At 54.0% G+C, this 41,223-nt stretch carries 40 protein-coding genes and 1 riboswitch; of the genes, 31 read left to right on the forward strand and 9 right to left on the reverse strand.

Translation table 11 applies throughout. The features are described from left to right. The 3 genes from JQC72_RS15985 to JQC72_RS15995 all read left to right on the forward strand — a co-directional run. Positions 1-251, forward strand: a 251-nt coding sequence (locus JQC72_RS15985; RefSeq protein WP_205497426.1) for a hypothetical protein, incomplete at its 5' end; no start/stop codon positions are given. 19 nt (positions 252-270) lie between these two features. Then, on the forward strand, positions 271-462 hold the full coding sequence (locus tag JQC72_RS15990; protein WP_205497428.1) for a hypothetical protein: 192 nt from the start codon (positions 271-273) through the stop codon (positions 460-462). A gap of 145 nt (positions 463-607) precedes the next feature. Next, positions 608-1,108: a hypothetical protein gene (locus JQC72_RS15995; RefSeq protein ID WP_302104964.1), complete on the forward strand. Its 501-nt coding sequence runs from the start codon at positions 608-610 to the stop codon at positions 1,106-1,108. A 186-nt stretch (positions 1,109-1,294) separates the two neighbouring features. On the opposite strand, the gene JQC72_RS16000 is transcribed toward JQC72_RS15995, so the two are convergent. Together JQC72_RS16000 and JQC72_RS16005 are read right to left on the reverse strand one after the other, a co-directional pair. Further along, the gene (locus tag JQC72_RS16000; RefSeq protein WP_205497432.1) at positions 1,295-1,459 is read right to left on the reverse strand and encodes a hypothetical protein; all 165 of its coding nucleotides are present in this window, start codon (positions 1,457-1,459) and stop codon (positions 1,295-1,297) included. A 137-nt stretch (positions 1,460-1,596) separates the two neighbouring features. Beyond that, positions 1,597-1,749 (reverse strand): hypothetical protein, encoded by a 153-nt coding sequence (locus JQC72_RS16005; protein WP_205497434.1) that lies wholly within the window; start codon positions 1,747-1,749, stop codon positions 1,597-1,599. Positions 1,750-1,908: 159 nt separating this feature from the next. Between JQC72_RS16005 and JQC72_RS16010 the strand changes: the two genes are divergently transcribed. Beyond that, on the forward strand, positions 1,909-2,172 hold the full coding sequence (locus JQC72_RS16010) for a hypothetical protein (RefSeq protein WP_205497436.1): 264 nt from the start codon (positions 1,909-1,911) through the stop codon (positions 2,170-2,172). A 66-nt stretch (positions 2,173-2,238) separates the two neighbouring features. Here JQC72_RS16010 and JQC72_RS16015 read toward each other — a convergent pair whose 3' ends face one another. Next, positions 2,239-2,391, reverse strand: coding sequence for a DUF6364 family protein (locus JQC72_RS16015; RefSeq protein WP_205497438.1), 153 nt, complete (start codon positions 2,389-2,391; stop codon positions 2,239-2,241). Positions 2,392-2,457: 66 nt separating this feature from the next. Here JQC72_RS16015 and tnpB point away from each other — a divergent pair, with 66 nt between their 5' ends. From tnpB to JQC72_RS16040, 5 genes are all read left to right on the forward strand, one after another. Next, positions 2,458-3,588, forward strand: coding sequence for an IS200/IS605 family element RNA-guided endonuclease TnpB (gene tnpB / locus JQC72_RS16020; RefSeq protein WP_205497440.1), 1,131 nt, complete (start codon positions 2,458-2,460; stop codon positions 3,586-3,588). A 74-nt stretch (positions 3,589-3,662) separates the two neighbouring features. Next, entirely contained in the window at positions 3,663-3,875 is a 213-nt protein-coding gene (locus tag JQC72_RS16025) for a hypothetical protein (protein WP_205497442.1), read from the forward strand. A gap of 74 nt (positions 3,876-3,949) precedes the next feature. Then, the gene (locus JQC72_RS16030) at positions 3,950-4,873 is read left to right on the forward strand and encodes an RluA family pseudouridine synthase (RefSeq protein ID WP_205497444.1); all 924 of its coding nucleotides are present in this window, start codon (positions 3,950-3,952) and stop codon (positions 4,871-4,873) included. Between the two features lie 72 nt (positions 4,874-4,945). Next, a complete protein-coding gene (locus tag JQC72_RS16035) occupies positions 4,946-6,601 on the forward strand; it encodes an esterase/lipase family protein (RefSeq protein ID WP_205497446.1) in 1,656 nt (551 codons plus the stop codon). Positions 6,602-6,902: 301 nt separating this feature from the next. Then, complete coding sequence (locus JQC72_RS16040; protein ID WP_205497448.1) at positions 6,903-7,676, forward strand: SDR family oxidoreductase; 774 nt, start codon at positions 6,903-6,905, stop codon at positions 7,674-7,676. Between the two features lie 95 nt (positions 7,677-7,771). On the opposite strand, the gene JQC72_RS16045 is transcribed toward JQC72_RS16040, so the two are convergent. Beyond that, positions 7,772-7,933: a hypothetical protein gene (locus JQC72_RS16045; protein ID WP_205497450.1), complete on the reverse strand. Its 162-nt coding sequence runs from the start codon at positions 7,931-7,933 to the stop codon at positions 7,772-7,774. A 281-nt stretch (positions 7,934-8,214) separates the two neighbouring features. On the opposite strand from JQC72_RS16045, the gene JQC72_RS16050 reads away from it, so the two are divergent. The 4 genes from JQC72_RS16050 (at position 8,215) to JQC72_RS16065 (ending at position 13,083) form a co-directional block, all read left to right on the forward strand. Further along, positions 8,215-10,917: a transglycosylase domain-containing protein gene (locus tag JQC72_RS16050; RefSeq protein WP_205497451.1), complete on the forward strand. Its 2,703-nt coding sequence runs from the start codon at positions 8,215-8,217 to the stop codon at positions 10,915-10,917. Positions 10,918-11,258: 341 nt separating this feature from the next. Beyond that, on the forward strand, positions 11,259-12,296 hold the full coding sequence (locus JQC72_RS16055) for a YkvI family membrane protein (protein ID WP_205497453.1): 1,038 nt from the start codon (positions 11,259-11,261) through the stop codon (positions 12,294-12,296). Between the two features lie 12 nt (positions 12,297-12,308). Then, positions 12,309-12,872, forward strand: coding sequence for a glycerol-3-phosphate acyltransferase (locus JQC72_RS16060; protein WP_205497455.1), 564 nt, complete (start codon positions 12,309-12,311; stop codon positions 12,870-12,872). A gap of 31 nt (positions 12,873-12,903) precedes the next feature. Then, positions 12,904-13,083 carry a hypothetical protein gene (locus JQC72_RS16065; protein ID WP_205497457.1) on the forward strand — a complete coding sequence of 60 codons (180 nt, stop codon included), beginning with the start codon at positions 12,904-12,906 and terminating at the stop codon, positions 13,081-13,083. Between the two features lie 478 nt (positions 13,084-13,561). Here the strand turns inward: JQC72_RS16065 and JQC72_RS16070 are convergent, their stop codons facing one another. Continuing rightward, complete coding sequence (locus JQC72_RS16070) at positions 13,562-14,359, reverse strand: DUF2797 domain-containing protein (RefSeq protein WP_205497459.1); 798 nt, start codon at positions 14,357-14,359, stop codon at positions 13,562-13,564. 328 nt (positions 14,360-14,687) lie between these two features. Further along, positions 14,688-15,038 carry a recombinase zinc ribbon domain-containing protein gene (locus tag JQC72_RS16075; RefSeq protein WP_205497461.1) on the reverse strand — a complete coding sequence of 117 codons (351 nt, stop codon included), beginning with the start codon at positions 15,036-15,038 and terminating at the stop codon, positions 14,688-14,690. Positions 15,039-16,043: 1,005 nt separating this feature from the next. Between JQC72_RS16075 and JQC72_RS16080 the strand changes: the two genes are divergently transcribed. Next, entirely contained in the window at positions 16,044-16,589 is a 546-nt protein-coding gene (locus JQC72_RS16080; RefSeq protein WP_205497463.1) for an SUKH-4 family immunity protein, read from the forward strand. A 986-nt stretch (positions 16,590-17,575) separates the two neighbouring features. On the opposite strand, the gene JQC72_RS16085 is transcribed toward JQC72_RS16080, so the two are convergent. After that, positions 17,576-18,415 (reverse strand): alpha/beta hydrolase family protein, encoded by an 840-nt coding sequence (locus tag JQC72_RS16085; protein WP_205497465.1) that lies wholly within the window; start codon positions 18,413-18,415, stop codon positions 17,576-17,578. Positions 18,416-18,844: 429 nt separating this feature from the next. Next, positions 18,845-19,041, forward strand: a riboswitch (cobalamin riboswitch). Positions 19,042-19,177: 136 nt separating this feature from the next. Here JQC72_RS16085 and JQC72_RS16090 point away from each other — a divergent pair. From JQC72_RS16090 to JQC72_RS16110, 5 genes are all read left to right on the forward strand, one after another. Continuing rightward, entirely contained in the window at positions 19,178-20,122 is a 945-nt protein-coding gene (locus JQC72_RS16090; protein WP_205497467.1) for an ABC transporter substrate-binding protein, read from the forward strand. A gap of 25 nt (positions 20,123-20,147) precedes the next feature. Beyond that, positions 20,148-21,176 (forward strand): FecCD family ABC transporter permease, encoded by a 1,029-nt coding sequence (locus JQC72_RS16095; protein ID WP_302104965.1) that lies wholly within the window; start codon positions 20,148-20,150, stop codon positions 21,174-21,176. A 3-nt stretch (positions 21,177-21,179) separates the two neighbouring features. After that, the gene (locus tag JQC72_RS16100; RefSeq protein ID WP_205497471.1) at positions 21,180-22,007 is read left to right on the forward strand and encodes a heme ABC transporter ATP-binding protein; all 828 of its coding nucleotides are present in this window, start codon (positions 21,180-21,182) and stop codon (positions 22,005-22,007) included. 200 nt (positions 22,008-22,207) lie between these two features. Beyond that, complete coding sequence (locus JQC72_RS16105; protein WP_205497473.1) at positions 22,208-22,765, forward strand: cob(I)yrinic acid a,c-diamide adenosyltransferase; 558 nt, start codon at positions 22,208-22,210, stop codon at positions 22,763-22,765. A 381-nt stretch (positions 22,766-23,146) separates the two neighbouring features. Next, positions 23,147-23,509: an arsenate reductase family protein gene (locus JQC72_RS16110; RefSeq protein ID WP_302104967.1), complete on the forward strand. Its 363-nt coding sequence runs from the start codon at positions 23,147-23,149 to the stop codon at positions 23,507-23,509. A 41-nt stretch (positions 23,510-23,550) separates the two neighbouring features. Here the strand turns inward: JQC72_RS16110 and JQC72_RS16115 are convergent, their stop codons facing one another. Both JQC72_RS16115 and JQC72_RS16120 read right to left on the reverse strand, forming a co-directional pair. Continuing rightward, positions 23,551-23,997: an SAM-dependent methyltransferase gene (locus JQC72_RS16115; protein WP_205497475.1), complete on the reverse strand. Its 447-nt coding sequence runs from the start codon at positions 23,995-23,997 to the stop codon at positions 23,551-23,553. Positions 23,998-24,087: 90 nt separating this feature from the next. Further along, positions 24,088-25,155, reverse strand: a complete 1,068-nt coding sequence (locus tag JQC72_RS16120) for a methyltransferase domain-containing protein (RefSeq protein WP_302104970.1) — start codon at positions 25,153-25,155, stop codon at positions 24,088-24,090. A 125-nt stretch (positions 25,156-25,280) separates the two neighbouring features. Between JQC72_RS16120 and JQC72_RS16125 the strand changes: the two genes are divergently transcribed. From JQC72_RS16125 to JQC72_RS16180, 12 genes are all read left to right on the forward strand, one after another. Continuing rightward, complete coding sequence (locus JQC72_RS16125) at positions 25,281-26,885, forward strand: thiamine pyrophosphate-binding protein (protein ID WP_205497479.1); 1,605 nt, start codon at positions 25,281-25,283, stop codon at positions 26,883-26,885. A 15-nt stretch (positions 26,886-26,900) separates the two neighbouring features. Continuing rightward, the gene (locus JQC72_RS16130; protein ID WP_205497481.1) at positions 26,901-27,581 is read left to right on the forward strand and encodes an SOS response-associated peptidase; all 681 of its coding nucleotides are present in this window, start codon (positions 26,901-26,903) and stop codon (positions 27,579-27,581) included. Positions 27,582-27,825: 244 nt separating this feature from the next. Further along, entirely contained in the window at positions 27,826-29,475 is a 1,650-nt protein-coding gene (locus JQC72_RS16135) for an ABC transporter substrate-binding protein (RefSeq protein ID WP_205497483.1), read from the forward strand. A gap of 111 nt (positions 29,476-29,586) precedes the next feature. After that, entirely contained in the window at positions 29,587-30,537 is a 951-nt protein-coding gene (locus tag JQC72_RS16140; protein ID WP_205497485.1) for an iron-hydroxamate ABC transporter substrate-binding protein, read from the forward strand. A gap of 24 nt (positions 30,538-30,561) precedes the next feature. Next, positions 30,562-31,569, forward strand: coding sequence for a FecCD family ABC transporter permease (locus JQC72_RS16145; RefSeq protein ID WP_205497487.1), 1,008 nt, complete (start codon positions 30,562-30,564; stop codon positions 31,567-31,569). Beyond that, positions 31,562-32,584: a FecCD family ABC transporter permease gene (locus tag JQC72_RS16150; RefSeq protein ID WP_205497490.1), complete on the forward strand. Its 1,023-nt coding sequence runs from the start codon at positions 31,562-31,564 to the stop codon at positions 32,582-32,584. The genes JQC72_RS16145 and JQC72_RS16150 overlap by 8 nt, the downstream gene beginning before the upstream one ends. Positions 32,585-32,897: 313 nt before the next feature. After that, on the forward strand, positions 32,898-33,722 hold the full coding sequence (locus JQC72_RS16155) for an alpha/beta hydrolase (RefSeq protein WP_205497502.1): 825 nt from the start codon (positions 32,898-32,900) through the stop codon (positions 33,720-33,722). A 24-nt stretch (positions 33,723-33,746) separates the two neighbouring features. Then, complete coding sequence (locus JQC72_RS16160; protein WP_205497491.1) at positions 33,747-34,532, forward strand: 2,3-dihydro-2,3-dihydroxybenzoate dehydrogenase; 786 nt, start codon at positions 33,747-33,749, stop codon at positions 34,530-34,532. Between the two features lie 25 nt (positions 34,533-34,557). Beyond that, on the forward strand, positions 34,558-35,802 hold the full coding sequence (dhbC, locus tag JQC72_RS16165) for an isochorismate synthase DhbC (protein WP_205497493.1): 1,245 nt from the start codon (positions 34,558-34,560) through the stop codon (positions 35,800-35,802). 3 nt (positions 35,803-35,805) lie between these two features. Continuing rightward, the gene (locus JQC72_RS16170) at positions 35,806-37,437 is read left to right on the forward strand and encodes a (2,3-dihydroxybenzoyl)adenylate synthase (protein ID WP_205497495.1); all 1,632 of its coding nucleotides are present in this window, start codon (positions 35,806-35,808) and stop codon (positions 37,435-37,437) included. A gap of 258 nt (positions 37,438-37,695) precedes the next feature. Continuing rightward, a complete protein-coding gene (locus tag JQC72_RS16175; RefSeq protein WP_205497496.1) occupies positions 37,696-38,643 on the forward strand; it encodes an isochorismatase family protein in 948 nt (315 codons plus the stop codon). Between the two features lie 15 nt (positions 38,644-38,658). Then, positions 38,659-41,223 (forward strand): amino acid adenylation domain-containing protein (locus JQC72_RS16180; RefSeq protein ID WP_205497498.1); only part of this gene is annotated, 2,565 nt, incomplete at its 3' end.

Genomic DNA, 41,223 nt, shown 5'->3' on the forward strand with positions numbered 1-41,223 from the left:
TTCACCAGACACGCCCTAGTACGGTTGTGGTTGCCCCATCTTCTGTTCGTTCAGGGTGTGCCGTGTTCTTTTTTGTTTATTTGGAGCTGATGATCTCTGTGGTTTGGCGGTGGGGGATTATCAATCCGAGTGCCATCGGTTCATTGATTATGTGGGGCGGACTGCTGATTGCGTATCTCATTGGTATATCCGGTGGTACGTCCGACGTGTGTGACATGCCATGTATCCGAATGATCGGCGAAAACAGGTGAGAGCGGCCTGGATAGGTGGTTGGGCGTTCTTTTTTCCGGCGTTGGTTTGTCTTACGGCTTGGATTTGGGGAAATGTGCACGACCGTGGGAACATGTGCAATGGGTACGTGGTGTTCGCCGCTATTGGCGCTGTGGCATTTTTCTTGCCGCCGTCTTTTACGGCATGTGGGTGCGGGTGGAGATGGGGATTGATAAAACAAAGATTGGATAGATAGGTTCTATCTGTTTATCAAGCATAGGTTTCTGTTGCCAGCTCATATATGGGGGCTTCATGCTGTTTTCAGGTGGAGCCTTTTTTCTTTCAACTGAAAACCAGAAAATAGACTATGAATGAATTGGCAGAAAGGAGACCGATGATGGTAGACAAAGATGAACTTGTTGAACTTCTGAGACAATGGGGAGTATCGCATGCCGAGGAGTGGGCGGAACAAGAGTTGCGTGATGAACATTTTGCGGTTCTCGCGATGTTTCGATTTCTGCGACCGCTCCAACATATGCTGGATGGTTATCTTTACGGTAGTGAATACTGGGTGCAACAAACCATCGAACGGAAAGACCCTACAGCTGAAGTGTTGAAGGAAATGATCGATGCCGGAATCGCACCTGAGAAAATTGGATGGTTTGCTTATTGGATTGCCAGAGAAGCTATCAATGCAGTCCTCTATCGCTTGGACGATCCTGCTGGTGGTGATTATGATTTGCCGAATGAGGGAGAAGGATTACCCAGTTGGAGTTTGCAAGAACGTATCGAGCATAGAGAGGGGACAAAATGGACCGCCGAATTGACAGGCAGAGTGATCGGAGGCATGCATACTCTTTTCCCTTTTCATAACCCGGAAGACAAGAAGATGGAATGATTGATGAGAAACAGCACCAAAGGTCGAGAATGCTGCGATTCCGGGTGCGCCGTTTTGCCTATCGCTCCTGTTTCGCTGGGAGCGGGTCCGAATCCCGTCGAGTGTGGGGTGCTTAAGACGGGAAATCCGAACCCACGGACTTTGTCAACAACCTGAAGGTCCAACCTCGGGGCGACTGAAACGACGTCATTCTCCATCCGGATAATGTTTGGCCAAATATTCGTGAATTGCCCGGTCTGCTTGTTCCAATGTGTCAAATGTGGCAAGTTCACCGGAGAATTCCACCTGAATGCGTCCGTCGGGCAACAGGCGGCGGTCTACGGATACAGGGTCTTGGCGGAACGGTTCCATAGGGCGTTTGCTCCTTTTTGTGTCTTACATGTTTGGGAGGCGATTTTTCACTTTCCGCTTCCACCGGGACAGAATCATGGTCGCGGTCAGGTTGATCCTCGCCTCCCACTGGTTTCACCAGTCCAGCTCCATGTGCGTCATTCGGTCTGCTCTTCGACTTCTTTGTTCATCGCAGTGACGTCGGCTGCTTCGTTGTTTTGTTCATAAGCCAGTTGAATGAATTGCGCGGCATCCGTTTCCTGCTCGTCTTCCATCTCTGTGTAGCGGGGATCATTCTTTTTGATGTTCATCTTCGTGGCCTCCTTAATGGGTGATACCCATATTATGGGGAATTGGCCGAAGGATTATGAGCGATGAAGCGACAAGTGAAAAAAGGATCAATGATCGATGATCACTTTGAGCATTTGAATCTTCGCAATGGGAATCATTGACTGATGGGGGAGTCATTTTTGGAAACAGGAAATCGCGGCATCCGTATTTTATCTACATTTTTGATGATATTTGGTTTCATGGTAGCCATCCTCCGCGCCGTGCAGATCGGACTTTCCATTGGTATGCACAAGGTCTTGTGTATGCCCGTGCAAGGGTGCACGGATACGGAGATCGGTTTTTTTTACGCATTGCTCAGCGTCATGTTGCCCGGCTTGCTGTTTGCCGGCGGGTTGGGACTTCGACAAGGAAAGCTGGGGTTGGTGGTCGCTGGCCATTTATAAAATACGAGCGGGAAATTCCAGCCCTTCAGGGTTGGGATGAAAGCGAGCGTCTGAGGGAGGGGTTTTTTACCCCTCTCGCAAGTCCGACATTTTTTGTAAATACTCTTTGACTAACTTCTCAATAATCTTGCTAGCATCTGTATTTTCTTTAGCAGCTTGTAATTTTAGTTGCTTAATCACTTCTTCATCTAACGAAGTTGTGAATTTTTTGCGTGGCATTAATTTTCCCTCCTTGTCCTATTACGTATTTACGTATATAATATAGGAAAAGGAGGTGAAAAGCAAATGCACAAAGCGTTTAAATTTCGGATCTATCCAACGAGAGAACAAGTTACACTCATTAATAAATCCATTGGTTGTAGTCGTTTTGTATTCAATCACTTTCTAGCCAAATGGAATGAAACATACGAGCAAACAGGAAAAGGACTAACCTATAGTGCTTGTTCCAAACAATTAACCCAATTAAAGAAGGAACTGGAGTGGTTGAAAGAAGTAGATTCTACTGCACTACAAAACGCATTGAAACATCTGGATGACGCATTCAAACGCTTTTTCAAAAGGCAGAATGAACGTCCACGCTTCAAAAGCAGGAAAAATCCTGTTCAATCATACACCAGTCAATGCAATCATCCTAAGAAAGGGAAACCCACAATTGAAGTAGTTGGAAACAAAACCAAGCTACCAAAACTAGGATGGGTTAAGTTTGCAAAATCCAGAGAAGTAGAAGGAAAAATCCTTTCCGCTACGATTCGTCGCAGTCCATCAGGAAAATATTTTGTTTCTATCCTATGTGAAATGAACTACTGCCCATATGTTCCAGTAGATCAAGAAAAAGCAGTTGGTGTGGATCTTGGCTTGAAAGATTTCGCAATCCTTTCAAACGGTCAAAAAATCAATGCTCCCAAGTACTTCAGAAAGTACGAAAAACAATTGGTCAGATGGCAACGAACCATGTCACGTAGGCAATATGGCGGTAGCAATTGGAACAAAGCACGTTTAAAGGTTGCTAAGATCCATGAAAAGATCGTAAATGCAAGGCATGACTTTCTTCATAAAATGTCAACCAAACTGATTCACGAAAACCAAGTGATCTGTTTGGAAGACTTGCAAGTGAAAAACATGGTGAAAAATCATAAGCTGGCAAAATCAATTACGGATGTGTCATGGTCTGAGTTTGTCGCGATGCTGAAATATAAGGCTGAGTGGTACGGTAGAACCATAGTTAAAGTCGGTAAGTCCTTTCCATCCAGCCAGCTATGTTCCAACTGTGGGCGTCGCCATAAAGAGGTAAAGAACCTCAATCTAAGAGAATGGACATGCCCAGAGTGCCAAACTCACCATGACCGAGACATCAACGCATCCATCAATATCCTGCAAGAAGGTATAAGACTTTTCACCGCAGGGCTTGCGGGTTGAGCTTGGTCAATATCCTGTCAGTAGATGGGAGTTCCCAAGAATCCCACGGATTCAGCCGTGTGGAGTGTCAACACGTGTTCGACCCCATTGTAGCATTTGTCACCAGAGGTGCTTCAGTTAATATCTTGTTGCTCATTTACGCTTTTCTCTGCCTGCTTCTGCTCATTTATCTCTATCGGGAAAAAGTATTGGCATACGCCTCCATTCAGGGAAATAAGAGAAGAAATTTGTTGATCCTGTTTTGGACCTCGGTTATCATCTTGATGTTATTTGAATTAAGCGTATGAATGAAAGCCAAAATCCAATGGGAAACATGATCCAACTGCTGTGGAGCGGGCAGAGGAGGAAGTGAGGTGAAAACATGGAATCACACACCGTGATGACACATCGTGTCGATGAGTCGGAGGACGGCAAGATGGTCCGCCAGGTCCTGCGCAACCGGTTCCGGTTTTCCCGCCGCCAGTTTCGCCGATTGAAGGTGACCGATGGTGTTCGGGTCAACGGTTCATTCGCCTATTTGACCTCCCGCGTGAAGACGGGGGATGTCATCACTGTCACCCTGACGGACGAAGAACCGGTGCACATTCCTCCTCAACCCGTCCCCTTACACATCATGTATGAAGATGAAGATCTGCTGGTGTTGGACAAACAACCGGGTGTCGTTGTGCATCCGACCAAAGATTACCGGGATTGGACATTGGCCAACGGTTTGGTGCATCATTGGCGGGAAAGGGGAGAGACTCATCAGGTACGGCCGGTTACAAGGCTGGATAAAGAGACGTCGGGCTTGATCGTGTTTGCCAAGCATGCACACGCCCATGCTTTTTTATCCGGGCAGATGGCGAACAAGCGGTATAAACGCGAATATTTGGCCATCGTGCACGGCCGTGTGTTGCGGACATCCGGTACGATCGATGCCCCGATCGGTCGGGACCCCGCCCACACCAGCCGCCGCATCGTAACCCCGGACGGAGCGGAGGCGGTCACCCACTACCGGGTGGAGGCGGCTTTTTCCAAGGCATCGTTGGTACGTCTCTCACTGGAAACGGGGCGAACCCATCAAATTCGCGTCCATTTGGCGCATCTCGGTCATCCGATCATCGGCGACACCTTATATGGAAATGAGGAAGATGCGGCCATGTGGGGAATGGAGCGGCAAGCCCTGCATGCCGCGCGATTGACGCTCATCCATCCGCGCGACAAATCCTCGCGCACCTGGGAATCCCCCATTCCTGCGGATATGAAACGGCTGTTGGACCGGGTGAAACAGGCGGAAAACAAGTGAAAAACAGGCAGCAGGAATTTGGCTCCTTTCGAGAGAATGGCACACTCATTCCACGGAAAGGAGCGATACCCAGTGAGACACAGAAAATGGTTCCTCTTTGCCGCCTTGTTGATGTGCATCCTCTTGGTTCCCGGCACACCGGCAGTCGGAAAGGCGAGCGTTCCGCCTCCCGTCAAGATGGGACAGGTGAACGGGGGCGATGTATCCACCGCCACTGATCCGCCGGGAACATGGTATTTGGGAGCGACACCGCCCAATGCCGATTCCGGCAAGCCACCAATCGTATTTGTTCAGGGGTTGAACGGCACGGCCGAAAGTTGGTGGGAAGACACGGTATACCATGGCCGCAACGATATGTATGAAGACGCTTACCATGCAGGATACCGAACAGCGTTCCTGCAGTTGTGGGACGCTTCGGGTAACGGCGGTGCGAGCATGTGGGACAACGGTCAGTTGCTGGCCGAGCTGTTGCGCCAGATTTCACAATACTTCGGGCAACCGGTCAATGTGGTGGCGCACAGCAAAGGCGGGATCGATGCACAGACTGCGTTGGTGTATTACGGTGCCTCTCCCTATGTGGGCAAGGTTATCACGTTGGGGTCCCCGCATCACGGCTCGCATCTGGCCGACCTGGCTTACAGCTGGTACGCGGGGTGGCTGGCTGACTTGTTGGGGATCAAAAGTGACGGGGTATACGTTCTGCAGACGGGCTACATGGACCAATTCCGCTCTGATACGGACGGACGTCCCGAGGTGAGCCGCAATCCGTTCTACACCGCTGCGGGTACCAACTGGGGACCGTTTCCCTCCGCATTGTGGACGGGCGGAGCGTATCTGTCGGTGCATGGCAGCAATGACGGGCTGGTCAATGTATGGAGTACCCAATTGCCCTACGCGTCCCATATTTTTACGGAAAATTTCGATCACGATTTGATCCGCACCGGCTCTGCTTCATTCAACCGGATTGAACCGTTGTTGCGAACGGGTAAAACGGCGATGACGGCAGAACCGTCGGCGCATGCGTCCGCAACCAGGGATGCCGTGCAAACGGCCGCCGCCCAACAAGTGGTGCGCGGACAGTCCCTCCCGGCAGGGCAAACCGTGACGGAGACGGTACCGGTCGAATCCGGCAATGGAGAAGTGGTGTTTCACGTGATGACCGGACATGCAGGAGCACAGGTGACGCTGGAGTCCCCGACAGGTCAGATTTACAACAGTCAAAGCCCGCAATATTTCACCGGTGTCGATCAGGGTATTTTCCGCAACGCGAATGTAAGCGCTTTCCGAATCGCGCAACCCGCCGTCGGCAACTGGAAAGTAAGCATTCAAAACAGCGTGGACGACGCGTATCTGATGGCGGTCACCTATACTTCCGCATCCGGTTTGCAATATCAGATCGACCCGGTCAAGGGCAAGAACGGGGTCTTTGCGGTCAAAGTGACGCCCGCCGCGGCTTCGGCCCGCTGGGACCGTTGGAACGTCCGCGTCCGTGTCGTGCCGCCTTCGGCTCAAACGGCAGCGGCCATGAATCAGCAAAGGATGGAGATGCGCCTGGTTCCTTCACGACAGGCCGGTGGATTTGTCGGCACTTTGCCTGCCTTCACCCAAACAGGCGTGTATAATGTCACCGTCGATGTAAGCGGTTGGACCCCGGACGGCCACCCGTTCGCCCGGACCTGGATTGAATCGGTGTACGTTCCGGGAAAAACGTCCTCGATGAAACGGTGAGTTGGGTCCAGGTTGACGGGGTATGGGTGAGGTTTAGCGATTTCCGATTTCCCGTCTTCCGTAGCGACAGACAGAGTCGCTCGACGTTGTTCCAAGAGGGTGGCCGTATTTCCACGAGCGATCTTGGAGCTTGCCGAGAGGGAAAACGGCTCACCCGTAACAGGAAAGTGGTTCCACCACTTTGTCAGCAACTCTCCCCTTCCCACGAAGGGGTTTTTTTGTACCCGGAATTCCATGTGCATCGTTTATGAAAAAAGGGGAGATTTTCGGTAGAATGGAGGAGAATGAAGGAGGGAAACCGATGAGCCAACGAGTGGCTTGGGTAACGGGCGGCGCCACCGGTCTCGGGGTGATGATCGCCAAGGGACTGGCCGAAGACGGCTATCATATCGCGGTCAACTACCGAAAGAGCCGGGAAGCTGCTGAACGTTTGGTATCCGAGATTGAATCAATAGGACGGGAAGCGATGGCCATGCAGGGTGATGTGAGCCAAGTGGAGGATGTGCGGCGCATGTCGCGGTCGATTCTGGAGCGATGGGGGCGGATTGACGTGCTTGTCTGCACGGCGGGACCGTTTTTGTTCCGTCACATTCGCCTGACGGATCTCACGGATGACGAATGGCGGGAGATGGTGGACGGCAATTTGTCCGGCGTTTTCTACTGCGCCCGCGAAGTCATCCCCCACATGCGCAAGCAGCGATTCGGCCGCATTATCACGTTTGGCTTTCCCGACGTGCAAAACGCCCCGTCGTGGCCGGGGGTGTCCGCCTATGCGGCGGCCAAAGCGGGTGTCGTTTCCCTGACGCGGTCGATGGCCGAAGAGGAAGCGCCCTATGGGATTACAGTCAATATGGTTTGTCCCGGTGATATCCGTCATCCCTACAAGGAAGCACCCATCGCCGCCGCGCGGGGAAAAAAGGAACCCCGCAACCCGGTGGGGCGTCCGGGCACGGGAGAAGACGTGGCGCGGGTGGTCCGGTTTTTGGCACACCCGGATTCGGATTTTATCACCGGAGGGGTGATTCCGGTCACGGGTGGCTTTGATAACCGGGATTTTCGTTTCAGTCCGACATGACGGGTTTTTGCCGGTTGGCGTCGGACTTTGTTCATCGAACTGACAACGAAGACGTAGAAAATTACGTTATAATAGAATGGTGAATCCAAATGGGATTATCGGCGATCAAACAGCCGACCCAGTCCGAACCACAGCAACGAACCTGCCAATCCGATCACGCAACCGATCCAGCCGTACAGTTGCCACAGAAAGAGCGTCGCCGCCAACCCGACCCATCCCGTCATTCGACAGGCGAACACGGCCGCTTTTCTGTTCATATCCCTCACCTCACGTATTGATGGTACATTGTCGGGTTGAGGGAAAACAAGGAGAAGTTTCCGTGAAAAATTGTCAATTTCGCAAATGGGTTGGACTGATTCTCCCGTTCTAGTAATATAAATCATTGGTATGATAAGAATTTTTCCCAGGTTGTTCGGTGACGACAGAGAGAAAGTCACAGCCCGGCAATCCTGCACCGCAGCGCGTTCGGTGCGCGAGAGTGGAGGATTTGTCGTTATTCCCTTTTGGGTGAAAAGCCAGGTGACAGGGGGTTGGAAGGATGGACGAATTGCGACGGAGCAGCCGCAACCGGCCGCTGCGTTCCCGATCATCGCGGTCCGAAACGCCGCCGGCGCGCGCGCGTGCGGCCTCCCGGGCGAGCCGCGGGGGTCAGGGCGGCGGTGGAAAGTCGGGGATTTGGCGTTTCTTTAACTGGAAATGGCTTGTATTGGTGTTGATGACGAGTGGATTGCTGATCATCGGTGGATGTTCCGCGTTGAAGGCGTATGCCAGCACTGTTAATTGGGATGATATGAAGAACCAGGATACGGCGTCCACCCTGTATGACCAAAAGGGTCAAGAAGTGATGAAACTGGGAGAGGCGGACAAGGAATATGTCACATATGAACAAATGACCAAGGTGAATCCGGATCTCCCCAAAGCGTTCGTCAAGGTGGAAGACGTCCGTTTCTACAAACACCATGGGGTGGACTGGTTCGGTCTGGGCCGGGCCGTCGTCAAAAACATCATCACACTCCGAAAAGGGGAAGGCGGCGGGACCATCACCATGCAGGTGGCCCGGAATATCATCCTGAAAAACCGGGAAAAGACCTATTCCCGGAAGTTGAAAGAGATGGCCACGGCGATGGCCATTGAAGACCAGTTCAATAAAAACAGGATTTTGGAAGCGTATCTGAACAACATCTACTTCGGCAACGGGATCAAAGGCGTGGCGATGGCCGCCAAGGTGTATTTCGGCAAAGACATCACCAAAGTGAAATTGGAACCGGAAGAAATCGCCTTGTTGGCCGGATTGCCGAAAGCGCCGGAGGGGTACAACCCGATCTATCATGCGGACAAGGCATTGAAACGGCGGAATATCGTCTTGATGAAGATGGCGGAAGATGAAAACCTGCCGCCGATCATCCAGCCGTCCGAGGTGGACAAATACAAACAAAAGCCGTTGGGTGTCAATACCGCGAAATTCAAGGAATACAAGAAGAAAACCAAGCAGTACGATGCGTACAAGGAATATGTGATTCGCGAACTGAAGGAACGGTATGACATCAGCGAAACCGAATTGGCGACCGAGAATTATAAAATCTACACCGGTTTGAATCCGAAAGCGCAGGAGGCCGTAGAGAAAGCAGTCAAGGACGATCGGCTTTATCAAGGGCATAAGGAATTAGATGCCGGTGCGACGATGGTCAACCCGAAAAACGGGCTGATCGAAGCGATCGCCGGTGGGCGGTTCTACAAGCCGACGTTTAGAATTCGTTCAATCGATCCGCACCAACCGGGATCGTCGATCAAACCGATCACTGTGTATGCACCGGCGATCGACTTGAATGACGATATCAACGAGTACGCGATGATTCCGGATGAGCCGGTTTCCTACGGCGGATGGACACCGGAAAACTATGAGAAGAAATATTACGGTCTCGTCCCGATGCGGGATGTTGTGGCCGAATCGATGAACGCGGCGACGGTATGGATTTTGGACAAAAAAGTCGGGTTGGAAAAGGCGCTGAAATACGGTCGGAAAGCCGGCCTGTCCCTGAAGGAACGGGATAAGGGATGGTCGCCGCTTGCATTGGGCGGATTGACTGATGGCGTGACGACAGTGGAAATGGCACAAGCCTACTCCGCATTGAACAACAACGGCGTGATGAATGAGGCCCATGCCGTGGAGAAAGTGTTGAGTGCGGACGGAGAAGTCGTAGAACCCGAAAAAGAAGTGAAAAAGAACGTCCGTGTATATTCGAAAAAAGCGGCATGGTACACCACCCGGATGTTGTTGTCCGTTGTCTCCGGTGAGGGTGTGACTCACGGCAACACCGGGAAATTCGCCAAACTGGACAACGGTCAACCGGTGGCGGGGAAAACGGGAACGACACAAAACGGCAAAGACGCGTGGTTTGTCGGCTACACGCCGAAGCACGTGTTGGCGGTCACCATTTTCAACCCGCCGAAAGGCGAACAAGTGGAGTTGACCGGCGGGAAATATCCGGCGAAAATGTTCAAGGCGATTATGGAAGATACGATGGAATCCAACAACGAGCGGATTACGGCGTTTGAGCCGCCGCCGGGTGTGCCGGAACCGACACCGCCGTTCCAGTTGATGGCCGTCAGCGTGAGTGCGCAGTATGACCAGGCGTCGCACGCCGTCCATCTGAGCTGGAACGCGCAAAATGATCCGCGTGCCAAATACCGTGTGGAACGCTCCGAGGATCAGGTCAACTGGCAGCCGTTGGGTGAGGTGCAAGGCGGTTCGTTTACGGATACCAGCATCCAAGTGCCGCAAGCCGGCGGAGACGGCGGCCTGATCGGTGGACCCACGACGACACCGCAACCGAAAACCTATTTCTACAGAGTCGTCGCCATCGACACGAAAACCAACCAAGAGCTGCCGTCCAACGTGGCTACGGTACAGGTGACGCCGGATCAGCCGCAAACGCCGCCGCCTGACCAAGGGAACCCGCAAGGCAACCCGCAGGGCAATGATCAGGGCAATCAGCAGGGGAACCCGCAAGGCAATGACCAAGGTCAGGGTCCCGGCGGATTCCTGGGTGGCCCGGACGGTCAAGACGGTACGAACGCGGGCGGTCCTGGCGGTACGGATCAAGGTACCACCGGTGGAACGGATCAAGGTGGAGCCGACCAAGGGAACGACACCGGAACCGATCAGGGCGGTCAAGGCGGTAATGGTGGCAACGGTGGCAACGATGGCCGCAATGGCGGAGACGGTGGTTTCATCGGCTGACGCTAACCGTTTGAAAGGACCGGCGAGAAAGCCGGTCCTTTCTTGTTGACACAATTCGTCTCTCCGATCTCCCGTCTCCTTTCACAGCGATGGCTGAAGTCGCTCGACGGGAAATTGGGATCCGCTATTGACAAGAGGGTGGCCATTTTCCCATAAGCGACCTTTAGCTAGCGAAACAGGAGTGAGAGGGCAACTGTCACACCGAAATCGTGTGGCTCAACTACACTTTCAGCAATCTCAAGGACCGGTACAAAAGCCGGTCCTTTTTTCATTTGTTCTAACCCCGTTTTCCTGCCCATAGACTAGTCCTGAAAGGGACGAGTCGCGGGGAGTGAGCGGGATTGGGAAATCGTGTGATGGCAGCGTGCCGGATCGGGTTTACCTATATCGGTACGGTGGTGGGCGCCGGGTTTGCCTCTGGACAGGAAATCATGCAATTTTTTACGCGTTTCGGCTCACAAGGCATATGGGGCATCGTGGCGGTCACCCTGATGTTTTCATGGCTGGGCACCCGAATGATGGTGATGGGGGCGCGGTTGAAGGCTTCCTCATATGAAGAGCTGAACCGGTTTCTGTTCGGCCCCCGGTGGGGGAGATGGATGAACGGATTCGTGGGGCTGGTATTGTTCGGCGTTACGACGGCGATGATGTCGGGGACGGGCGCCCTGTTCAGGGAACAATTGGGGTGGTCGTTTCACGTGGGTGTCATTCTGACGGCTGTGGTGGCCTTCGCTGTGATTCTTCGTGGATTGGATGGGATTCTTTCCGTCAATTCGCTGATCGTGCCGATGATGTTCCTTTTTACCGTACTCGTGGCGATCAACGGTTTGGGGCGGCCGGAGGCGGTCGGGTGGCTGACGGCATCGCATCACGGCGGCGGGCAGTGGTGGTTGTCCGCGTTGACATATGTGGCGTTCAATCTGGCCATGTCTCAAGCGGTGTTGGTACCGATGGGCAAAGAAGTGGCCGATGAGCGGCTTCTCGCGGCGGGAGGATGGATCGGCGGAGTGGGATTGGGTGTGATGCTGTTGGCCAGTCATTTTGCCATGACGTTGGAGATACCGGAAATTCTTCAAAGGGAAATCCCGATCGCGATGGTGATTGCTGCGTTGGGCACCGTGATGAAGGCCTTTTTTCTGTTGGTGATGTGGGGGGAGATTTTTACCACCCTGATCGGCAATGTGTACGGTTTGGCCGCCCATCTGCACGAATATCTGCCTTTTCGCATGAATACGATTATGGCCGGCATTTTCATCGCTGGTTATGTTTGTTCGCTGATCGGGTTTCCCGCTCTGGTTGGATATGTCTATCCGTTGTTTGGCTACTGCGGACTGGCGGCGATCGGGCTGTTGGCATTGAGACCGTATCCCCGCTGGTGAGGAGGCATTGTCATGGGAACGCTCATCATTGCACTTGTCGCTTATGGGATCGGCATGTTCCCCGTTTACGGATGGTGGATGGGAAAACGAATCCATGGGGAAGCGATCATGCATACCGGTCCGTTGCAGGATATGGTACTGTGGGCGGGATTGGAAATGACCAAAGGTGCGTTGGCCGTGCTGATCGGATGGGCGACGGGCGGATGGTTTGCTGCCAGCGTGGCGGCATTGATGGTGGTGGTGGGCAGCTTGTATCCGGTTGTCCCCGCTTTTCGCGGCGGCGGGGGAATGGCGGTGGCGGCCGGAGCGCTGTTCGTGTTGAGTCCGATGCTGGTCGTGGCGGGCATCTTGATTTATTTTGTCAGTTTGTTGTTGACGCGGTATCTGGAGATTTCCACGTCGCTGGCCACTGTGGCCGTGATGATTCTGTCGGGTGTGATTTCTGCGCATATGTACGTCATCATCGTCGCCGTTTGTGTGGGGGCCCTGATTCTGTATCATCAGCCGAAGCATCGTTTTGGCAGGCACCGTGCGCGTTTTCGCGGGTGGAAGAACCTCTTTCGCTTCCGTCGGTGATACCATGAGGAAGAAAAGAGGGGGAACCGCCGTGGAGTGGACAGGCTATTTGCGCCCCTTGCAACATGAAGTGGCCGAGCCGATCACGTGTTTTGCCCGGTGGGGGAAACGAACGCCCCGGCTCAACGATGGGACGGGGCGAACAACCTGCATCACGTTTCTCCGGGAAAAGCTTGCCGCCATTGTAACAACGGTGATTGTGATCCATTGACTTTTTAAAGAAAAAGTCGCCTGAAAGCACACGGTGCCCATAGGAAGTACCCTTGTATTTCAATCGTGGGATGAAAGGCGGCGTTGCCCGGCATCCCCTTTTGGGGATGGTAAGGGCAACCAATTTGCTGTATAATCGAACGTACGAGCGGTGCTCATCCCACTGGTAGTGGGTTTGTTCCTGTGTACGTCATGGTATGAGGTTCCAGTGGCGAACCAATCACTTCCACTGGGTAAAACCATGAGAGTGAGTGAAAAGGAACTGGCGTACTGGTAATACCACGGGCACTTCCGTTGGTCGCAGGTACGCCGCCCAAGCGGGTACCTGCAGCGTTGTTGTAGAACTGCTTGGGACGGGGTGATGACACACCCCTTAGCTTGAGGGTTGCCTGAAACAGAAATGGACTGAGGGCGTTAACCACTCAAGAATCCCACGGCGACCATAGGGAGTGCCTGTGGTACTTTAGCCGTGTGGAGTGTCAAAGGTGCAGCTCCACCCTGACTTTGTAGCCGCTGTATTTCCGCATGTTGATGACTCCGTTTTCCAAGATCATATACTGAGCTTTGACACCGATCAGCTTCCCCTTAATATGTTCCTGCTTGTCCAAGGATAAAGATGTAATTTTGTCGGGAATCTGCAAATGTGGATACTCAAAAGTCCAAACATCATGTGACTCAACGAAGTATCCCAGATACTGGGCAGGGATTTTGTTTTTCATGTCGGAACGAACAGCCGATAAATCCTTGTCTGCGATTTGGTTTTTCAGCATCCTGCGCCAATTTGTTTTGTCATTGATGAATTGGGACAGGTGATATTCTATTTCCCCGGCGGTTTTTCGGTCAGGCACCTCCGCTATGGGAACGGCAGCCACTGCCCCTTGATCGATCCAGCGTTTGATCATGTTCGGTTTTCTGGTAATCCCCACTTTGATATCATCGCTTAGGGCAAGATAAACGATATGGGGTTGCATGCAGTGAGATCGACCGAAATCTTCATCACGGCACGTTCCCTTATGAAAATGGCAAAGATGAGGTTTCACGATGCAAATATCATTTTCGGCCCGATCCCGAAAGCACGGAAAGCACGATCCGCTGTTAAACGATTTTTTGATTTTTCGCCCGCAATAAATACAGGATATTTCTCCGAGGTAGTTGATTTCAATGGTTTTCCCCAAGTAATCATTGAGCGGGATTTCCTCATGATCCAGTCTCAGAAGGTATGATATCGGCGTATTGTATTGGTGGCCAAGTGGCCGAATATGTCCGGTAAGTATCATAATCAAACCCCTTTAACTATTCTTCGGTAACCGTGGATGAACATCAAGGTTGAAATCTATTTCTTTTTGCTGTCTTTTCTCTTAGTATACACTACCTTTTTCAGAGCGTTTTTAGGTAAAGCGTTTTTTGTTTGGGATCGTCTGTTTTGTGGTATCCGTCTCAAACATGACTTTCGGGATCACTTTGTGACGCGCTTTGGCTCGTGCACACGCTTGTTTGATTTCTTTCTCAGCTTTTTCTATTGACGGACATTTTGCGGATCGTCCATAAATGTCTGTACGTCAAATACGTATAAAGGCGTTCCTTTTGTTGCTCCAACCGTGATCGTCAATCATCTTCCTGCAAATGTTGTTCCGCGCTTTTATCATCGTGTTCCACTTGTATTCGTTCCGGCATTTCCCAAGAAGATTCAATCGTTTTTCTTCTGCTACTCAATTCGGGTGGACTTGTTGCAAGCAGCATGAATACACCGCAAATGTCACTTTTGTTCCGGTTGTCTTGCCTGACCATAGCCCGTCCACATTTACCACATTTCATCATACCAGCAGGAGGTTTTTTGATGCCACAGATGCTTTTATTCAATTCCAATTGACACTCCACACGTTTGAAGACGCGGGATTCTGGCGTCCGCAGTCCATCCACAATGGCTTCGTCCAAGCCTGGTAATTTTCGTTTCACGAGTTTTTGGTCGCATCGTCGTTTTCAGTGTTTTCTAACTTCCCGACTCGATTGCACCAAAATTCTGTTTTTACTTGCGAGAGAAACAAAGCCTTCCCAATCTGACGTTGCTTTCATCCCAACACTGAAGGAGTGGGTTTTCCCGCTTGTTCTTTATAAACGCCACGCGCTCCGTGCAAGTATGAAATCCTGCGTCAACCATGATATCGATATCGACCTTGGAAAACATGATCACAAAAAAAGATGACGAAAACTAAATAAGGTACTCCAGCCTCCTGTATCTGGTGACCACGATGAGCGGTCTTTTTTATTCATCATGATGATGAAATATTGGTTCGTGTATCACCACATTGCTGATTTACTTGCCCTTCCGGGATAAAGAGGGCCACCTCATTCGGATCTTGACGTTGTTTAAAGACTCTTTTTTTCCGTTGACATTTCTCCGATCGTGATGCGACGTACAGACCGTTTGGCAACCTTCTGGCAAGAATGAACCGTTTTTTGGTGATAAGATGATATCAGGGATGGTTGAAGATGCTTCATTCATCGCAATATGTGGGTGTTTGGCGCAGGGACAAAATGAGATGATCAACGGAGGTGATTTTCCCGGTCACTGACGCTCATTGCTATCCCCCGCTCCGTTCCCGAGGTTCGGAGTTAGTCCGAACAATCCCGGCTGAGAGGGTAGTGCAAACAACCCTCTACCAGGGCACCAGTCCAAAATACGAAGCCAACTTCTCTTGATAGTGACCTGGCGGCCGTTTCCTTATCTTGGATGGCGGTTGAGGATGTACGCAAAACCACAAATGGCGAGCCATGATTCGCGGACCCATTCCCACAAGCAAAGGTACTTACAGATTGGCATTCGGTGCTATGAGAGATTCAAGAAGAAATAGTTAGTGAGCTTAAAAGGCTGTAAGCAAATTGAAGAAAGAGTAAAATGATCAATGGGTTCCCAACATGTTGAGGGAAAAAGTATAGATCCGTTCAAAAGGAATAGATCGTATGAATGACTTACATAAGGAAATATCAGGATATTGGGATAAAGATGATCTGGTTACAATCAGCCGTGAACTACTTGACCCATTCGATTTGGCATATGATACCAAAATAGTGCTTTCATCCATTGGATTGCCAATGAATGTAGAAGAAGTGAAGGAACATCCATTTTATATCAATTTTTATCACGAGCCAGAGATGGGGTTATATTGTGGAGATGACTATATCATTATAGGCGACAACGAAAGCAGCAAAATCGGTATTCATAAAAAAACCGGGAATATCCATTTGATTGAGGAAACCCCAGCCGCTTGTGTACAAATCAGATTTATCAATTCAGATATAGCCAAATTCCTTATGTTTTTAAAGGTATATTTGAGTTATCGACCTCAATTGGTGGATGCTATGGGAGAGGATGATGAAAAAAAGTTATTCGCCATCGTTGATCACATCAAACAACGCATGAATCAAATGGATTCAAAAGCATTATTAGATGCAGAATCATATTGGTCGGTTATACTTGAACAAGTTGAAGATGGATTGTCGTGTTGATGTAAACGAACGATACATTCGGTTTCCAACCCATATAAAGAGGATGTATGGGGTAAGCCCTCAACCGAGGGACAGGCATATTGAAAAACCCAGCGGTTTTTTCCGCTGGGTTTGTCCTTTCGTTTACTCCGTTGCTGGTGGACGTTAACCAACAGTATAAGGGGATTCAAATGGATCATCATATCCAAAAGCTTGTCAAGCAAGCGATTGACGAAGAAACAAGAGACGACGATCAAGCAGTTTCGGACTCTCTTCCAATCCCCATTTCACCCTGATGGCAAATTTGTATTGTTGGAAGTAAGAGGACATGATGGGGATTTTGGTGTTTCCAGTACACTAATGTATTCGTCGATATGGTTCGTTGATATGGTTGAACGGGATGCCGAGGGCGGCCATTGATCGGTATCACTCTTTCACCGGTACATTCCTTCACACAGTTAACTCCATGCGGGAGTATCCTTTTCTTCCGGGTTGTGGTTTTTTTATGCCGCTTGCAGTATCCTTTTTGATCAGTCCGATTGAGTATCGATTCAGAGAGCAAAATTGAAGTTACGGACAAAATGCTCATCGAAGCGTACTTTTCCGCATCCTGGGCTGAAAGTTCAAAGCGGGCCTTTCTCTCTTCTTTGCCGAGTGCGGATCGGGCTTCCGGGAATGCGATGCGGATGATAAGGATCAACGCTCTTAATCCCAGTCTCCACCAATGTGAAATCGCTTTCACGGCTGGTGGTTTCGTGTAACTTAAAAATATCGAAACAATTTTTTTGAAAAAACTGTTCCGCTTTATTTGAAAAGGGTATATAATATAGATGTGACACCGGCGAACGTAATAAGAAACAACGGCTAGTTTCAAACAGCGTCCTGTAATTTAACGCAATCCCCCCTTGCAATTCACCTTATTTCAATTGATACAAGTTTGACCCCCTTGAGCGAAAAGGGTCGGCAATGCAGCCGACCCTTTTCGCTGTGTTTCTCTCACTGCGGTTTCACTTCAGATTCTGACGCAAAAAGCGGGCCGTCTCATCCAACACTTGATCCAGGTAAGGAGTTGTGCCGCGGAACGGGTGGACACAACCAAAAGTGTGATCCGCCCCTTCGATGATGACCAGCCGGGCCTGCACGGCGGCGTTGGCGAGTTGCTTGGCCGCAGTGAGCGGTACGGAGCGGTCGTCACTCCCGTGCAGGATCAGCAGGGGACGTTTGAAAGACGGGAGCCGTTTCAGGATGTCGAATCGCTCACGGTTGCGTTCCAGATCGTCCAATACCTCCCGGTGAATCGGCATCGCTTGTCCGGTGCGGGCGTTGGGAATGGTGGCGACGCCTTTTTCGCGGATTTCCCGCCTCAGCTCATCGGAGAACAGGTCAACACGGGCAACGCTGTTCCACAACACGACAGCCCCGATCTCCGGATGATCCATCGCGAAGATCAGGCTGTTCCCTCCACCGCGACTGTGCCCGACAAGGGCAATTTTACTGGTGTCCATCGCCTCACGCAAAGGTACGTCTCCCTGTAACAGCCGATCCAGGAGGTATGTCAAATCCTCCTGCTCACGGGAATACGTATTGCGGGCGAACTTGTCCAGTTCGTCGAATTCTTCCAGGTTTTCACCCACCCCGTTCATGGAGAAATTGAAGGTGATGACGGCAAACCCCCGTTCTGCCAAAACATGGGCAGCATGCGGGAAAAAGCCCCAGTTTTTGAATCCCTTAAAACCGTGGCACAAAATAATGACCGGGAGCGGCGATTCGGTCGTTGTGGCATAAACGTCTCCGCGGATGATGCGGTTTTCCTTTCCCAAATCCCATGTGAATGTGCGATGTTCCATCTCTTGCGGCGCAAATGGTAAGGTTGCGCCTGTACCCTCCTTTCCGCGATCGGCTTCCCAAGGCGTGTCTCATCATTCTGTAACCGGGACACATGTTTTCCCAGGCGGCGACTTACCAAGACCCGGCAGAGCGAAGACCCGGAAAGCGCAGCAATTGAATCGCGGGCAAATTCCTCTAAGAGAAGCGTACTTTGCCCGCGCCCTGCGCTCACCGGGTCGGAGCGGCCATGAGCCGCTTCCCCGCAGGGCGCAGGTGGAGCGAGCCGGGAAGCAATGTGGACCGTTTTTGCCGGACACGCCGTAAACAAACATCATTTCGCATCAAAACCGTCCATTTCCTCTTTCCCGCGAGTGCCGTTCACCAAACAAGGGGGATGGTCATAAGCCCGACGAAATGTTAAAATTCGGGTACAGCGATTTGCTGACCGACAAGTGAATAGGCGAAAAGGTCCTTTATCCGAAACGGATAAAGGTGAAAAGGGAAGACCGGTGTAAATCCGGCGCGGTCCCGCCACTGTGAGTGGGGAGCGCGGTCGCACGATGCCACTGTCCCCAAGGGGATGGGAAGGCGCGACCGAATGCGGTGATCCACGAGCCAGGAGACCTGCCTTTTCGCGGTCACTTGCGATTCTCCTTCGGGGTGTGAGGAGGAGCGCAACACTCGCGTGCGCGTTTTCCAGCATGCGGTATGCGCGAGAGGATTTCCCTGACCTCGATGGAGGCGGGGTTTTTTTATGTTGGTGAAGGAAGGAGAGGGACTGGATGAAGAGATGGTATGGTTGGTTGTTGTCGTTGTTGTTGGTCATGACGATGGGATTGGCCGGTTGTTCACAGGCACCCCAACCGCACGCTGATCATAATGGAAAACAAGGTGATTTCCCGGTTACCCTCAAGGATGCATCCGGACAAAACGTAACGATCAAACAGGAGCCCCGGCGTATCGTTTCGTTGGTTCCCAGCACAACGGAAATCGCGTTTGCTTTGGGGCTGGACAAAAAGATCGTCGGCGTTTCCTCCTTGGACAATTATCCGGCGGAAGCAACGAAAAAGGAAAAAGTGGGCGATTTGAAGATCAACGTGGAAAAAGTGGTGTCGCTGAAGCCTGATCTGGTGCTGGCCAATCCGATCAACGGCCAGGATACCATCGGCCAATTGCGGAAACTGGGGTTGACGGTCGTGGTGGTGGACGGTCAAAGCCTCAAAGGTGTAGAAGATTCCATTCTCTTGGTGGGCAAAGCGACAGGTGCCGTGGACAAGGCTCGTCAGGTAGTCGCAAAGATGGAACGGGAGAAAAACGAAGTGACGAAAAAGGTGGCTTCCATCCCGGCCGACAAACGGGTCAAAGTGTGGATTGAGCTGGACCCGACATTGTTTACCGCCGGTTCGGGCACCTTTATGGACGAGCTGATCCGTTTGGCCGGAGGGAACAACGTGGCCGCAAGCCAAAAAGGATGGCCTCAAGTGTCGGCGGAGCAGGTGGTCAAGTGGAATCCGGACGTGATCATCGCCACCTATGACACCGGCGGCAATAAAGCGGTGTCGCAAATCGCCTCCCGTTCCGGGTGGGCCGGGATCAACGCCGTGAAACAAAAACGGATCGTCACGGTCAACCCGGATTTGGTCAACCGGCCCGGCCCGCGGGTCACGCAAGGGCTGAAACAGATCGCGCAAGTGTTGTATCCGCAAGTGTTTGGTGCGAAACAGTAAGGGAAGTATGATGGGGAGAAAGCAAATGTGGTGGTTGGCGGGTCTGGCGGGACTGCTGACGTTGACGGTGGCCGTGGCCGTTTCCGTCGGCAGTACGCCGATCCCGCTGGCGGATGTATGGCGGATTCTGGGGCGTGCGTTGCCCGGAGTCGGTTCGATGGTCCAACCTCCGGGCGACCCGTCTGTCGAGACGATTGTGCGATCCATTCGGTTGCCGCGGGTGTTGCTGTCCGTACTGGTCGGGGCATCGCTCGCCATGGCGGGTGTCGTTTATCAGGCGTTGTTGCGTAACCCGTTGGCCGATCCGTACATTCTCGGTGTCTCGTCCGGCGCGGCGCTCGGAGCGGTCGTTGCGCTCCTGACCGGATGGGGAGCGGCTTGGCTGGGTGGTTGGAACGTACCCGCACTCGCGTTTGTCTGCTCCATGGTTGCATTGCTGGCCGTATTGCAATTGGCCAGAGTCGGTTCGCAGATGCGGCCGGAGACGCTCATCCTGTCCGGTGTGGTCGTACAGGCATTTTTCGGTGCGGTACTGACGTTTTGCATCGCGTTGTCGGAAGAGCAGCTGCAACAGATCCAGAGCTGGTTGATGGGCAGCTTTACCCTGCGGGAATGGGAACACGTCACCGTGGTGGTACCGTTTCTGGCCATCGGTACCGTGGTGTGCTGGTGGTTCAGCCGGGAGTTGAACCTGTTTGCGTTGGGCGATCGGGCAGCGGAACATCTCGGTGTGTCGGTCGGAATGGTGCGCGGACTGTTGTTGGTGACGGCATCACTGGTAACCGCCGCGGCGGTGTCCGTATCAGGGACGATCGGGTTTGTCGGGTTGGTCGTTCCACATGTGATGCGCATATTGTGCGGTCCCGATCATCGTTGGCTGATTCCGTTGTCCCTGTTGGCAGGCGGGGTCTTTCTGACGGGGGCCGATCTGTTGGCCCGGGTGGTGTTGGCGCCCCGTGAATTGCCGATCGGGGTTGTGACCGCGTTTGTCGGCGCGCCGTTTTTCGCATGGTTGTTGAGAAAGCATCTCCGTTCCCGCAGAGGGGAGGGGTAGTTGGTGATAGCGGCTCGAAAAGTGGGCAAACACTACGGCGAACGCAGCGTGTTGGCCGAAGTGAGTTTGAATGTCGGCCCCGGTGAGATGGTGGGCATCATCGGTCCCAATGGATCGGGCAAAACCACGCTGCTCCGGTTGTTGTCCGGTGAGGAACGCCCGGATACGGGTACCGTGATGTGGGAAGGCCGTCCGCTTGCAGATTGGTCGATCAAAGAACGGGCGCGTCGAATCGCCCTGCTCCCCCAGGAAGGATTGCCCCCGCTTGATTTCACCGTGGAGGAAGTGGTCATGATGGGCCGTCACCCTCACCAGGGTTGGCGGCCGTGGATGACGGAGCGGGATCGCGCACTGGTCGAGGAAATATTGGCCGATACGGACCTGCTTTCACACCGACGGCGACCTGTCTCGGTATTGAGCGGTGGTGAACGGCAACGGGTGGCGATTGCGCAGGCGATGGCGCAACAGCCCCGGTTGTTGTTGCTGGATGAGCCCACGACTTATCTGGATGTCAGGCATCAGTTGGGCATGCTCGACCGGATCGTGAGATGGAAACGGAAAGATGGGTTGTCCGTTGTCATCGTGTTGCATGATTTGAATCTGGCGGCGCAATTCTGTGATCGGTTGTTGTTGTTGAAAAATGGTCGGGTCATTCGGGAAGGGACAGCGGAGCAGGTGATCCAGGCGTCGGTGATCCGCGATGCTTACGGAATCGATCCGGTGATGGTACGCCATCCGTCTGCCGGTGTGCCACAGGTATTGCTGCAGTCGAAGGAGAAAGGATTTGAGACCGGATCTTGCGGACAGCCGCTTTCTGTTTCTGCTCCATAGGGCGTGTCCGGTATGGATTACAACGGCTGTCTTCGGGCGCCCTTCTCCCTCTCGTTACCCGCATGGTGAGCCAATCCTTGGGGAAGAAAGGTTCCTAGCCGGAAAATGGTCGCCCTGTTTCTCGGCAATCTACGGGGTATTGGGTTTCACGCCTGATGTGTTGGTCCGAACGGTGAACCGCTAATGGAGGAGTGAAGATCATGCGCATCTATACCCGTACCGGAGATGAAGGAAAAACCGGTGTGATCGGCGGACGGGTGGACAAGGATGACATCCGTGTCGAAGCGTACGGTACGATTGATGAGTTGAATGCGTTTGTCGGTGAGGCGATCGTCCGGATGAACACGGAGAAACACGCGGACATGATCCGCGATTTGACTGAGGTTCAGCACGAACTGTTCGACGCCGGCAGTGATTTGGCACAGGTGGGAAAAAAGCGACAGTACAAAGTGACATCCGACATGGTGACCCGTTTGGAGGGATGGATTGACCGCTACATGGAGGAAGCACCGGAAATCCAACGGTTTATCCTGCCCGGCGGATCACCCGTTTCCGCAGCGCTTCATCTGTGTCGCGTGCTGGCCCGGCGAGCCGAGCGCCGCGTGGTGACGCTGTGCCGCGAGCAGGAAACCAATGACGAGGTACGCCGTTATTTGAACCGTCTATCCGACTTTTTCTTCGCCATCGCCCGCGCGGCCAACGTGAGGGACGGTGTGTCCGATGTGGAGTACAAACGGGGAGGACAGGTGTTTCGATAAGGGGACAAGCGGAGTTCGGCAGAGGGCTGGGAATTCCGGGGCTGCGCTCATAGATGGACAGAGTGTGGCTGGACATTCCGTAAGGGCGCGATGTTTTTCCAAGCGAGCGAAGACCTGTGCCCTGATCGAACGGGGACTCGGGTAGTGCAGGATTGAAATCGCGGGCCATCTCATCAAAGCGAAGCATATTTTGTCCGTGTCCGGCGCTGGCCAAATCGGAGCGGTCATGATTTGTTTACCTGCAGGGTGCAGGTGGAGCGAGCGGGAAAGCGATATGGACAGGTATTACCGGACGCACTCCGGGAAGGAAGGGAATCGAACACGCCCGGTTCCGCCCAGTTGGGTATACTGGTAACGGACAATCTATGGGGAGGGTTTCAGATGGCGAAGTTGAAAATGTACTGGTACCCCCGTTGCGGCACCTGTCGGAAAGCAAAAAAGTTTCTGGAGGAGCGGGGAGTGCCCTTTGAAGAGCAGCATATCGTCGAGAATCCGCCCAGCCGTGCGGAGCTGGAAGAGCTGGTTCGCAAAAGCGGCCTGCCCGTACAGAAGTTTTTCAATACAAGCGGACAAAAATACCGGGAGCTCAATCTGAAGGAAAAGTTGAAGACGATGAGCGACGATGAAAAGCTGGATTTGCTCGCCAGTGACGGCATGTTGATCAAACGGCCGATCGTCACCGACGGCGAACGGGTCACGGTGGGCTTCAAGGAAGAGCAGTTTGAGGAAAATTGGGTGAGATGAGGTTACCCGCCGCCTGATGAGGGCGGCGGTTTCCTTCTCCGCTAGATTTTGCGCGCCATCATCACATTGACCGCATGTCGGTGCGGAATGCCGCCGGAGTGTGTCATCGCTTTGTAGTGGGCAAACGTGTCGGGGCGCATCCGGGGCGGAAGATAGTGCAGGACCCCGATCGAATAGACGGCATCCACCTTCGTATCCATACGATGGGATAACAAATCCGCTCGAACGGTGGTGAGGGCCACACCTTCCGTTTCCGCCCACTGTTTCGCTTTTTCCAACCCCGCCTGAGACAGATCGACTGCTATCACGTTCAGCCCTTTTTTGGCGAAATAGACGGCATCCCGCCCTTCACCGCAACCCAGATCCACAACAGTTTTCCCCTGCACGGATGGAAGGGATTCAAGCAGACGGTGAGCCAATCGGTTGGGTTCGGTTCCCCAGTAAAAACCGGGTTGTTGATACAGTCGATCCATTTGTTCGGGATGCACAGGCGATTCCTCCTGTTGGACGGGTTTTTTCGGGATGCTGACTCTTCTCTTCCGGGCAGGACCCTGGAGTAAAGTGTTCACTACTTCAAATCAGCGAAATCGGTTTTCCTCGCGCGGTCTTGCCAACCATACATGCAGCATGGGGGTCAACGCTCGGAATTGAACGTCATATCCCCGTGATATCCACCATTGGCACAGCCATTCCAGGCGAACGTAGTATTCGGACGCCATCTCCTTCAGCACGTCTGTTCTGCCCGCCCGGCGAATCGTCTCTTTCCAGGCGTGAAACGTCTCGTCGCTCTCGATCATCCAATCGACCATACCGACCCTTCCGCCCGGACGCAAAACCCGACACATCTCCTCCAATGCCAGCGCTTTTTGTTCCTCGCGCAAATGATGAAATGCAAAGCTGGTGACGACGAAGTCGAAAGTGTCGTCCGGGAAAGGAACGGCCAAAAAATTGCCCAGTTTGGTCGTCATTTCGGGGAATTTCTCCCGGCAGCGTCGCAGCATTTCCGCAGACTGATCCACGGCGGCCATCCGGATTCCGTTTGCGAGAAACCGTCCGCCCAGATTGCCTGTTCCCGCCCCCAGGTCCAATCCGCTTTCCCCCGGTCGGGCATCGATCCACTCGGTCAGCGTTTGCAAGGCGTTGTCGTATTCTGCATACAGATCCAGCGGATCATTTCTTTCCACGCGTTGGTCAAACGTTTCCGCCTGTCGATCGAACGCCCATCGGTCTTGCCACTTTAACCGCCATTGTTCCCGCTCTTGCCAACGGCGTGTGAGGCGGTACCAATCATCCCAGGAAGGGGCCTGGTTTTGTTCCCCGTTTTGAATCATCCGCTCGATGATCTCCAATTGATGCTTGAGTCGGACCCACTCGGTGAATGTGGCGGCCCGTTGCAGTTCCAGGTAGCGGGTGACAACATGTTCTTGACCGCGGTCCACCTCGGCCAGCACTTTTTTGATCTCACTGACGGTCATGCCGATGCGGCGCAACGTGACGATCGTTTGCAGACGCCATGCCTCCTCCTCGGTAAAAGTACGGTATCGGTTATCCGGTTCTTTGGGTGGTGCGATCAGCCCCTTTTCCTCGTAATAGCGGATGGCGCGCGGCGTGATGCCCAACCGTTCCGCCATCTCTTTGATCTGCATCCTTCTCACAGGAGATCCCTCCCGTTTTCATCTTAAAGGTTGACGCCGCGTGAAGGTAAAGGGTATGTACCATCGGTTTCCGGTCAAAATGAAAAGGGAAATGGCTAAAAAAGGATGGATGGTCAATGGTACAAACGGTTGCAGATCACGTCGTGTCGCAATTGGTCGAATGGGGAGTGCAACGGGTGTACGGCGTGTTGGGGGATGGCAATCTGGCGTTGCTGGATGCGCTGTCCCGCCAGCGCAAGGTGCAGTATATCGCGTGTCGGACGGAGATGACGGCGGGGTTGATGGCATCGGCGGAAGCCAAATTGACGGGCAACCTGGGTGTCTGTACGGCCACCAGCGGTCCCGGTGCGGCTCTTTTGCTTGCGGGGTTGGGTGATGCCGCATTGGACCAGGTCCCCGTGTTGGCCGTCACCGGTCAGGTGCCGCGAGAGAAACTGGGGACAGGGGCCAAGCAGGAACTGGATCAGCAATTATTGTTTCAGCCCGTCGCGTCCTATTCCGCACTGGTGGCGGATGCTCACGGAATGCCGCTGCAATTGCATTTGGCGATGCGGACGGCGGTGGAACAGGGAGGGGTGGGCCATTTGTCCGTTCCGAAAGATGTATGGAGCATGCCGGTTTCCGACGCTGTTTTTCCCCTGCCACCGGCCAAATGGAAACCGGAGGTTTCCGCGCGTGATGTGAGGACGGCGGCGGAGTGGCTCAACCAATCCCGGCGCCCCGTTTTGCTGGTTGGACGCGGAGGAGAACGGGCAGGCCAACAGATTGCGGCGATGGCAGAACGGCTGGATGCACCGGTGATCGCCACCATGCCGGCACGACCGGTGATTCCCAACGACCATCCCTTGTTTGTGGGGGGATTGGGACAGGCGGGCAGTGAACCGTCCACGGTGTTGCTCAATGAAGCGGATGTTTGTCTTGTATTGGGAGCGACTTGGTGGCCGAAAGCGGAAGTGCCCCGGCAGATCCCCATCATCCAGGTCGACGCCGATCCCCGTGCCATTGGACGGGTCGTACCGGTCACCGTGGGGATTGCAGGCAAGGTGGAGGACGTGGTGCCTGCCTTGTCCGGACAGTTGCAACAGCGGGACCGTACCGAGTGGCGCACACGGGTGCACCAGCTGCGGAAGGAGTGGGAACAGCGATTGGCTGACGAGGTGAGCCAAAACGGGGTGCCCATCGCCCCGCAGCGGGTGATTCACGCTTTGTCCCGCTGTGTGGCGGAAGACGCGGTAATGGCGGTGGATACGGGCGACCACACGTTGTGGTTCAACCGCATTTTCCAGAGTCGCAGACAGGAGATTCTGATCTCGGGACGATGGCGGACGCTGGGATTTGCCCTGCCTGCGGCGATGGCCGCCAAGTTGGTCTATCCGGACCGACAGGTGGTCGCGCTGGCGGGTGACGGCGGGGTGATGACGACGATCGCCGATTTGGTGACAGCGGCCCATTACGGGTTGGACATCACATTGGTGGTGATGAACAACGGATCGTATGCCATGGAGAAAAATCGGATGCAACTGGTCGGATTCAACACCATGGGCAGTGAGACGGTCAATCCGGATTTCTCCGCATTGGCTGCCGCATGCGGAGGAGAAGGGTTCGTCATCGAGCAACCGGAAGACTTGGAGCCGGTGTTGCAGCGGGCATTGGTTACATCGGTGCCCACAATCGTGGACGTGCGTTGTTCGGATGTCATGGTGCCTCATATCACATTTTGAAAGGGAGGAGATACCATGTGCGGGCGTTTTACGCTGACCGCCGGGTTGGGCGATATCATGCGGCGGTTTTTGATCGCCGAAGCGGAACAGGTGGAACATGGGCCCCGCTACAATATCGCACCCACTCAGCGTGTCCCGGTCGTGGTCGGGTTGCCGGGGGGCAAAAGGCGGCTGAGGATGTTTCGCTGGGGATTGGTTCCGCATTGGGCGCGCACGCCCTCGATCGGGCAGCGGATGATCAATGCCAGAAGGGAAACCCTGCTGGAAAAACCGGCATTTCGCTCCCTGGTGCCGCGCCGCAGATGCATTATTCCCGCAGACGGGTATTATGAATGGAAAGCATTGCCGGACAAACGAAAACAACCGTACCGGATCGTGCCGAAGGACGGTCGATTGGCGGGGTTGGCCGGGCTGTGGGACCGATGGGTGTCACCGGAAGGGGAGACGATCGATTCGTTCACCATCATTACAACGGAAGCGGTCGGTCAGGTGGCATCCATCCACGACCGTATGCCGGTAATCCTGCGACCGGAGGCGGAGTCAGTGTGGTTGGACGCTGAGCTGCGCGATCCTGTCGCCGCTGTGGAGATGCTGGTTCCGCATGCGGAGACATTGTCCTTTTATCCCGTTTCCACGCTGGTCAATTCGCCGCGGAATGATGTGGCGCAATGCATTGAGCCGGTGGAGGGGGAGTGACGGATTCCATCACGAAGAGGAAGAGCGGAAAGCATCCCCAGAAACTGTATATGAGTGAGCGTCGTTCCCGCCCCATAAGGAACGATAAAGGTTCAGGCACCCATCCACATTCGGATGAGTGCTTTTTTGTGCTTGGGCGAGCTACACCCAACTTTCAACTCGTTTCGCATTTTGATATACTGTTTTTGATAATGATTATCATTATCGATAAATGAGAGAAACAAAATAAAGGAGGTTGATACATATGACTCACCACGGACCGGTTCAGCGGGAAAACTCCGAGTTTTCATTGGATGGTTTGTCTTTCAGACTTCGGGACGTGGAGATGGTCAACGGGGACGGTCATTGGCGGGGAGAGCAGCAATTCACCGTTTCTCATGTCCTGTTCGTGGTGACGAGCGGTGAAGGAAACCTGATACTGGGTAGCAATGAATTCCGGCTGCGGCAGGACACAGCATTCGTGTGTCCCCCCGGAGAGACTTTCAGAACGGAAACGGAACAGCGGGATGGGCTGAAGATGTTTCTGTTCAGGTTCGACGTCTTTCGGGAAACGGAGCGCAATGAAGAACAGATGCAGCATGGATCCAAAGAGCGTTTGTTTCCGTTGCAAAAAGAGATCCCGGTTTATCCCGCCGGTAAGCTCGTTTGCTTGTGCGATACCATTTACCATCACTGGCACAGCCAAGACGGTCTGGAACGCTTTCGAGGTCAGGTTGCTTTTCAGGAATTGCTTTACTATGTGTTGAATAGTATCCGCCTTCAGCCGGAAGACTCGCGACCGGCTCTCCAGGCGGCGAAAGACTATATGGAACGTCATTTTAACGAAAATTTGACGATAGAGGAATTGGCGCGCATAGCCAACATTAGCCCCAAGTATTTTGTGGATTTGTTTAAAAGGACGTATGGCATAAGCGCCATCAATTATTTGACGGAACTGCGAATCAACCGGGCCAAGCAGCTCATGGCTCAGTCCCGTGCCAAGCTGCGGGATATTGCCCACCAAGTCGGATATAACGATGAGTTTTATTTCAGCCGCAAATTCAAGAAGGTAGTTGGCGTGCCACCCAAGGTTTACATGAATCGACGCCGCCGTAAAATCGCCGCCTACAAACGTTCGATCACCGGCCAGTTGATGGCGCTCAAGATCATTCCTTACGCTGCGCCGCTCCACCCGAAATGGACCGCTTATTACTATAACAAGTACCGAACCGATATACCCGTACATCTCAGCGCTTACCGCAAAAACCAACATTGGGAATCCAACGTCAAAAAACTCCTCCGTGAACGTCCGGATGTGGTGATCAGTACGGATGTGCTTGACACCGAAGAAAAAGAGATGTTGGAACAGGTTTCACCCGTGTTTTACGTTCCGACGAAGGAGAAAAATTGGAAGGAACAATTGCTTTTGGTGGCTGAATTTCTGGGTGAGTCAGGGGAAGCCGAGCATTGGCTGAAAAGCTATGACAGGAAAACAAAGTTTGCAAGAGACCGGCTGAAACGATCGGTTCAGGATGACACCTTCCTGTTCGTGAAGGTTTCCAAGCAGAATCTTTCTGTTTACTGTAACCGCAGTATGAGTGAAGTATTTTACGATGAATTGCAGTTGGTTCCCGCATGTCGTTTCGATCGTTCCGTCTACGATCAGCAGGTGTCAATCGAGCAATTGGCCGATTTCGATGCCGATCGTCTCCTTTTGATCGTTCGCCAGGAATCAGAGACATTGACGTATTGGAAAGCATTGCAATATTCCATGCCGTGGCAGGAATTGAAGGCGGTACGGAATAACCGGGTTTATTTGATTTCTTCGGATCCATGGTTCGAATATTCGGCTTGTGCGCACAGCCGGGTCATTGACGAGGTGTTGAATCTCTTTTGCGAAAATCATCCAAATTGAATCCCGGATATTATCCATGGTCGAACAAAAGGGTGCGATCTATAATCAATAATGAAAATCATTATCAACACAAAAACAATACATGTGAAAAAAAGGGGATTTTTAGGCTATATGAAAAGGAAATGCCTTCGTATCGGTCTGTATATTTTACTGATCCTTGTGGTGACCGCTTGCGGCGCCAAAAATTTGGCGGATCAGCCAAAAGAAACCGCCAACAATGAAACAAGAACGATCCATTATCTGGGCAAACACTATACGGTTCCCGCGAAGACGGACCGCATCGTGATCACCGGCAGTATGGAAGCAATGGAAGACGCGCTCGTCCTCGGCGTCAAACCGGTCGGCGCCATTACCGTAGGGGGCAAGTTCCCGGACATGTTTGCGGAAATGACGAGGTCCGCGCAATCGATCGGGGAAAAGGCACAACCTGACATGGAGACCATCCTGAAACTGAAACCGGATGTCATCTTGGGGTCCACGAAATTTCCGCCGGCTGTCAGCGAGAAATTGGGGAAAATCGCTCCAACCATTCCGGTTTCCCATATATCGACGAATTGGGAAGCCAATCTGCGCCTTCTGGCGGAGTTGACAGGCAAGCAAGACCTCGCCGAGCAAATTTTGAAGAAGTATCGGCGTGATGTCGTGGCGGCGAAAGCGCAATTAGGTGATCGACTGAAAGATAAAAAAGTCGTCATGATTCGCATCAGAGGCGGCAATATCATGATTTATCCGGAAAATGTATTTTTCAACCCTTCGCTGTACAAGGATTTGGGGCTGACGGCACCGCAAGAGATCAAAAACGCCAAAGCGCAGGAAACGATCTCTTTGGAAAAATTCAGTGAAATGAATCCGGATTATATCTTTGTGCAGTTCTCCGAGAATGAGAACAAGGATCAACCACATGTACTCGAAAACCTGCAACACAATCCGATTTGGCAAAGCATCAATGCGGTCAAAAACAAAAAAGTGTTCCTGAACGTCGTGGATCCGCTCGCGCAAGGCGGTACGGCATGGAGTAAAATCAACTTCTTGAAGGCTGCTGTGGAGAAACTCTCCAAATGATCGAAACAAGGCAGGTAGCACAATATGCGATTCAAGATTTCTTTGCCAGCCTTCATACTATGGCTTTCGCCGATTGCGATGGTGTTCACCATCCTCGCATCCATCCTGTATGGAGCAAAAAATATCGACTCTACGACGGTGTGGGATGCTGTTTTCCACTTTGATCCAGGTAATGTGAACCATCAAATCGTGATGCATTCCCGTATGCCCAGAGCCGTTGGTGCGCTTCTGATCGGCGCGTTCCTGGCCATATCGGGGGCCGTCATGCAGGGAATGACCAGAAACTATCTGGCGTCGCCTTCCATTATGGGGGTTTCTGACGGGTCGGTTTTTACCATTACACTTTGCACGATTTTTGCGCCGAACGCTTCATCATTGGATATGATCATGTATTCGCTGATCGGTTCGGCGCTCGGAGCGGGCATCGCGTTCGGTTTGGCGTCACTTTTGCCAAACGGGATGTCTCCGGTTCGCATGGCGATCATCGGCACCATCATCGGGACGTTTCTCAGCAGCGTTTCGGCAGCCATGGCTTCTTATTTTCAAATTTCACAAAACATCAGCTTTTGGTATCATGCCCGGCTGCACCAGATGGACCCCGGCATGCTCAAACTTACGGTTCCTTTTGCGGTGGTCGGGATCGCTATGGCGCTCCTTGTTTCCAAATCGATCACGATTCTCTCATTGGGCGAGGAAGTGTCCATGAGCTTGGGACTGAGAACGGTGCTGGTCAAAGCGATGGCTGTCGCCAGCGTCGTCATTTTGACCGGCATTTCCGTCGCTTTGGCCGGTAATATCGGATTCGTGGGATTGATTGTTCCCCATATCACCCGGTTTTTGGTCGGTGTGGATTATCGGCGGATTATTCCTTGCGCCGGCGTTCTCGGGGCCATCTTTTTGGCGCTGTCCGATATCCTCAGCAGGTTCTTGAACTATCCGTTTGAGACCCCGATCGGGGTCGTTACTTCGCTGGTCGGTGTTCCTTTCTTCCTCTACTTGATCCGCAAGAAGGGGGGAAGGGAAGATGCCTAAAGCTTCGACAGGGCGCTTTTGGGCGGTCCTGCTCGCGAGCATGGGGGCCACTCTGGTTGCGATCTATGTCAGTCTGACGAACGGCGTATTCGACCTCACGGTCACGGATGTAATCAAGACGCTTCTTGGAATTGATCCGGAGCCGGCTCACGAATTGATCATTTTCGACTTTCGGCTGCCACGGATTGTGATTGCTGCATTGGTCGGGTTTGGTCTCGGTGTTGCGGGTGCCGTGATCCAGGGGATCACACGGAACGGGCTGGCCGATCCCGGCATTTTGGGCATCAATGCAGGGGCCGGTGTGGCAATTGTCGTTTTTATGTTCTTCTTTGAAGAGAAAATCGCTGGAAGCGGATGGATGTCCGCCTTGGCGATGCCGCTGTTTGGATGGATTGGCGGCTTGGCAACCGCCGCTTTGATTTATCTGTTTTCGTGGCGAAACGGGGGATTGGACCCCCAACGTCTGATCCTGGTCGGGATTGCGGCAGGGTCAGGTCTCGGGGCCTTATCTCTGTACCTGTCACTGAAAATGAACCCGCAGGACTTCGAAATGGCTACGATATGGCTCACGGGAAGCATCTGGAACGCCAACTGGAAATATATCGTTTCGATTCTGCCGTTGCTTGTCGTTTTGGTACCCGTCATCTTAAGCAAATCGTCTGTTCTTGACCTGTTTCAATTGGGGGAAGAAACAGCGAAAGGTCTGGGAGTTTCCACGGAAAAAGAGAAGAACGTGCTGCTATTGTGCAGTATCGGAATCGTAAGCGCATGTGTTTCCGTGTCGGGAAACATCGGATTTGTCGGCCTGATGGCGCCGCATATCGCCAAGCGTTTGGTCGGCATCCGCCACAGTCGTGTCCTTCCCGTATGCGGAACCCTTGGCATGCTTTTGGTCATTGTGTCTGATTTTGTTGCAAAAAACGTGTTTTCTCCGGTGGAACTGTCCGTCGGTATTGTCATTTCCATCATCGGTGTTCCATATTTCGTTTACTTGTTGTTTGTCACCAAGGCATAGGAGGACAGAAGACGGTTCATGTCACGGAATGGAAGATTGCGATAAAACTGGGCGGATGAAGGAGAAGCCGTGCGTAACTGAACAGACGATTGCCTGCATGAAGGAAGCAAAGGTCCTCCTGCCCGGAGAAAAAGCGGGTGGATTGGATATGAGGTGTTCCCAAGACTTCGCCGGCGCCGATCCAGGTTTCCCGCGGCTCAATCCGTCACCGCATTCGATCAAGCTCCAAGCGATTCCTTGGAGAAGTGAAATTTACAACACAAACAATCAGGAGGGGATCGGTACAGTGCAGAAAAATATCGAGCGGCCCGCCATGACAGCCAGCATCAATGATCGCCGCGAAGTCACAATACCGCTGACAGAACAGCGTGTGATGCGTTCGCGCGCCGGAAACGAATATCAAATTTCCGTGGCAAAACTTGGTGAAAAACCGCCTCCTTCGGGATATCCGGTCATCTATCTGCTGGATGCCAATGCCGTATTTGGAACGATGGTGGAGGCGGTGAGAGTGCAGGCACGTCGACCCGAGAAGACCGGAGTTGGTCCGGCGGTGATCGTCGGCATCGGCTATCGAACGGCAGAGCCGTTTCCTCCCGCCCGCCATTACGATTTTACGATGCCGGTGTCCGCAACCGAACTGCCTCCGAGACCCGACGGAAAAGCATGGCCGGAACACGGCGGAGCCGAAGCTTTTTTGAATTTCATAGAAGAAGAGTTGAAGCCCATGATCGAGCGCGAATTCAAGATTGACCGTACCAGACAAACGATCGTTGGCCATTCTCTCGGCGGCCTCTTCGTGCTGCATGCGCTTTTTAACAAGCCAGGCGCCTTCCGGACATATGTCGCCGGCAGCCCGTCCATTCACTGGAATAAGCAGCACATTCTTGATGCGGAACGGAAATTTGTGTCCCGCTTGGAACATGAAAATATCGATGTGCGAATCCTGCTTGCGGTGGGAGAGCTGGAGAAAAGGCATAAAAGCCGCGTACACGACAACGCGAGGGAGCTTTCGGAACGCCTGTCCACCCTCGCAAGTCGTGGAGTACGGGTGGAGTTCAAGGAGTTTGAGGGTGAAGATCATGTATCGGTGCTGCCGGCATTGATCAGCCGGGCCGTACGGTTTGCATTGAGCAGGTGAGGCGTTTGGAAAGGAAGTGATGAGATGGATCGTTTGGGTATCAAGGGCAGAGTTGCCTTGGTAACGGGTGCCGCCCAAGGTATCGGGGAAGCGGTGGCTCGGGCCTTTGCCGAGCTTGGCGCCTTCGTTGCAGTCATGGATAAAAACGCCGATGGGCTCCACAGACTCGTGGATGACCTTGTTTCCGGCGGTCACCATGCGAGAGCCTTTCCGGCGGACGTGTGCGACAGAGCGGCCGTTGACGAGATGGTAGATTGGATCGAAGACAATATGGGCCCGATTGAAATCTTGGTCAACGTCGCAGGGGTGTTGCGGATGAATCCAGTCGAGTCTTTCAGCGACGAGGATTGGGCCGCGACGTTCGCGGTTAACGCCACCGGGGTTTTTTACGTATGCCGCTCGGTCATCCGATATATGGTGCCCCGCAGGGCGGGCTCGATCATTACAGTGGGCTCCAATGCTGCGTGGGTGCCGCGAATGCATATGTCCGCTTACGCAGCCTCCAAAGCCGCGGCGACAATGTTTACCAAATGCCTCGGGCTGGAGCTCGCCCGGTACAACATTCGCTGTAACGTGGTGTCGCCCGGTTCGACGGACACGGAGATGCAGCGGTTGATGTGGGCGGATGAGAACGGAGCGCAGGCCGTTATCGCCGGATCTCCGGAGACGTTTCGGGTGGGAATACCGCTGGGGAAACTCGCCACCCCCTCTGATATCGCCGATGCGGTCGTCTTTCTGGCCTCCGACCGGGCAGGTCATATCACGATGCATGATTTGCGCGTCGATGGCGGTGCCACATTGGGGGCTTGATCCCATTGAGAGGAGACTGCACAACATGATGAAACATGATGCTGTTCTCGAGGAATCTGCCGCGCAACTTCTCGACGATTACCGGGCCGGCTCGCCTTTCTTCCTGTCTTCGCCGCATCGAACCATCCTGGCAGAAGGCGCGTTTGCCACGGTACCAAGCCAGGGCGGACCGGATGAGTTGACAACCCTGCCCCGGCGCGTTGCCGCATTGCTGGCTCATGTCAAGCCGTCCAAATATTGCGACCCGGTCGTCGTGGGCGCGGTGCCTTTCGATCACACGACGCCAGCACAGCTTGTCGTGCCAACGAGAATCCGGTGGGCGGGACCGCTGCAATTCCATTCGGATGTTCAGGCAACCCCGCCTTTGGTGACGGCGTGCGAGATTCGCGAGGTTCCGGAACCGGAAGAGTATATTCGCGGCGTGGAGCAAGGATTGGCCCGTCTTCAGGCGGGCGAATTTGACAAGGTGGTGCTGTCGAGATCGCTGCATCTGACCTCGCCGGAAGCGATTGATATCCGTCAACTGCTTCGCAACCTGGCTCGTCACAATGCTGACGGCTACACCTTTGCCGTGGATCTGCCCCAATTCGGTTCAAGTGTCGCTTCTCCGGTATCCGGGCGGCGAACGCTGATCGGGGCCAGCCCCGAATTGCTCGTATCAAGGGCGGGCCTTCAGGTGACGGCCAATCCCCTGGCAGGGTCCAGGCCCCGCAGTGAAGATCCCGCCGAGGACCAACGGCGAGCGGCCGAATTGCTCGCTTCTGCCAAGGATCGGCATGAGCATGCGGTGGTCGTTGAGGCGGTCGCAGCCGCGCTCCGTCCGTATTGCCGGGAATTGGAAGTCCCTGCTGAACCTTCGCTGGTACACACCGCAACCATGTGGCACCTGTCGACCAAGATTGTAGGCGAGCTTTCGGATTCCGCCACCTCGGCGCTCGAACTTGCCGCTGCACTGCACCCGACTCCGGCCGTCTGCGGGACGCCGACCCGTTTGGCACGAACGGCGATCCGGGAGATCGAACCGTTCGATCGAGGTTTCTTCACAGGAATGATCGGTTGGGTGGATGCAAGCGGTGACGGCGAGTGGGTGGTTGCAATTCGCTGCGCGGAGGCTGATGAGCACTCGCTTCGTCTGTTCGCGGGAGCCGGCATCGTCGTTGGATCGAAGCCGGAGGAGGAACTCGCGGAGACATCGGCCAAGTTTCGCACGATGCTTCGCGCCATGGGGCTGGACCGCGAGTTAACAGATATGCATGTGAGGAGGGGATGATATATGCTGCCTGGATGCCCCACATGGCCCAAGGAGTTTGCGGATCTGTATCGGAAGACCGGTTGTTGGCGAGGTGAGACGTTTGGGCAAATGCTGCGGGAACGGGCCGACAAATACGGCGACCATATCGCGGTCGTAAGCGGCGATGTACGCTGGAGCTACAGGGAACTCGACACAAGAGCCGACCGGCTGGCGGCGGGGTTCCGCGAGCTGGGAATCAAGCCGATGGATCGCGTGGTGGTTCAACTGCCCAACATTGCGGAGTTCTTTGAAGTTTGCTTCGCGCTGTTTCGGCTGGGTGCGCTGCCCGTCTTTGCCCTGCCTGCCCACCGAAGCTACGAGATTGCTTATTTTTGCGAATTCACCGAAGCCGTCGCTTACGTCATACCGGATACGCATTCGGGATTCGACTACCGGGAACTGGCCAGACACGTTCGGAACAAGGTTTCCACCTTGCGGCATGTGATTGTTGTAGGCGACCCGGGGGAGTTTGTGGCGCTTGAAGACCTGCACGCATCCCCCGTCAGCCTGCCGCAAGTAAGCGCCGGTGATGTGGCTTTCCTTCAATTGTCCGGTGGCAGCACCGGTTTGCCCAAGCTGATCCCCCGGACTCACGACGACTACATTTACAGCTTGCGGATCAGCGCTGAGATCTGCGGTCTTGATGAGACCAGCGTGTACCTCTGTGTGCTTCCGGTTTCGCATAATTATCCGCTCAGTTCGCCCGGCGTGCTCGGCACGCTGTATGCCGGCGGCCGTGTCGTGCTCGCGCCCAGACCCAGTCCGGACGACGCATTCCCTCTGATTGAGCGGGAACGCGTCACAATTACCGGGCTGGTACCGCCGCTTGCTCTGGTATGGCTGGAAGCGGTGTCGTCTCACCGTTATGACCTGTCCAGTCTCCGGGTGCTGCAGGTTGGCGGGGCCAAATTCGGCCCGGAAGTTGCCCGGCGGGTAAAGTCTGCGTTTGGCTGTACCTTGCAACAGGTTTACGGGATGGCGGAGGGACTGGTCAACTATACCAGATTGGATGACCCTGATGAGATCGTGATCCATACCCAGGGCAAGCCGATGTCGCCATACGATGAGATTCGCGTGGTGGACGAAAATGATCGCGAGGTAGAGCCGGGACAGGTCGGACAGTTGTTGACCCGTGGCCCTTACACCATCCGCGGGTACTACAAAGCGGAAGAACACAACGCCAAGGCGTTCACACCGGATGGCTTTTATCGCACCGGTGACTTGGTGAGAGTGACCCCGTCGGGCTACTTGATCGTGGAAGGGCGTGTCAAGGACCAGATTAACCGCGGAGGAGACAAAGTCTCGGCCGAGGAGGTTGAGAACCATCTCCTCGCTCATTCTGCCGTATTTGATGCGGCGGTGGTTTCCATGCCTGACGAGTTCCTTGGTGAGCGGTCGTGCGCTTTCATCATTCCGCGCGGAAATCCTCCGACCGTGGCCGAACTGAAATCGTTCCTGAAGGAACGCGGGTTGGCGGCTTACAAAATCCCGGATCGGGTGGAGTTCGTCGATTCGTTTCCCAAGACCGGGGTGGGAAAAGTGAGCAAAAAGGCGTTGCGTGAGGCAATCGCTCAGAAGATACTGTCTGATCGGAAAACTCACACAGGAACATAATCGAACATTGTGAGGTTATTGACAAACTCCGCTGGTGCGCCGCTCCGTAGCGGCAGCCAGAGTCGCTCGACGGGAAATTCGGTCCCGATACCTAATAGAGGGTGGCCGTTTTCCCACGAGTGACCTTTGAGCTGGCGAAACAGGAGCGAGAGGGAAAACGGCGCACCCGGAATCGCGAGTGGTTCAACACTTTGTCAGCAGTCTCACATTGCGCGATTGATGAAGACAATGGACTAAGACAATGAAGGAAGTGATCTGATGGCTCTTCCCAGCATTTCACCGTATCCGATGCCTGCGGAGTTTGACCTGCCGAAGAACAAGGTGTCGTGGACACCTGATCCCAAACGGGCGGCCCTGCTCATTCATGATATGCAGCAGTATTTTCTTGACGCTTTCACTGCCGGAAAGTCGCCTGTGGTGGAACTGCTTTCGAATATCCGGTTGTTGCGGAGCCGATGCGCTGAGCTCGGCATCCCGGTGATTTACTCGGCACAACCCGGCGGGCAGACACCCGAACGTCGAGGATTGCTCAGGGATTTCTGGGGACCGGGCATGGACGACGGCCCCTATCAGAAGAAAATCGTGGACGAACTGGCGCCGGACGAGCACGACATCGTCATCACCAAATGGCGGTACAGTGCGTTCCAGAAGACCGATCTGCTGGAGATTCTGCGTCAGCGCGACCGTGATCAGCTGATCGTTTGCGGAGTATATGCCCACATTGGATGTCTCCTTACCGCATGTGACGCATTCATGCAAGATGTGCAACCGTTTTTCGTCGCCGATGCGGTGGCGGATTTCTCATGGGAATGTCACCGAATGGCGCTGACTTATGCTGCTGAGCGGTGTGCGGTCACAACGACGACGCGGCGTTTGCTCGATGAGCTGGGGAGGATGCAAAACGAAACGCGTGAAGCTCAAGCTGCGGCTGACGGTCAACCGATCACGCTGCAGCTTGTGCGCGAACAGGTCGCCCGACTTCTCGACGAGTCCCCGTCGAATCTTGCCGACAGCGACGACTTGATTAGCAGAGGACTCGATTCCGTCAGGATCATGAGCCTGGTTGAGCGCTGGCGTCGCATCGGGGTCGAAGTGACCTTCGTGGAGTTGGCTGAGCACCCGACGCTCGCTGACTGGTGGAGACTGCTCTCTTCCCGGTCCAAGCGTGTGTCTTCGACTTCGACCCCGGACAATCTCAGCTTGTGAAGGAGGTCGCTACCCATGCCTAACCGTCAGGATGTTCGCTGGCCTTTGTCGGGTGCGCAGTCCGGCATTTGGTTTGCACAACATCTCGATCCGGAAAACCCGATTTACAACGCCGGCGAATATATCGAAATCCACGGACCGATTGACCCGGCGCTGTTCGAGTCCGCTTTGCGGCAGGCCGTTATGGAAGCCGAGTCGCTGCATCTCCGTTTTGGAGAGGACGAGGACGGTCCGTGGCAGATCATCGATCCGTCTTCCGATTGGCCGTTTCATGTGATAGACCTCAGTGGGGAGCCGGACCCACGGGAGGCAGCTCTGGCATGGATGAAAGACGATCTGGCCCGGCCGGTCGACCTCAAACGCGGTCCGCTCTTTACCCAGGCTTTGTTCAAGGTGGCGCCTGATTGTTTCTTGTGGTATCAACGCATCCATCACATCGCGATGGATGGCTACGGTTTTTCACTCATAGCGAAACGAGTGGCGCAAATCTACACGTCACTTGTACAAGGCCTGCCTTGCGATCAGGGAGCCTTTGGCCCGTTGCATCTGATCTTGGAGGAAGATGCGGCCTATCGCGCATCAGAACAGTTTGAGCGGGACCGCCAATTCTGGTTGGAGCGTTTCGCCGACAGACCCGAGGTAGTCAGTCTCGCCGACCGGGCGCAGAGGACGTCCAGAAGTTTCCTCCGTCGGACAGCATATCTGCCCCCGTCCGCACTGGAGCGTCTGCATGCGACGGCGCGCAACGCCGGCGTGAGTTGGCCGGATGTCGTGATTTCGGCGACAGCGGCTTACATACACCGTTTGACAGGTGCACGGGACGTCATTCTCGGTTTGCCGATGATGTGTCGGCTGGGCTCGGTCTCGCTGCGGATTCCCGGCATGGTGATGAATGTGCTGCCGGTGCGTTTGTCGATGCGTCCGGATATGAGCCTTTCCGAGCTCGTGCGGCAGGTCTCGCAGGAAATTCGCGAGGTGCGTGGTCACCAGCATTACCGGCACGAAGACTTGCGCCGCGATCTCAAATTGGTGGGCGAAAACCGGAGATTGTTCGGTCCGCTGATCAATGTGATGCCGTTTGACTACCACCTCAGCTTTGCCGGACATCGCGCCACCACACACAACCTCTCGGCCGGACCGGTCGATGATCTGTCGATCAACGTTTATGACCGGGCTGACGGCAAGGGGATGCGAATCGACTTGGATGCAAATCCCGCAGTTTACAGCGCCGACGATCTCGAGGTTCACCGGCAGCGTTTCATACGTTTTCTGGAAACGATATCGGCGGCTGATTTGCATGAGCCGATCGGACGACTCGAACTTCTGCTGCCTGAGGAACGTCATCGGGTGTCCGTTGAGTGGAATGATACCGCTCATGCGGTGCCGGAAGCGAACTTGCCGGAACAGTTCCAAGCGCAAGTTGCCCGCAGCCCGGAAGCCACCGCCGTGGTGTTTGAGGATGCCGCATTGCGCTATGCCGAACTGAATGCACGGGCGAACCGGCTTGCGCACTTGCTGATTGCGCAGGGGGTGGGTCCGGAGCAGATCGTGGCTTTGGCGTTGCCGCGGTCGATTGAGATGGTGGTCGGGCTGCTGGCCGTACTCAAGGCCGGGGCGGCGTATCTGCCGTTGGATCCGGACTATCCGGCCGACCGGCTTGCTTTCATGCTCGAGGATGCCCGACCGGTGTGCATGATCACAAGCGCGAAGGTCGTATCCAAGCTGCCGGATGCCAGTGCCATGCCGCAGATCGTGCTCGATGAACCCGATACCGTCGAAAGACTGGGGCGGTATCCCGATACCGATCCGGGCGATTCTGACCGCATCCGGCCACTGTCGCCGCTCAACCCGGCCTATGTCATCTACACCTCCGGTTCCACCGGCAGGCCCAAGGGTGTCGTTGTTCCATATGAAAGTTTAAACAATTTCCTTGCCGCGATGCAGGAGCAATTTCACCTTGAACAACAGGATCGGTTTCTGGCTGTCACCACGATCGCGTTCGATATCGCGGCCTTGGAGATGTTCCTTCCTCTCCTCAAGGGAGCCGGTCTCGTGATCGCCCGGAAGGAGTCAATCCAGGACCCGTCGGTTTTGACGAAGATGATCGAAGATACCGGAGCCACCATCATGCAGGCCACACCTTCGCTTTGGCATGCACTCGTGGAAAATCATCCTGAAAGTCTCAGAGGCCTGAGGGTGCTGGTCGGAGGAGAAGCGCTCCCCGGCAGTTTGATGCTGGCATTACAGAGACTGGATTGTCGGATTACGAATCTCTACGGACCGACGGAAACCACCATCTGGTCAACGGCCGCGACTTTGGACGATGCGCATACGGAGACCCCGCCGATCGGCCGACCGATTTGGAATACGCGGGTGTATGTGTTGGACAGCAGCTTGCAGCCGGTTCCGCCGGGGGTAGTGGGAGAACTGTATATAGCTGGTTCCGGGTTGGCACGCGGTTATTTGAACCGGCCGGGGTTGACCGCCGAGCGCTTTGTCGCCGATCCGTTCGGACCGCCGGGCAGCCGGATGTACCGCACGGGCGACCTGGCACGGTGGCGTGCGGACGGTACCCTGGAC

The sequence above is a fragment of the Polycladomyces zharkentensis genome, assembly GCF_016938855.1.
GTDB lineage: Bacteria > Bacillota > Bacilli > Thermoactinomycetales > JIR-001 > Polycladomyces > Polycladomyces zharkentensis.

Coding starts and splice junctions, on each gene's coding strand:
- JQC72_RS16145 (WP_205497487.1), top strand. CDS start 30,562: ATGCGATTCAAGATTTCTTTGCCAGCCTTCATACTATGGCTTTCGCCG.
- JQC72_RS16120 (WP_302104970.1), bottom strand. CDS start 25,155: ATGCAGATCAAAGAGATGGCGGAACGGTTGGGCATCACGCCGCGCGCC.
- JQC72_RS16090 (WP_205497467.1), top strand. CDS start 19,178: ATGAAGAGATGGTATGGTTGGTTGTTGTCGTTGTTGTTGGTCATGACG.
- JQC72_RS16005 (WP_205497434.1), bottom strand. CDS start 1,749: ATGAACATCAAAAAGAATGATCCCCGCTACACAGAGATGGAAGACGAG.
- JQC72_RS16050 (WP_205497451.1), top strand. CDS start 8,215: ATGGACGAATTGCGACGGAGCAGCCGCAACCGGCCGCTGCGTTCCCGA.
- JQC72_RS16110 (WP_302104967.1), top strand. CDS start 23,147: ATGGCGAAGTTGAAAATGTACTGGTACCCCCGTTGCGGCACCTGTCGG.
- JQC72_RS16070 (WP_205497459.1), bottom strand. CDS start 14,359: ATGATACTTACCGGACATATTCGGCCACTTGGCCACCAATACAATACG.
- JQC72_RS16160 (WP_205497491.1), top strand. CDS start 33,747: ATGGATCGTTTGGGTATCAAGGGCAGAGTTGCCTTGGTAACGGGTGCC.
- JQC72_RS16045 (WP_205497450.1), bottom strand. CDS start 7,933: ATGAACAGAAAAGCGGCCGTGTTCGCCTGTCGAATGACGGGATGGGTC.
- tnpB (WP_205497440.1), top strand. CDS start 2,458: ATGCACAAAGCGTTTAAATTTCGGATCTATCCAACGAGAGAACAAGTT.
- JQC72_RS16040 (WP_205497448.1), top strand. CDS start 6,903: ATGAGCCAACGAGTGGCTTGGGTAACGGGCGGCGCCACCGGTCTCGGG.
- JQC72_RS16060 (WP_205497455.1), top strand. CDS start 12,309: ATGGGAACGCTCATCATTGCACTTGTCGCTTATGGGATCGGCATGTTC.
- JQC72_RS16015 (WP_205497438.1), bottom strand. CDS start 2,391: ATGCCACGCAAAAAATTCACAACTTCGTTAGATGAAGAAGTGATTAAG.
- dhbC (WP_205497493.1), top strand. CDS start 34,558: ATGATGAAACATGATGCTGTTCTCGAGGAATCTGCCGCGCAACTTCTC.
- JQC72_RS16150 (WP_205497490.1), top strand. CDS start 31,562: ATGCCTAAAGCTTCGACAGGGCGCTTTTGGGCGGTCCTGCTCGCGAGC.
- JQC72_RS16175 (WP_205497496.1), top strand. CDS start 37,696: ATGGCTCTTCCCAGCATTTCACCGTATCCGATGCCTGCGGAGTTTGAC.
- JQC72_RS16105 (WP_205497473.1), top strand. CDS start 22,208: ATGCGCATCTATACCCGTACCGGAGATGAAGGAAAAACCGGTGTGATC.
- JQC72_RS16095 (WP_302104965.1), top strand. CDS start 20,148: ATGTGGTGGTTGGCGGGTCTGGCGGGACTGCTGACGTTGACGGTGGCC.
- JQC72_RS16000 (WP_205497432.1), bottom strand. CDS start 1,459: ATGGAACCGTTCCGCCAAGACCCTGTATCCGTAGACCGCCGCCTGTTG.
- JQC72_RS16135 (WP_205497483.1), top strand. CDS start 27,826: ATGACTCACCACGGACCGGTTCAGCGGGAAAACTCCGAGTTTTCATTG.
- JQC72_RS15995 (WP_302104964.1), top strand. CDS start 608: ATGGTAGACAAAGATGAACTTGTTGAACTTCTGAGACAATGGGGAGTA.
- JQC72_RS16125 (WP_205497479.1), top strand. CDS start 25,281: ATGGTACAAACGGTTGCAGATCACGTCGTGTCGCAATTGGTCGAATGG.
- JQC72_RS16140 (WP_205497485.1), top strand. CDS start 29,587: ATGAAAAGGAAATGCCTTCGTATCGGTCTGTATATTTTACTGATCCTT.
- JQC72_RS16130 (WP_205497481.1), top strand. CDS start 26,901: ATGTGCGGGCGTTTTACGCTGACCGCCGGGTTGGGCGATATCATGCGG.
- JQC72_RS16170 (WP_205497495.1), top strand. CDS start 35,806: ATGCTGCCTGGATGCCCCACATGGCCCAAGGAGTTTGCGGATCTGTAT.
- JQC72_RS16030 (WP_205497444.1), top strand. CDS start 3,950: ATGGAATCACACACCGTGATGACACATCGTGTCGATGAGTCGGAGGAC.
- JQC72_RS16155 (WP_205497502.1), top strand. CDS start 32,898: ATGACAGCCAGCATCAATGATCGCCGCGAAGTCACAATACCGCTGACA.
- JQC72_RS16085 (WP_205497465.1), bottom strand. CDS start 18,415: ATGGAACATCGCACATTCACATGGGATTTGGGAAAGGAAAACCGCATC.
- JQC72_RS16080 (WP_205497463.1), top strand. CDS start 16,044: ATGAATGACTTACATAAGGAAATATCAGGATATTGGGATAAAGATGAT.